The organism is Methylobacterium pseudosasicola (assembly GCF_900114535.1).
In the GTDB taxonomy this organism is placed as follows: Bacteria; Pseudomonadota; Alphaproteobacteria; order Rhizobiales; family Beijerinckiaceae; genus Methylobacterium; species Methylobacterium pseudosasicola.
Genome location: NZ_FOTK01000006.1, coordinates 111,405 through 166,984 on the forward strand (window position 1 = coordinate 111,405; position 55,580 = coordinate 166,984).

Here is a 55,580-nt window from a genome sequence, read left to right on the forward strand (position 1 = left end):
TGGCGGCCCGGATCGATTTCGGGCCCACCGACAAGGTGTTCAACGTGCTGCCGGTGTTCCACGCCTTCGGACTGACCGCCGGGCTGATCCTGCCCCTGGTCTCCGGCGTGCCGGTCTATCTCTACCCGTCGCCGCTGCACTACCGGATCGTGCCGGAGCTGATCTACGGCTCGAACAGCACGGTCCTGTTCGGCACCGACACGTTCCTGACGGGCTATGCCCGGGCCGCGCATGCCTACGACCTGCGCTCGCTCCGCTACGTCGTGGCCGGCGCGGAGGCCGTGAAGGACTCGACCCGCAAGACCTGGGGCGAGAAGTTCGGGCTGCGCATCCTGGAGGGCTACGGCGTCACCGAGTGCGGACCCGTGGTGGCGCTGAACACGCCGATGTTCAACCGCTTCGGCACGGTCGGTCGGATCCTGCCCGGTATCGAGACCCGCCTGGAGCCGGTGCCCGGGATCGAGGAAGGCGGCCGCCTCGCGGTGCGCGGCCCGAACATCATGCTCGGCTACCTGCGGGCGGAAAGACCCGGCGTGTTGGAGCCGCCGCCGGAGGGCTGGCACGACACCGGCGACATCGTGGCGATCGACGCCATGGGCTTCGTGACGATCAAGGGCCGGGCCAAGCGCTTCGCCAAGATCGCCGGCGAGATGGTCTCGCTCGCCGGGATCGAGGCGCTCGCCGCCGAGCTCTGGCCGAACCAGCCGAGCGCGGTCGCCGCCGTGCCGGATCTGCGCAAGGGCGAGCGGCTGGTGCTGTTCACCCAGGAGAAGGGCGCGACGCGCGCCGCCTTCCAGACATTCGCCAAGCAGCGCGGCGCCTCGGACGTGGCGATCCCCGCCGAGGTCGTGGTGCTGGACGCGATCCCGATGCTCGGCAGCGGCAAGGTCGATCAGGTCGCCGTCACCAAGCTGGCGCAGGAGCGGGCGAAGGAATCCGCCGCGGCCTGAAAGGGGCGTATCAACCTCCCGTTGCACATCACCCAAACAGGGGATGCGGGCGACTGCGAGATCGCCTGGTATCACGAATACAGTCCTGATTCGATCAATCTTCAAGGATTGCGGTTTCGGGACTGGATTTCGCGATTCGTGTGCATTTCGACGAGGGGTTGAACATGCTGAAGGGCAGGCGATTTCCGATCTGGCTGACCCGGCGGAGCTACTTCAAGCGGATCGAGCGCTGGGCGAAGCCCGACAAGGGGCGCAAGGCCGCTCCGCAGATCCTGGAGATCCAGCCCGCCCTTTCGGCCTCCAACGTCGTGCCGTTCCCGATCCGGCTGGGTCCGGCGGCCCGGCCGGCCTTCGGGGATCTGCGCGGCATCGGCTGAGCCCGCCCGGGACTTGCCTGGCACCACGGATCGGTGAATCTGGTGCGCCGGCCGGTTCCGGGACGGGAGGATGCGTGCCGCACCACGGGCCTGATTCCGCGGCCGCCGCATCGCCCCGGCGCGCCCGGCGCCGCGCGGCGAGCCTTGGCCTCGGGATCGCGGCCCTGCTGGTCGGGGTCATCGCGGCGAGCGCCGGGCTGGTCTGGCGCTACGCCGCTTCGCTGCCGCCCCTCGACCTGACGGCGGCCGCGGCGCGCTCCACCGTGGTGCTCGACCGGTTCGACACGCTGCTGCGCCCCTTCGCCACCGCGGATGGTCGCTGGCGCCTGCCGGTCACCGCCGCGGCCGTCGATCCGCGCTACCGGGCGATGCTGCTCGCCTACGAGGACCGGCGCTTCGAATCCCATCCGGGCATCGACCCGGTGGCGATCCTGCGCGCCGCCGGGCAATGGCTGGCCCATGGGCGGATCCTCTCCGGCGGCTCGACCCTGTCGATGCAGGTCGCCCGCCTGGTCGAGCCGCGCCACGAGCGCTCGCTCAAGGCCAAGCTCCGCCAGATGGTGCGGGCTTTGGCGTTGGAGCGGCAGCTCGGCAAGGCGGCCCTGCTCGATCTCTACCTGGCGCTCGCCCCCTATGGCGGCTCCCTCGAAGGCGTGCGGGCGGCGAGCCTGTCGTATTTCGGGCGGGAGCCGGCCCGGCTCACCGCGGCGCAGGCGGCCCTGCTGGTCGCCCTGCCGCAATCGCCCGAGACCCGCCGGCCGGACCGATTCTCGGGCCGCGCCCGGGCCGCCCGCGACCGGGTGCTCGATCTGGCGGCGCGCCGGGGCGTCCTCACCCCGGCCGAGGCTGAAGCCGCCAAGGCCGAGCCGGTGCCGCAGGCGCGAAAAGCCTTCCCGATGCTGGCCGCCCACGCCGCCGAGGAGGCGGTGGCCGCCGAGCCCGGGGCGTCGGCGATCCGCCTGTCCATCGACGGCCCCCTCCAGGCGCGGCTGGAGACGCTCGCGGCCGAGCGCGCCGCCGCGACAGGGCCGGCCCTGTCAGCTGCGATCCTGGTGCTCGACAACCGCGACGGCCGCGTCCTCGCCCAGGTCGGCAGCGCCGGCTATCTCGATCCGACCCGGCGCGGCGCGATCGACATGACCCTGGCCCTGCGCTCGCCGGGCTCGGCCCTGAAACCCTTCGTCTACGCCCTGGCCTTCGAGAACGGGCTCGCCCATCCCGAGACGCTGCTGGAGGACCGCCCAGCGCGCTTCTCGGCGAATTACGCGCCCGAGAATTTCGACCTGACCTTCCAGGGGACGGTCACCGCGCGGCGCGCCCTGCAGCTCTCGCTCAACGTGCCCGCGGTGGCGCTGATGGAGGCGGTGGGACCGGCGCGCTTCATCGCCCGGTTGCGGGCGGCGGGCGCCGGGATCCAGCTCCCCCGCGAGGCGGCGCCGGGCCTGCCGGTGGCCCTCGGCGGCCTCGGCATCACGCTCACCGACTTGGCTCGGCTCTATGCCGGTCTCGCCCGGGGCGGGTCGGTGCCGGACATCCTGCGCCGGGCCGCAGAGCCCGAAGCGAGCGGCCCGGAGCACCGGGTCACCGAGCCGGTGGCGGCCTGGTACGTCGCCGACATCCTGCGCGGGACGCCGCCGCCCGAGAACGCCCTGCCGAACCGCATCGCCTACAAGACCGGCACCTCCTTCGGCTACCGCGACGCCTGGGCGGCGGGCTTCGACCGGCGCGTCACGGTAGTCGCTTGGATCGGGCGTCCCGATGGCGCCGCGGTGCCCGGCCTCGTCGGCCGGGTCGCCGCCGCCCCGATCCTGTTCGACGCCTTCGCGCGGCTCGGGACCGAACCCGAGCCGATCCCGCCGCCGGCCAACGTGTTGAACGCGGCAACGTCCGGCAGCCTGCCGCCGCCGCTGCGGCGCCTCCAGCGCGACGGCGCGGACATGCAGGGCCCGGCCCTCAAGATCGCCTATCCGCCGGACGGGGCGCGGATCGATCTCAGCCTCGCGGGCGAGCGCGCGGAGGAGCGCGACGCAGCGAGCCCGGGCCTCGCCCTCAAGGCGCTCGGCGGGGTGCCGCCGCTGACCTGGCTGGTCGACGGCCAGCCCGTGGCGCAGACGGCGCGGCGCCGGGCCGAGTGGGTCCCGGGCGGGGCCGGCTTCGCCCGGATCTCGGTTCTCGATGCAACGGGGGCGAGCGACAGCGTCTCCATCCGGCTGGAATGACGGTGCGGATCAAAGATTGTGCGACGAAAATGCCTGGGTGCGGCACTCTGCACCCGCCAATACGCTCGCGAAGACCGATCTTTCTATTCGGATTCATCGGTCGTCAACGAATACCGGCCTAAAGCTCACCGGTGAGGTCGGTGATGGCTTGGAAGGTCGGCGCCGCAATCGCGGGGCTTCTCGGATTGGTCGGCGTGACGGCCGGACTCGGAAGCGGGGGCGATCCGCGCCGCGCCGGCTGGCGCGACTCCTATCGCCCGCCCGCCGAGATCCCGTTCCCCAGCGAGAATCCCTATTCCGCCGCCAAGGCCGAGCTCGGCCGGCGCCTGTTCTTCGATCCGATCCTGTCCGGCGACGGCACCCGGGCCTGCGCGACCTGCCACATCCCGGACCTCGCCTGGGGCGACGGCCGCGCGCGCGCCGCGACTCGGATGCAGGGCGACATGGACCTGCGCACGCCGACCCTGATCAACATCGCCTGGCAGGACGGCCCGCTCGGCTGGGACGGAAAGTTCCGGAGCCTTGAATCCGTCGCCGCCATGCCGATGACGTCGCCGGCCAACATGAACCTGCCGATGGCCGACGCGCTCACCCGGCTCTCCGCCGACGCGAGCTACGCGGCCGCCTTCGCCACCGCGTTCGACGATCCGGCCATCACCCGCGAGCGGCTGGAGGCGGCGCTCGCCACCTTCGAGCGCCTGATCGTCGCCGGGCCGACCCCGTTCGACCGTTGGATCGCCGGCGATGAGGCCGCCATCGGCGAGCCGGCCAAGCGCGGGTTCGACCTGTTCAACGGCCGCGCCGAGTGCGCGAGCTGCCATTCCGGCTGGTCGTTCACCGACAATTCGTTCCAGGACATCGGCGTCGGCACCGGCACCGATATCGGCCGCGGCCGCCTCAAGCCGACCTCGGCCGCCCTGCGCTACGCCTTCAAGACCCCGACGCTCCGGGAGATCGGCAAGCGCGGCCCCTACATGCATGACGGCTCGGTGGCGACCCTGGAGGCCGTGATCGACCTCTACGACCGCGGCGGCATCGACCGCCCGAGCCGCTCCCGATCGATCAAGCCGCTCCATCTCAGCGCCACAGAGAAGGCGGACCTGCTGGCATTCCTGGCGACCCTCTCGACCAAGACAGACCGCGACCTGACGACGGCGTCGTTCACGACGACGGTTCCGGCTCCCTGAGCCGGATTGTTCCGGCCGCCACGCCGTGCCCGGCGCTCCGGCGGCGCGCGCCAGTCAGGGAACGAACCCCTCGAACACCATCTGGTCTGCATGCGCGCCCGCGCGGGCGCGCTGGTCGTCGGTCCGCACCGTCCAGGCCATGACCGGGATGCGGCTGAGGAGGCGGCACAGGTAGGTCGGCGCGCAGGGCAAGTCGTCGACCCGCCAGGATAGGAAGTCGGGCCGCGACTCCGAGAAATGCAGCAGGTTGGACAGGGCCCGGCGCGTCGCCCAGGGCATGCCGGCATAGGCCGGGTCGTCCTGCGTGGTCTCGGCGACGATCCCCCGGGGGATCGCGGGCGGGCACAGGTCGCGGAGCGCCGTGACCACCTGCGGATCGAAGGATTTCAGCGCCACCGGGCCGGCATAGGCGGCGGCGATCGCGGCGGCGCGGGTCGCCAGCCGCGGATCGCCGTCGTAGCGGGATTTGACCTCGACCACGACCGGCACCGCCCCGGCCACCGCGGCCAGGAAACTCGTGAGCGTCGGGATCGTCTCCGCGGTCCCGGCGACGGCGAGCGTCCCGAGCTCAGCCGCCGACTTGGTATCGATCGCCTCGCTCGCCTCGGTCAGCCGGCCCAGCGCGGCGTCGTGGAACACCATCGCCTCGCCGTCGGCGCTCAGCTGAACGTCGCACTCGATGGCAAAGCCGCCCGCCACGGCGGCGCGGGCGGCGGCCAGAGTGTTCTCCGGCCGGCCCGCCGCCCGGTCGTGCAGCCCGCGATGGGCGATCGGCCGCGCGGTGAGCCAGTCGGGCGCGGCCACGTTCAGCGGACCTCGAAGATCGCCTCGACCTCGACCGCGGCGTCGAGGGGCAGTTCGGCGACGCCCACCGTGGAGCGGGCATGGCGCCCGCTATCGCCCAGCAGCTCGACCATGAGGTCGGAGGCGCCGTTCATCACCCCGGCCACCGCCGAGAAGCCCGGCGCGGCGTTGATGAAGCCGCCCAGCCGCACGCATTGCTCCAGCGCGCGATCGAGATCGCCCACCGCGGCTTCGAGCTGAGCCAGGACGTTGAGGGCGCAGAGCCGCGCCGCCGCCTTGCCGGCCTCGGGCGAGACGCTGCCGCCGACCTTGCCCTTGTGCTCGGGAGCGATGGTGCCGTCCGCGCCGAAGCAGACCTGGCCGGAGATCACCACGAGGTCGCCGGTGCGCACGAACGGCACATAGTTCGCCACCGGTGCCGCCGCCTTCGGCAGAGTGAGGCCCAGCTTCTCGAGGCGTTCCTTGATCGTGCTCATGGGATTCTCCCGCGCTGACTCGACTCGGCCGGAGCAGGAGCATGACCGCGCCCCGCCGCGCAAGGGGACGAGCCCGGCCATGCGGGTCTGAAATCCGATTCCCGCCAGCATCCTGCAGAGCAGCCGCGCGCGCGGCATGGACCCTGCAACGTTGACAGGAGGCGGTCGTTTCATAGTAATCGCGCGCGTGCCGCCCATGACGAGGCGGCACTTTCATTTGGAGCCGGCTATCGCTTGCTCCGGGCCTTTCAAAAGACGGAGACGGGATCCGTGACGTCAGCCCTTCTGCCGACCTACGTCCGCGCGCCGCTCGCTTTCGAGCGCGGTGAGGGCGCCTGGCTCGTGACGGAGGCGGGGGAGCGATACCTCGATTTCGGCGCCGGCATCGCGGTGAACGGTCTCGGCCACGCCCATCCGCACCTCGTCGGCGCGCTCACCGAGCAGGCGAACCGGATCTGGCACACGTCGAACCTGTTCGAGATCCCGGGCGGCGAGCGATTCGGCCGGCGCCTCGTGGAGGCGACCTTCGCGGACGTGGTGTTCTTCTGCAATTCGGGGGCGGAGGCCAACGAGGCGGCGATCAAGATCGCCCGGAAGTACCACGCGGCCGGCGGCAACCCGGAGCGCTACCGGATCGTCACCTTCGCGGGCGCCTTCCACGGGCGGACCCTGGCGACGCTCGCGGCCGGCGGCCAGCAGAAATACATCGAGGGTTTCGGGCCGAAGGTCGACGGCTTCGATCAGGTTCCGGCCGGTGACTACGACGCGCTGGAGGCGGCGATCGGGCCGGAGACCGCCGCCCTAATGATCGAGCCGATCCAGGGCGAGGGCGGCGTGCGCGTCATCCCGCACGCGGACCTGCGCCGCCTGCGCGAGATCTGCGATGCGAACGGCCTGCTGCTGATCATGGACGAGGTCCAGACCGGCGTCGGGCGCACCGGCAAGCTGTTCGCCCATGAATGGTCCGGCATCACCCCGGACATCATGAGCGCCGCCAAGGGCATCGGCGGCGGCTTCCCGATGGGCGCGTGCCTCGCCACCAGCGAGGCGGCGCGCGGCATGACCGCCGGCAGCCACGGCACCACCTTCGGCGGCAACCCCCTCGCCATGGCGGTGGGCAACGCCGTGCTCGACGTGGTGCTGGCGGACGGCTTCCTCGATCGCGTCGCTCATGCCGGGCTGCTGCTCAAGCAGAAGCTCGCCGCCTTGCGCGACCGCCACCCGCACGTGTTCCAGGAGATCCGCGGCGAGGGGCTGATGCTCGGCCTCAAGCTCGGCGTGCCGAACACTGATTTCGCCGCCGCCGCCCGGGCCGCCCACCTTCTGGTGATCCCGGCCGGCGACAACATCGTCCGCCTGCTGCCGCCGCTGATCGTTGGCGACGGCGAGATCGACGAGGCGGTGCGGCGGCTCGATGAGGCCGCCTCTTCCTTCGAAGCCCTGCGCGGGGCCGCCGAATAGCAGGCCGATCCCGCTCTACAAGAATCACCGCCCTGCGCCGCGTTCCGGCGCAGGGCGGTGCGAAGCATTTTCGGGTGCGGTCGATCCCCGCCGCGCGTGATGAGAATGCCCCCACCAGGAGATAGAGTGTCGTTCATGATCAGGTGATCGTGGAGCAGGCTCTAGCGAACGTGACGCGATGAAAGCCCAGATTGACGGCCGGGCGCGTGCCCCAGTCCCGCACCTGAACGGTGCCGGCCCCCGCCACTTCCTCGACCTCAAGGACTTCTCCGGGGCGGAGCTGCGCGGGGTGCTCGACGCGAGCGCCGCCATGAAGGCGCGCCGCCGCAAGGGCGAGCGCGCCGCCGACCGCCCGCTGGTGGGCAAGACCCTGGCGATGGTGTTCGACCGGCCCTCGACCCGGACCCGCGTCTCCTTCGACGTGGCGATGCGCGAGCTCGGCGGCGAGACCCTGATGCTCACCGGCTCCGAGATGCAGCTCGGCCGCGGCGAGACCATCGGCGACACCGCCCAGGTGCTGTCGCGCTTCGTCGACGCGATCATGATCCGCATCCTCGATCACGGTCAGATGCTGGAGCTGGCCGAGCACGCCACCGTGCCGGTGATCAACGCGCTGACCAAGGTCTCGCATCCCTGTCAGATCATGGCCGACGTGATGACCTTCGAGGAGCATCGCGGGCCGATCAAGGGCCGCAAAGTGGCGTGGTCGGGCGATTCCAACAACGTCCTGGCGAGCTGGGTCCACGCGGCCGCGCGGCTCGACTTCAGCCTCGACATCGCCAGCCCGCCCGAACTCGCGCCCCCGCCCGGCCTGATCGCCTGGGCGCAGCGCGAGGGTGCGAAGATCAACGTCACCACTGATGCCTTCGCGGCGGTGAAGGGCGCGGATGCCGTGGTGACGGATTGCTGGGTCTCGATGGGCGACGACGACGAGGGTCACCGCCACAACCTACTGAGCCCCTACCAGGTGAACGCCAAGCTGATGGCGGCCGCCAACCCGGACGCGATCTTCATGCACTGCCTGCCCGCCCATCGCGGCGAGGAGGTCACGGCCGAAATCATGGACGGGCCGCGCTCGGTGGTCTTCGACGAGGCCGAGAACCGCCTGCATGCGCAGAAGGGGATTCTGGCCTGGTGCCTCGGCGCGGGCACGCCCTGATCCCGGGCTCGCGCTTTTCGGGACTGCGCCCCATATGATGGAGATCGGGCTGCTTGCGCGGCCCGTCTCCCCATCACGGCTGCCGAACGGCAGCATCCCGACGACGGATGTGGCGCGATGCGCCCCCTCTCCCGTGCGGGCGCGGGCGGGGTGAGGGATCAGATCGTTCCGGACGGACCTTGTTCCTCACGCCATCCCGCTCCTCGCCGGAGCGGGATCTGCGCACCGGCACGTCGGAGCGGCCGCCGCGGGAACCGGACCTATCGATCGGAGCGGGCATGACCTCAGGACCAGAGTCGCAATCCCAGTCGCAGGCGGTCGGCAACGGCCATGACGGCGCGGACGATGCCGTGCTGCCCTTCGCCGTGGAGGCCCTCGACGTGCGCGGGCGCCTGGTCCGGCTCGGCCCCGCGGTGGACACGATCCTGCGCCGCCACGGCTACCCGGACGCCGTCGCCCGGCTTCTCGGCGAGGCCGCGGCGCTCACGGTGCTGCTCGGCTCGTCGTTGAAGTTCGAGGGCCGTTTCCAGCTCCAGACCAAGACCGACGGCCCGGTGGCGATGATCGTGGTCGATTTCGAGGCGCCAGATCGTCTGCGCGCCACCGCCCGGTTCGACGCGGAGCGGGTCGCGGCGCTCGGTGAGCGCCCGCTGAAGGATGCCGACCTCATCGGCGCCGGCCACCTTGCCATGACCATCGACCAGGGCTCCGCGGCCAGCCGCTACCAGGGCGTCGTCGCCCTGGAGGGCCAAAGCCTGGAGGAGGCCGCGCACCAGTATTTCCGCCAGTCCGAGCAGATCCCGACGCAGGTACGCCTCGCGGTCGCCGAGGCCGTGGAGGAGGGGACGGGCCGTTGGCGCGCCGGCGGCCTGATCGTGCAGTTCTTGCCGCAGTCGATCGACCGGGCTCGCCTCGCCGACCTGCCGCCCGGCGACATCCCGGAGGGCCACACCCACCTGTCCGGGCAGACAGTCGAGGACGATGCCTGGGTCGAGGCGCGCTCGCTGGTCGGCACCGTGGAGGATCACGAGCTGGTCGATCCGAGCGTGTCGAGCGAGCGCCTGCTCTATCGGCTGTTCCACGAGCGCGGCGTGCGGGTGTTCGACCGCCAGCCGGTGCACGAGGCCTGCCGCTGCTCACGGGAGCGGGTGATGGGCATGATCCGCTCGTTCTCGCCGCAGGAGCGGCGCGACATCGTCGCGGATGACGGCCGCATCGTCATCACCTGCGAATTCTGCTCCCGGCGCTACGACCTCGACCCGCAGGAGGTCGAGGCCGAGATCGGCGCGCAGCCGAATCAGTAGAGTTTCGGCCGGCGGCGGCGATCGACCGGTCTCCGCAGCGAATGACGGCCAAGCTTCTGTGCGCGAAACGCAGAAGCCTCAGTATTCGTTGCGCGAATTTTTGGCATCTCCTGATAGAACCGTTTCGCAACCTTCGACGTTGCGTGGCAGCTTCAACACAGGAGGAGACGCCATGCGAACGCTATCGATCGGTCTGGCCGCGCTGCTGATCAGCACCTCGGCTTATGCGCAGCAGCAGCAGGGTGGCACCGAGCGCGGGGCCGGGATGGGCGGCCGCGCCGGGCAGGCGGGATCTGAGACAGGGATGAAGGCCGGGGCCGACAGGGGCGGATCGCAGGCCGGCAATCAGGCCGCGTCCGACCGCGCCGGCGCCGAGACCGGCCGGACCGCGCAGGGCCGGGACGGCGGACGCGAATCCGGTGATCGGATGGCCCAGGATCGCGGCCGGGCCGGCCCCGAGTCCGGAGCACGCGACGGCGACCGGGCCGAGCGGAATACGCGGGGCGACCGGGATGGCGCACGCGGCGAGCGGGGCGACCGGGCCGATATCCGCGGCCGGACCGAGAGCCGCACCGAGCGGCGGACCGATGTCCGGTCGGATCGGGTCGAAGGCGGCTTCCGCCGCGAGGGCCGGTTCGTGGTCATCGGCGGTCGCCGGGTGGTCTACGGCTCGCCCGAGTACCGGCGTCTGATCGTCACCGAGAATCGCGGCCCCCGGGTCCGCTACGTGGTGATCCGCGGCCAGCGTGTCCTCTACGGCTCGCCCGAGTACCGCCGGCTGGTCAGCACCCGCGAGAGCGGGCCGCGGGAGCGCTTCGTGACCATCCGCGGCCAGCGCGTCGTCTACGGCTCGCCCGAGTACCGCCGCCTGGTGTCGGTGCGCGAGGAGCGGTTCGTGACGATCCGCGGCCAGCGGGTGCGCACCGGCTCGGAGGAATATCGCCGGCTCAGCGGCGGTGGCACCGTCAATGCCGGCTTCCGGACCGAGACCCGCGCCAGCGTCCGCACCGACCAGCGCGACGGCGCCCGCAACGCGGGGCGCACTGAGGGCCGCGACATGGACCGGACGGCCAATCGCGAGGGCCGGAACGAGGGCACCCGCAACACCGACATGCGGGGCGGCCGTCAGGACGGCATTCGCAACGCTTCGGAGCGCGGTGAGCAGCAGAACGGCGCCCGGCCGGCCGGCAACGACGGTGGCCGGGTGGGCGGCGCCGAGCGCGACGGCATGAATGCCGGCCCGGCCCAGGGCGGCGCAGCGCAGGGCGGCGGCAAGGCCGGCCGCGAGCCGGGCGCCGGCCGCAACTGAGCACAAATGGGAGGGGCCTCTGCGGCCCCTCCCGCATCCAGAAGGCTCAGACCTTGAGCACCGGCTCGCCGATGTCGCCGCCGCCCCGAGCCTTCAAATATTCTGGCTGGAACAGGCACATCCGCACGGCGTCGCGATAGCGGCCGTTCACGAAGAACTCGTCCTTCAGGACGCCCTCGGGGTGGAAGCCGCAGCGCTCGTAGATGCGCACCGCCCGGGCATTGTCCCGGTCCACGTGCAGATACAGCTTGTGGATGTTGAGGACGCTGAACGCGTAATCCATGGCGATCCGGGTCGCCTGCCAGGCATAGCCGCGGCCCTGGAAGTTCGGGTGGATCGCGATCTGGAATTCGCAGCGCCGGTGCAGGTGGTTGATCTCGACGAGCTCGATCAGGCCGGCGGGCTCGCCGCTCGGGTCGGCGACGATGAAGCGGCGCTCGGTCTGGTTGTGGATGTTGCGCTCGTAGAGCTGCTGGAGTTCGGCGAAGGACTCGTAGGCCTCCTCGAACCAGTAGCGCATGATGCTGTCGTTGTTGTTGAGCTGGTGGACGAAGCGCAGGTCCTCGCGTTCGAGCGGTCGCAGCTTGATGGTGATGCCGATGAGCGCGTTCATGACGCGTAAGCCTCGATCAGGGCCCTCAGGAACCGCTCGCCCTTGCCGAGCGCATCGAGGGTGATGAATTCGTCGGGTTGGTGGGCCTGGGCGATGTCGCCGGGTCCGCACACGACCGTCGGGATTCCGGCCTGCTGGAACCGCCCGGCCTCGGTGGCGTAGGGCACCGCGATGGTGCGGTTGCGCCCGGCGAGCCGCAGGCACAAGCGTTCGGCCTCGGAGCCGGGTTCGGGTGCGAGCCCCGGAATGTCGACCTCCTCGATCGTCTCGATTCGCCCGTAATCACCGTAGCGGTTCAAGCGCTCGCGCGTCACCCGTGCGACCTCCTCGGCAAACAGGCGCGGGATCTCGCCCGGGTCGAGATCCGGCAGGCCGCGATACTCCCAGTGGAAGCGGCATTCCTTGGCGAGGATGTTGCGCGCCGTGCCGCCGTGGATCGTCCCGACATGGACCGTGGTTGCGGCCGGATCGAACCGCCCCGACGCGTCGCCGCGCTCGATCATCCGATCGGCGATTCGGCTGAGCCCGGCGACCAGCTCGCAGGCCGCCGCCACCGCGTTCGCCCCGAGGGCCGGCCGGGCAGAATGGGCCTCGTGGCCATGCACGATGGTCAGGCAGGTGACGATGCTCTTATGCGCGTCCGCCACCTCCATCCCGGTCGGCTCGCCGACGATCACGGCGCCGGGCCGCGGCAGGTCGGCGCCGAACCGCGTGATCGCGTCCATGGAGCCGAGGCAGGTGGTCTCCTCGTCGTAGGAGAGCAGGATGTGGATCGGCCGCTTGAGACCGGCGGCCAGCATGTCGGGCACGAGGGCCAGCGCCAAGGCGTCGAACGCCTTCATGTCGACGGCGCCGCGGCCATAGGCCCGGCCGTCGGCGATGCGCAGGGTGAATGGGTCGCTGGTCCAGGCCTGGCCCGCCACCGGGACCACGTCGGTATGGCCGGAGAGGACGACACCGCCCTCGACCATCGGGCCGATCGTGGCGAACAGGGCCGCCTTGTCACCGGCCGCGTTCGGCAAGCGCAGGTAGGGGACACCCCAGCCGTCGAGATAGGTGCTGACGGAATCGATCAGGGCGAGGTTCGACTTGTCGCTCTCGGTATCGAACGACACGAGGCGGGCGAGCATGTCGAGCGGGCTGAGCCGCTCGCCGTTCCCAGACATAGATCCCTCCGGAGCGAGGCCCCGGCGCCGGGACCTCAGTGCAGGCTGCGGCGGACGTGCGGACTGTCGAGGGAGAAGGCGGGAATCTCGGCCTCGAAGCTCTCGCCGGCCACCGTCGCCATGGTGTAGCTGCCAGCCATCAGGCCATCGGGCGTGTTGAGCGGGCAGCCGCTGGTGTAGCAGAAGGACTCGCCCGGCTCCAGCACGGGCTGCTTGCCGACTACGCCGGTCCCCCGCACTTCCTGGCAGGCGCCGTGGCCGTCGATGATCCGCCAATGACGGGAGCGCAACTGCACCTGCTCGCTGCCGGTGTTCACGATCTCGACCGTATAGGCGAAGAAATAGCGGCTCTCGTTCGGGGAGGATTCCTCCTCGACGAAGCGGGGCTGAACGGTCACTCGAATTCCCCGCGTCTCGGCCTTGTACATCGCCCTATTAGGCCCTTCTTCGAACGGTGCGATTCGATGAAGACGAATTGAACGCGCTTCACTGGCGGTGGTAGTGGCCGGTGAAATCGCCGTCAATTGCGGCGGACTACCTCGCGCGGATGATGTCGCAGGCCTGTCGGACCGTAGCGGGAAGCGGCGCCGGGCGGCTCGCGCTCCCGGTTAAGCGGGCATTAGCCAGTCCCGTCGGAGAAGGTGTAGGAACGCGGATCCACCCGGAGGCGCGCGAAGGAGTCGAGGCGCGATGAACGCGGGCGCAGGCATGGATGCCGCCGATTCGGGCGACGCCGATTCGAGCGCCAGGACCCGCTCCGGCATCCTGCCGGCCGAGGCGATTGCCGCGCTGGCCCAGGCGGGCGGCATCCGCGTGGCCGAGGCCTTCGCGGGCGACCAGATCCAGCCGGCGAGCCTCGATCTGCGCCTCGGCGCCACCGCCTACCGGGTCCGCACCAGCTTCCTGCCGGGTGCGACCCGCACGGTCCAAGCCTGCGTCGAGCGCCTGTCGCTGCATAAGATCGACCTGCGCCCCGGCGCGGTGCTGGAGACCGGCTGCGTCTACATCGCGGAATTGCAGGAGAGCCTGGCGCTGCCCGGCGACCTGGCGGCCGCAGCCAATCCAAAAAGCTCCACCGGACGCATCGACGTGTTCACCCGGGTGATCACCGACCGGGGCGAGGCGTTCGACCAGGTCGAGCCCGGCTATACCGGGCCGCTCTACGCCGAAATCTCGCCGCGCACCTTCCCGGTTCTGGTCCGGACCGGCTCGCGTCTGTCGCAGATCCGATTCCGCCAGGGCTCGCCGCGGCTGACCGAGGCGGAACTCGGCCAGCTGCACCTGCGCTCACCGCTCGTCGATTCCGACGCCCCGTCCTTCCACGGCGGCGTCGCGGTGTCGGTGGACCTGTCCGGCTTCGACGGGCTGATCGGCTACCGGGCCAAGCGCCATACCGGCCTCGTCGATGTCGACGCTCCGGGCCGCCACCGGGCGGCGGATTTCTGGGAGCCCCTGGCGGCGGACGGCTCGGGCGCCCTGATCCTCGATCCCGGCCAGTTCTACATCCTGGCCTCGAAGGAATCTGTGCAGGTCCCCCCGGACCACGCCGCCGAGATGGTGCCGTTCGATCCTCTGGTCGGCGAGTTCCGGGTCCATTACGCCGGCTTCTTCGACCCCGGCTTCGGCCATGCCGGGGCCGGCGGCGCGGGCGCTCGCGCCGTGCTCGAGGTCCGCTCCCGCGACGTGCCGTTCCTGCTGGAGGACGGCCAGATCGTTGGCCGGCTCGTCTACGAGCGGATGCTGGCTGTTCCCAAAACTCTCTACGGCGCCGCGGCCGGCTCGAACTACCAGGCCCAGGGGCTGAAGCTCTCGAAGCACTTCTTCCTGTAGCCGAAAAAACCCGGACCCCGCGCGGGAGCAGCTTTCGCATGGACGCGGTGGACCGAAAAATCCTGGACGTCCTCCAGCAGGACGCGACATTGCCCGTCGCCGAACTGGCCGAACGAGTCGGCGTCAGCGCCGCCCCGTGCTGGCGCCGGGTCAAGAAGCTCGAGGCGTCGGGGGTAATCCGTGGCCGGGTCGCCCTGGTGGACCGGCGCAAGGTCAACGTCCCGACCACGGTGTTCGTGGCCGTAAAGGCGCCCCGCCACGCGGCCGACTGGTCCGACGCGTTCCGCCGGGTCGTCGCCGGCTTCCCGGAGATTGTCGAGGCCTGGCGGCTCACCGGCGAGATCGACTACCTGCTGCGCATCGTCGTGCCCGACATCGAGACCTACGACGCCGTCTACCAGCGGCTCATCGCCAAGCTCGAATTCTCGAACCTGTCCTCCTCCATCGCCATGGAAGAGATGAAGTACACGACCGCTGTGCCGACGATGTATATGGAGTGATTGTTTCGAGTTGGGCGAGCGGTCGGTGACCGCCGCCCCCGTCATTGCGAGCGCAGCGAAGCAACCTAGGGAAACGCCACCGTTCTGCGACCGCGCGCGTCACTGGGCTGCTTCGCTCCGCTCGCAATGACTGCGCGGATCACACCTCACCCCGCCGCCACCTCATAGGTGCGGTGGACCGAGGAGGCCTGCGCCCGGTGGTCGTAGCCGTAGACGTGGATCGAGATCGCTGCCTCCGGACCGTCATTGGCGATCCGGTGCAGGTTCGGCCCCGAGGGCATCATGCAGGCCACGTAGCCGGGGCTGCGGACCACATCCAGGGTCGCGACCGCGTGCGTGTCGCTGATCGGGCGATACCAGGTCTCGCGCAGGCTGCCGCTGAGCAGGCCGAAGCAGCAGGAGCAGTGGTGATCGTGCACGGGCGTGACCGCGCCGGGGCTCCACACCATCGCCCAGACGCTGAGCGCCCGGGTGCCGAACAGCAAATTGCGACCGAGCCCCTCCGGGGGCGCGACCAGCCGCGTCCGGTCCAGCAAATCCGGCCGGGCCAGGATGTTGAGCAGGGTCGTTCGGGCCGAAGCCAGATAGGCGTCCGGGGAGCGCCGGGCCGCGAGCGCGAGATCCGCCAACATCGCCTCGACTTCGGCCGGATGGGTCAGCAGGGTCATGCGCGATCTCCTCAAAGGCCCTCCGTCAGGCTGCGTGAAGCCTAGCGCAGAGGAGCCGGAGACGGGTTGCGAAGTTCGCGCTCGGATGACTGGCTTGAGCAATGAGATGGCGCGGAATGGCATAAGGTAGAAATAGCATTCCAACCGGACCTAAAGATGTGCGGTCTGGTCGCGCTTCGGCCTGATGTCGCGCAATGGGCCCGACGCACGCGTCATGCGAATTTCGGTCGATCGGTGCCCCGCTCAATCACCGTCATTGCGAGCGCAGCGAAGCAACCTAGGGAAACGCCACCGTTCTGAGATCGCGCGCCGCCCTGGGTTGCTTCGCTGCGCTCGCAATGACGGCACCCGAAAGCGCCGGTCAGGATCCCGCGACGGAGCGCTCGAAGGCGCGCACCAGAGCCCGGTCGAGCTTGCCGTCCATGCCGTGCAGGATCGTCATGGCCTCGGCGGCCGGCATCGGGGCGCGGTAGGGGCGGCGCTCGACGAGGGCGGCGTAGACGTCGCAGACGGTGATGAGGCGGACGATGTCGTCGATGGCGCCCCCGGCGAGGCCGTCCGGGTAGCCCGAGCCGTCGAGCAATTCGTGGTGGTGGCGCACCACCTTGAGCACGGCGTCGTCGAAGCCGCCGGCCTGGACCAGGATCTGGTGCCCAAGCGCGGCATGCGTGCGCATCACCGCCCGCTCCGCCGGGTCCAGGGGGCCGGCCTTGTTCAGGATCGCCAGCGGGATCCTGGCCTTGCCGACATCGTGCACGAGGGCGGCGCGCACGAGCTGCTGGCGGTCCTCGGCCGAGAAGCCGAGGTCGATCGCGAAGGTTGCGGCGAGGCCCGCCACCAGCAGGCAATGCTGATAGGTGGCGTCGTCGTAGGCGCGCACCGTATCGAGCCAGGCGGTCAGGCCGCCCTGGCCGATCGCCCCGAGGATCGGCTCCAGGCCGTCATTGACCAGGGCGGCGTCGATCCTGCCCGAATCCCGGGCGGCATCGAGCAGGTTGGCGATCACCGCGCCCGCCTTGTCGGCGGCCTGGACGACCAGCGGAGAGCCGCTGCGCGCGCCGGGCTTCGCGGCGTCCGAGACGGGCGCGAGCTGCGCCCGCAAGGCCTCGGCGACCGTTCCGGCCGGCGTGTCTTCGGGCAGGCAGAGGCGCGCACCGAGCCCGCGCGCCGCCGACAGGCTGCGGGCGCCCATGCTGCGCATCAGAAAGATCCGCGGCAGGGCCGGATCAGCGGCGATCAGCGTCCGCAGGCCGACGAGCGGGGAGGGCTGGAGCAGGTCGAGATCGACCACCAGGGCGCAGCAGGGGCCGGCGGGGGCCGAAGCGGCGGCGTCCAGCACCGCGCAGGGCGCGATCGGCTCGAGGGCGCGCAGGAGATCGCCGCGGCGGGTGGGCTGATCGGTGTAGAGGACGACGGTGCCCGCGCGCATCTGGCCCTTCGTGGCATCGGACCGCCCCAGCGACGCGGCCGGACCGCGCAGCGATTCGGCCGGTCTAGCGCGTCCGCCTTGCCAGACCGTAACGGCCCGCGCAGGACTTCAGCCGGCGGCCGCCTTGTCGAGGAGCCAGGCCACGTCGCCCACGCTGGTGACCCGGCCCGCGGGCAGGTCCTCCCCGGCGGCGAGCCGGGCGAGGGCGGCGCGCTTGCCGGCGCCGGTGACCAGGAACAGCACGTGCCGCGAGGAGGCCAGGGCCGGGAGCGTCAGGCTGATGCGCGGCACGAACGGCTCCAGGCCGGCTTCGGGCACGGGGGCGACCAGGCGCGCGGTCTCATCGACCGCCGGCTTGCCGGGGAACAGGGAGGCGGTGTGCCCGTCCTCGCCGAGGCCGAGCAGCACCAGATCGAACAGCGGCCGGGCGGGATCGAGGCTTTCGGCCCCGTAGAAGTCCAGCAGGGTCCGTTCGTAGGCCCGGGCCCCGACCTCCGCGCCCGCGTCGGAGGGGATGAAGTGCAGGTGGGTGGACGGGATCCGGAAGCCGTGCCCGAACGCCTCGCGGACCATCCGGACATTGCTGCGCTCATCGTCCCAGGGGACCACCCGGTCGTCGCCGAAGAACCAGTGGATCCGCGCCCACGGCACACGGGCGGCGTAGTCCGGGCCGGCGAGGAGGCCGTAGAGAACCTTCGGGGTCGAGCCGCCGGACAGGCAGATCGCGATCCGCTCGGACTCCGTCTCGCCGCAGGCCACGATCAGCCGCTCGGCCGCCTCGCGGGCGACCGCCTGCGGGTCGGGCAGGACATGGGTACCGGTGGGGAGGCTCATCAGCGGGTCTCAGGATTTCTTGGTCTCACGACTTCTTCGGTTCCTGGTGGCCGCCGAACCCCTTGCGCATGGCCGAGAGCAGCTTGTCGGCGTAGCTCTCCTGCTCGCGGGAGCGGAAACGGCGGTACAGGGCGTTGGACAAGACGGTGGCCGGCACGCCCTCCTCGACGGCGGCGTTGATGGTCCACCGGCCCTCGCCGGAATCCTCTACGTAGCCGGAGAAATCTTGGAGGTTCTCGTCGCCGGCCAGAGCCTGCGCGGTCAGGTCGAGCAGCCAGGAGGAGACGACGCTGCCCCGCCGCCAGACCTCGGCGATGTCGCCCATGTTCAGGTCGAAGCGGCGCTCGGCCGGAAGCGCCTCCGAATTGGCATGCTTCAGGATGTCGAAGCCCTCGGCATAGGCCTGCATCAGGCCGTACTCGATGCCGTTATGGACCATCTTGACGAAGTGGCCGGCGCCAATCGGGCCGGCATGGATGTAGCCCTGCTCGGCCCGGGGATCGCGGCCCTCGCGGTTGGGGGTCTTGGGGATGTCGCCGACGCCCGGCGCCAGGGTCTTGAAGATCGGGTCGAGGCGGTCGACGGTCTCTTTATCGCCGCCGATCATCATGCAGTAGCCGCGCTCCAGCCCCCAGACGCCCCCCGAGGTGCCGACATCGACGTAGTGCAGGCCCTTGGCCTTCAGCTCGATGCCCCGGCGCACGTCGTCGCCGTAGAAGGAATTGCCGCCGTCGATGACGCAATCGCCCGCCTCCATCAGGCCGGCCAGCGCCTTGACCGCCTCCTCGGTGATGGCGCCCGCCGGCAGCATCACCCAGGCGGTGCGCGGCCCTTCGAGCTTGGAGACCAGATCCTCCAAACTCGACGCGCCGACCGCGCCGGCCTCCACCAGCCCGGCGACCGCCGCCGGGTTCTGGTCGAACACCACGGCCGTGTGCCCGTCGCGCAGGAGCCGCCGGACGATGTTGCCGCCCATCCGGCCGAGACCGATCATGCCGAGTTGCATTGCCGTCATCTCCTCGGGGTTTCCCCTCCCCCTTGCGGGGAGGGGTCAGGGGTGGGGGTGGTGCAGGAGGCACCGCTGAGCCTTATCCGGAAGCACCCCCACCTCCGGCTCCTCCCCGCAAGGGGGAGGAGAGAGCGGGCACTTAGGCCACAGCGGCCTTCAGCGCCGCCGCGATGCGCTTCAGCCCGGTATCGAGGTCGCCCTTGATGTGGACCCGCAGCGCCCGGCGGCCGCGCTCGGCCAGCACCGCGAAGTCGCCCCGGGCCTGCGCCGCCACCACGGTGGCGAAGCCCAGCGCCCGGCCGGGGATCGGCAGGTCCGCGGTGGGCTCCGCGGTGATCTGCAGGAACACGCCGGTGTTCGGGCCGCCCTTGTAGGCCTGCCCGGTCGAGTGCAGGAACCGCGGCCCGAATTCCAGGCAGGTCGCGACCTTGCGGGCGTCGCGCACGGCGAGCCGGGCCTCTTGCAGGATGCCGGCGGCCTTCGCGTCGCGGGGCACGTAGGCGAGGAGCCCGAGATAGTCGCCGTCCTTCAGGCGGGCGACCTGCGCCTTCAGCGTCGCCTCCAGGCCGTCGTTGGCCTGGGGCAGGGCCTCGGCATTCTTCGGGTCGGCGTAGAGGGCGATGGCCTCGTCCGCGAAGAGCGGCGTCTCGGCGGGGAGGGCGCCGTTGCGCTCGGCCTCCGAGAACAGCTTCTTCGTCTCGATCTTGCTGGCCTCGACATCGGGCTGGTCGAACGGGTTGATGCCGAGCACCGCGCCGGCCACCGCGGTGGCCATCTCCAGGCGGTAGAATTCCTGCGGCAGCTGCTCGACCGAGTCGAGGGTGATGCGCGCGATCGGGTGACCCTCGCGCTCCAGGGCGCGCAGGGCCTCGTCCTGCGCCTCCTCGGCGTGGCCGTCGAGGCGGAGATAGATGAAGAACCGGTCGCGGCCGTAGACCGCCGGGACGCTCGCCGGCTCGCCATCCACCGGCACCAAGCCCTTGCCCTGCTTGCCGGTGGACTCGGCAATCAGCTGCTCGGCCCAGGCGCCGAAGCTGTCGATGCCCGGCGAGGCGATGACCGTCACCTTGTCGCGGCCGGCGAGACCGGCCGCGCCCATCGCGGTGCCGAGCAGCACGCCCGGGTTCTGGGCCGGCGGCACCACCGGCCCGCAGGAGCGGACCATGATCCGGGCCGTCTCCAGGAGCGCCTTCACGTCGAGGCCGAGGGCGGCCGCCGGGACGAGGCCGAAGGCCGACAGCACGGAGTATCGGCCGCCGATCTGCTTCACGCCGTAGAAGATTTTTTTGAAGTTATCGGACTGCGCGGCGCGCTCCATGTCGGAGCCGGGGTCGGTCACGGCGACGAAGTGATCGCCCGCCCGGTCGCCCAGCGTCTCCTTCACGCGCCCCAGGAAGTAATCGCGAAAGACGTTGGGCTCTAGCGTCGAGCCCGACTTGGACGAGACGATGAACAGCGTCCGGCCTAGATCGATGCTCGCCTCCAGGGCGCGCACCTGATCCGGGTGGGTCGAATCGAGGATCTGGAGCTTCGGAAAGCCCTCGCGCTGGCCGTAGGTCAGGCTCAGCACCTCAGGGCCGAGGCTGGAGCCGCCCATGCCGAGCACCACCGCATCGGTGAAGCCCTCCTGCTTCACCCAGTCCGAGAAGGCGGCGTAGTCGGCGGCCTTCTCAAGCTCCTCCTCGACGATGTGCAGCCAGCCGAGCCAGCTCGCTTCGTCGTGGCCGGACCAGACCGTCGCGTCGCCGGCCCAGAGCCGGCGGATCGCGCCGCTCGCCCGCCAGGCCTCGACGGTCTTCTTCGCCTCGGCGGCGAGGCTGTCGTCCATGACCAGGCTCTGGCCGTCGAGGCGCTGGCCCAGCAGCGCGGCGCGCTTGCCGGCGACCGCGCCGAGCAGGTTGTCGGCGGCGTCGATGAAGAGCTGCACGCCTTCCTTTACCAGCTGCTCGGCGACAGCCTCGATGTCGATGCCGGCGCGGGCCAGCCGGGTCATGACCGCCTCGGCCCCCGGCACGTCCTCCTCGATCGTCGCCCGGACGGTGCCGTGGTCGCGGAACGCGTCCATGGTGGCGGGCGGCATCGTGTTGACGGTGTTCGGCCCGATCAGCTCTTCGACGTAGAGCACGTCGGAATAGGCCTTGTTCTTCACACCCGTGGAGGCCCAGAGCAGCCGCTGCGCCTTGGCGCCCTTCTCGGCCAGGGCCGTCCACTTCGCCTCGGAAAAAATCTTACGGTAGCGCTGGTAGGCGAGCTTGGCGTTGGCGATCGCGACCTTGCCCTTGAGCTGGCCCAAGGCCGCCTTCTCGTCGGGGTCGTTGGCCTCGGCGATCTTCTCGTCGAGCAGCTTGTCGACCAGCACGTCGATCCGGCTGATGAAGAAGCTCGCGACGCTCGCGATCTTCGACACGTCGTGGCCGGCCTTCGCCCGTTCGTCGAGCCCGTCGATGAAGGCGCGGGCCACCGCCTCGTAGGCCTCCTGCGAGAACAGGAGCGTCACGTTGATGGAGATGCCCTCGGCGGTGAGCTCGCGGATCGCCGGGATGCCCTCGGGGGTGGCCGGCACCTTCACCATCAGGTTGTCGCGGGCGACCGCCTTGTGCAGGCGCCGCGCCTCGTTGAGCGTCGCCTCGGTGTCGAGCGCCAGATAGGGCGAGACTTCGAGGCTGACATAGCCGTCCGCGCCGTCGCTCGCCTCGTAGACCGGGCGGAGCACGTCGGCGGCGGCCTGGATGTCGGCGATGGCCAGGCCCTCGTAGAGGTCGATGACCCGGCTGTCGCCGGTCTCCTGCACGGCCCTCAGGCTGGCATCGTATTCGTCCGAATGGCCAATCGCCTTCTCGAAGATCGACGGGTTGGACGTGACCCCGCGCAGGCCGTCCTCCTCGACGAGGCGCTTCAGCTCACCCTTCTGGATGAAGCCCCGGGCCACGAAGTCCAGCCAAACCGCTTGATCCTGTTCGTCGTGCAGGGCCTTGAGCGCGTTCATGTCGGTTCCTCGTCCTTCCCTAATCACGCCCTGCTCTCCTCCCCCTTGCGGGGAGGGATTGGAGGTGGGGGTGGTGCCGGATGAGGCTCGGCGGTTCCTTCTGAACCACCCCCACCCCTGACCCCTCCCCGCAGGGGGGAGGGGACGCGCTTTATCGCTTATGCCTGGCGAGCTGCGCCCGCGCGGCCTCCAGCACCCGGTCCGGGGTAAAGCCGAACTTGGTCTGGAGATCCTTGATCGGGGCCGAGGCGCCGAACGTGTCCATGCCGATGACCGTGCCCTCGGTGCCGGCGTAACGGTCCCAGCCCATGACGCTGCCCTGCTCGACCGTGACCCGCGCCTTGACGGCGGGGGGCAGGACCGAATGCCGGTACGCCTCGTCCTGGCGCTCGAACAGGTCCCAGGACGGCATCGAGACCACCCGCGCCTTCACGCCCTCGGCCTTCAGGGCCTCGTAGGCGCTGACGCAGAGCTGCACCTCGGAGCCGGTGCCGATCAGGATAACCTCCGGGGTGCCGTCGCTGTCGCCCAGGATGTAGGCGCCCTTGGCCGTGCCGGCGGCCGCGCCGTACTTGGAGCGGTCGAGGGTCGGCAGCGGCTGGCGCGAGAGCGCCAGCACGGCCGGCTGGTTCTTCAGCGAGAAGATCACCCGGTAGGCCTCGGCGACCTCGTTGGCGTCGGCCGGGCGCAGGGTGACGAGGCCTGGGATGCAGCGCAGCGACAGCAGCTGCTCCACCGGCTGGTGGGTCGGCCCATCCTCGCCCACGCCGATCGAATCGTGGGTGAAGATGTGGAAGATCGGCAGCTCCATCAGCGAGGCGAGCCGGATCGGCGGGCGCATGTAGTCGGCAAACACCAGGAAGGTGGCGCCGTAAGCCCGCAGGCCGGACAGGCCGAGGCCGTTCACGATCGAGCCCATCGCGTGCTCGCGCACGCCGAAATGCATGTTGCGCCCGCCCGGCGAGAACGGCCCGAACGAGCCGGCGCCTTCGAAGGTGAGGTTCGACTTGTTGGACGGCGCCAGATCGGCCGAGCCGCCGAGCATGAACGGAACGTGCTGCGCGATGGCGTTGAGCACCTTGCCGGAGGATTCCCGGGTGGCGATGCCCTTGGCGTCGGGCTCGAAGAACGGAATGTCCTTGTCCCAGCCGTCGGGCAGGCGGCCCTCCAGCAGGGCGGCCAGATCCTCGGCATGGTCGGCATCGGCCGCCCGCGCCTTGGCGAGCAGACCCTGCCAAGCGTCGTAGAGGGCGGCGCCACGCTGGCCGATGCCATCGCGGAAATTCTCCTGCACGCCGTCCGGCACCAGGAACTGCGCGTCCTCGGGCCAGCCATAGGCGCGCTTGGCGCCCTTGACCTCCTCCTCGCCCAGCGCGTCCGAGTGCGCCTTCGGGGTGCCCTGCTTCTTCGGGGCGCCGTAGCCGATCACCGACTTCACGACGATCAGGGTCGGCCGATCGTTGGTAGCCAGGAAGGTCTCGAGGGAGCCGGCAATCGCGTGCAGGTCGTTGGCGTCGGCCACCCGCAGCACCTGCCAGCCATAGGCCAGGAACCGGGTCGCGACCTCTTCGCCGAAGGCCAGCTCGGTGTGGCCCTCGATGGTGACGGTGTTGTCGTCGTAGATCCAGCAGAGGTTGGCGAGCCGCAGGTGGCCGGCGAGCGACGCGGCCTCGGAGGCGACGCCCTCCATCAGGTCGCCGTCCGAGCAGATCGCGTAGACGTTGTAGTCGAACAGCGGCAGCTCGGGCCGGTTGAGGCGCGCGCCGAGGAAGCGGCCGCCGATCGCCATGCCGACCGAGTTGGCGACGCCCTGGCCCAGTGGGCCGGTGGTGGTCTCGACGCCGGTGGTGAAATGGTACTCCGGATGGCCCGGGGTCCGGCTGTCGAGCTGCCGGAACTTCTTGATCTCCTCCAGCGTCACCGCCGGCGCGTTGCCACCGTCGCTCTCGGCGACGTTGGCGAGGTGCAGCAGGGCGTAGAGCAGCATCGAGGCGTGGCCGCAGGACAGCACGAAGCGGTCGCGGTTCGGCCAATGCGGATGGGCCGGATCGTAGCGGAGGTAGCGGTTCCACAAGGTATAGGCGACCGGGGCCAAGCCCATCGGCGCGCCGGCATGGCCGGAATTGGCCTTCTGCACCGCGTCGATCGCGAGCGTCCGGATGGTGTTGATGCTGAGCGTATCGATCTCAGCGAAGCCCGCCTTGGCGGGAGTGTCAGCGCCGCTCATGATGTCGCGTCTTCCAGTTCGCCTCTTGCGTGCCGCTTGTCGGCTTCACGCTGCCGAAGGACGGCGGGAGGGGCTCCGTTGGCCTTACCACCCTGCCGATCCGCCGGCCCTTCGCCGCGCGTATAGCTGAGCAGCGTGTTGACGAGCGCGACATGGGTGAACGCCTGGGGGAAGTTACCCACAAGGCGCTTCGCTTGCACGTCGTATTCCTCGCTCACCAGGCCGAGGTCGGTGCAGATGCCGACGAGGCGCTCGATGATCGACCGCGCCTCGTCCCGCCTTCCGAGGCCGATCAGGTTGTCCGCGTACCAGAACGTGCAGGGCAGGAAGGCCCCCTCGTTGCCGGACAGGCCGTCGGTGGTCTGGCCCTCGGTCTCGTAGCGGAGGATGAAGCCGTCGCGCATCAGCCCCTTGCCGATCGCCTCGACAGTGCCGACCACCCGGGGATCGTCCTGCGGCAGGAAGCCGGTATGGGCCATGAGCAACAGGCTCGCGTCCAGCGCCTTCGACCCGTAGGACTGGACGAAGCTGTTGAGGTCGGGGTCGAAGCCCTTGGCGCAGACCTCGGCGTGGATCTCGTCCCGGAGCGCGCGCCAGCGCACGGCCTGCTCCTCGGTGGCGCCGGATTCATGCATCGCGTGCATGCGCAGAGCCCGGTCGAACGCGACCCAGGCCATCACCTTCGAATGCGTGAAGTGGCGCGCCCCGCCGCGCACCTCCCAGATGCCCTCGTCGGGCTTGCGCCAGGCCTTTTCCAGGTGGCCGAGGATCGCCAGCCCGACCCGCAGCCCGTCCTTGCTCACCGGCAGGCCGCGGGCATGGGCCTGGTAGAGGGCGTCGAACAACTCGCCGTAGACGTCGATCTGGAACTGCGAGGCGGCGGCGTTGCCGATCCGCACGGGCTTCGAATTCTCGTAGCCGGGCAGCCAGTCGAGCTCGATCTCTGGCAGCAGGCGCTCGCCGCCGATGCCGTAGAGGATATGCGCCTGTTCCGGGTTGCCGGCCACCGCCCGCAGCAGCCAGCCCAGCCAGTTGCGCGCCTCGTCGATATAGCCGGCATCCATCAGGGCGATGAGCGTCAGCGTCGAGTCGCGCAGCCAGCAGAAGCGGTAATCCCAGTTGCGCTCGCCCCCCAATCCCTCGGGCAGGGAGGCGGTCGGCGCAGCGACGATGCCGCCGGTGGGCTCGTAGATCAGCGCCTTCAGGGTCAACAGCGAGCGCTGCAGCATGCGGTCCCAGGCCGTGCCGCCGGCGCAGCGCGCCGACCATTCGCGCCAAACCTGATCGGTCGCGTCGAGGGCTTTGAGCGGCTCGATCGGGGTCGGGTCGTCCTCATGGGACGGGCCGTAGCTCAGGACGAAGCGGTGGCGCTCGCCGGCATGGACGGTGAACTCGGAGACGGTGGTCTGCGTCTCCGACCCCTTCAGGTGGACATCGGTGCGCAGCACGACCTTGTGCGGGCCGGAGACGGCGCGCAGGTCGCCCAGCTCCGAGCGCGAGACCCACGGCACCGCGGAGCCGTAATCGAACCGGACCGCCATCTCCATCCGCATGGCGACGCGGCCATGCACGCCCTCGACCAGACGCACCAAATGGGAGCCGTCGCCCACCGGCATGAAGTCGGTGACCAGCACCTCGCCGAGGCGGGTCTTGTGCCGGGTCTCCAGCACCAGGCTGCCGGGGCGATAGGCCCAGCTGGTCTCGACATGCTCGGCCTCGGGAAAGATCTTCCAGAAGCCGTGCGCCTCGGTGCCGAGCAGGCTCGTGAACAGGGCGGCGGCATCGAAGCGCGGCCAGCACAGCCAGTCGACGCTACCCTGCCGGCTGATCAGCGCGGCACTGCGGCAATCCCCGACAAGTGCATAATCCTCGATGCGTGCAGCCATCCGGCCCCGGCTCCAGCGCGCGGCCAGGTTCCCCGGCCATCCGCTGCAACGCACCTAGGACGCCGGGTTGCGAGGTCCAGAGGCTTTTGAGGCTCGTGTCGCTCAGCGCGATCGTCTGCGCCGGTCAGCGCAGGCAGTCGGCCACCACCAGGGCGACGGAGCCCTGCACGGCCGCAGCGCCATCGCGCACCAGGCCCGCCGCGTCGCCGACCGCCCGGGCGGCCGGCGCCAGCGTCTCGACCACCGAGGCGGCGAAGGGCAGGGCGGCCGGCGGCAGGAGCGCGGCCTCCTCGGACTCGGCGGCTTCCGCGCGGCCGGCGGCGAGCGGATCGGTCCCGCGCTGCGGCACCTCCGGGCAGCGGCGACCGGGGCAGGGGTGCCGGCCGACCACCGCGATATGCGCATTCGTCCGCCCGGCGAGCGCCGGCCGCGCAGGCGGCGTGACGGATGGCGTTCCCGCCGGATAGATTTCGGCGAAAGCCAGGGACGCCGGGCGGCGGATCGGCGAAGAGACCGGCATCGGCCTGGCGAAGGCGGTGGCCGAGGGAGCGGCGGGCGCGGTCAGCTCGGCGCGGGCCTCGGGGCTCGGCGGCTGCGACGACGGGCAATAGAGCGAGGCGAGGCCCAGGACCGCTACCACCGCCACGGTGGGCAGGAACGGCATCGACACGCGCCCGGTGGCGGCGTCCGTCAGGGCAAGCTGGTCTGGCCTGCGCATCCGTTTCACCGATCCCCGCATAGTTCCGAGGAGGCCAGGATGCCCCCAGCATTGCGGCAGAAGCTGGACCGTTTCTTTGCGCGGCGGTAACGCTCGCGACAGCCGCGGGGCATACACCTTGCTTGGCTGGTGCCCGAACCGGGCCGCCCTCTCGAGAAGACCCGCCCCGACCGGGCCACGATGACCGAATCCAACCTCACCGTCGCCGTGATCGATCCGAGCCGCGCCCGCGCGGCGATCCTGGAGGAGGGCCTGCGCGCGGCCGGCATCGGCCGGATCGTGGTGATTCCCGACACGGCCGACCTGCTGGAGCGGATCACCGCCCTGAAGCCCGACGTGGTGGTGATCCACCTGGAAAGCCCGAGCCGCGATATCCTGGAGCAGATGTCTGGGGTGTCCCGGCAGGTCGAGCGGCCGGTGGCGATGTTCGTCGATCGCTCGGACACGACCATGATGCAGGCGGCGGTCGATGCCGGGATCTCGGCCTACGTGGTCGACGGGCTGCGGGCGGAGCGGATCAAGTCGATCCTCGACATCGCGATCCTGCGCTTCAACGCCTTCGCCCGGCTGCAGCGCGAATTGTCCGAGGCCCGCGGCGAGCTCGCCGACCGCAAGCTGATCGAGCGCGCCAAGGGCATCCTGATGAACCTGAAGGGGCTCACCGAGGACGAGGCCTACAAGCAGCTGCGGCGCAAGGCGATGAACGAGAAGCGCAAGATCGCCGACATCGCCCGGGCCATCGTCACCACGGCGGATCTGCTCGGATGAGGCTCCAGCTCGGCTATATCCCGCTCTGCGATGCCGCGCCGCTGATCGCGGCCCACGAATTCGGCTTCGCCCGCTCCGAGGGACTGGACCTCGACCTCTCGGCCGAACCCTCCTGGGCGACCTTGCGCGACCGCCTGGCGCTCGGGCATCTCGACGGCGCGCACATGCTGGCGCCGCTCGCCCTGGCGAGCCGGCTCGCTCTATCCGGGCCGCCCTCCGACCTCGTCGTGCCGCTGCAGCTCAGCGCCAACGGCAATGCCATCACGGTGTCGCGCGGTCTCTGGGCCGCCATGGAGCCGGAGAGCGAGGCCCTGGCCGACGTGGCCCGCGCCTTCGCCCGGGTGGCGACCGAGCGCCGGGACGCGGGCCGGCCGCTGACGCTCGGAACCGTGCATCCGTTCTCCTGCCACAGCTACCAGCTGCGGCTCTTCGCCGAGGCCGGCGGGCTCGATTCCACGGCCTTCCGCACGGTCGTGGTCCCGCCCCAGCACAGCGTCGAGGCCCTGGCCCGGGGCCTCGTCGACGGCTATTGCGCCGGAGCGCCCTGGAACGACGTGGCCGTGGCAGCGGGCCACGGGCGGATCGCGGCGTTCGGTTGCGACCTCGCCCCGGACGCCCCCGAGAAAGTGCTGGCTCTGTCCGCGCGGCTCGACGGCACGACGCTGCCTCTGATCCGGGCGGTGGCACGGGCCGGGCAATGGTGCTCCGATCCGGCCAACCGCGCCGACCTGATCCACCGCCTCGCCCACCGGAACTACCTCAACCTCGATGCCGAGCTGATCGGCCGGGCCTTCGCGGGGGACGCGATCCTGGATTCGGGCGGCGCCACCCGGCCTGTGCCGGGACATCTCGACCTCGGCGCCTCCGTGCAGACGCCGCGTCCCGAGGCCGCCCGCTGGCTCATGGCGCAGATGCGCGCCTCCCGGCAGATCGCCCGCGACGACCGCCTCGAGACGGAGGCGGCCGCAATCTACCGACCCGATCTCTACCAGGCCGCCCTGGCCCTCTGAGGGGGCGGCGGACAAAGCGGCGATTTCGTCATCGGCGCGGTGTCCGAATACAAGAGCGCGCGGAACGTTACTCGGTCTGGGCCGTTTCCCGATCGCCATGCCCGGATGCCGTAAACTCGATACCGAATCGTCGACATCGCATCCGCCCCGGCGGGTCGAGCTCCGACGCTATGTTCGCCGCGGCGTCAAGGCCCCGCGCGCCAGCAACGACAACCGCCGTCCCGGCGGTGTCCCCGCCTGGTATTGGGTTCTCGTGGCCGGCGCCATGCCGACCCTGGGCCTGCTGGCGATGCTCTCGACGCTGATCTGATCCGGCCAACGCGTCGGATTAGATTTTGCGCCGCTAACGTGCTTCTCGCACCCGCCACATCATCCTGAGGTGCCTGGCGATCGCAGATCGATGGGCCTCTAGGGAGCCCTCTCGCCTGCGGTGCAATTCCTGGAGGCCTCCTTCGAGGCTCGCTTCGCTCACACCTTAGGATGAGGTGGAGAGTGCGATTTTGTTGTTACGCTCCTAGCGAAGCAACCTAGCGCCGAGCACAATCTCAGGGTGCAGCCTTTCCCCGCTTCGCTTTGCTCGCGACGACGGCGTCGAGCGATCCGGCTGCTTCCATTCTCCGATTGCACCGGTCGCCCAGACACCATCCATGGCCACCGCGCTGATCGTTTAAGCGACCGCCAGCCCGCTTTTTGTGCAGCGCGATCTGCGTGCACTCAGCCAGCACGAGCCCCTGGCGGCCGTCATTAAATTAACATCTGGAATAACTTATAAGTAGGGATCGTGCGTGGCACGACTTCTGCAAGCATTACCATGTCCGTCAACGACGACGGGCAGCGCCGTCAGCGAGGCCGCTGATCCGGTTCTCCTGAGGCAGAAGCCTGCCCCGGGGATGACCGGCAGCGGCTTTTTCGTGGGCGGTCCGCCGACGATCCTGCAATCCGAGGTTCCAGACGCGATCCTAAAGATGGCGACATCCCCCATGGACACCAGCGCACATGATGCGCGCGCCGAGACCGGCTTGCCGCGCGAGCGGCTCGTGGTGGTCGGCAACGGCATGGCCTCGCTCCGCTTCCTCGAGCGCCTCACCGAAGGGTCGCCGGGCCGCTTCGACGTGACCTGCGTCGGCGCCGAGCCCAAGGCCGCCTATAACCGGGTCCTGCTCTCCTCGCTGCTCGGTGGCGAAGTCGACGAGGCGGCCTGCGAATTCCGCGGCCTCGACTGGTACGCCGCCCACGGCATCCGCCTGATCACCGGCGCTCCGGTCACCCAGATCGACCGCGAGAACGGCCTCGTCCTGGTCGGCGAGACCCACGTCCTGCCCTTCGACAAGCTGGTCCTCGCCGTCGGCTCCCTGCCGATCCGCCTGCCCAAGCCCGGCATGGAGCTGCCTGGCGTCATCACCTTCCGCGACCTCGCCGACGTGGCGGCGATCCGCAAGGCCGCCGTGCAGCACGCCCGGGCGATCGTCATCGGCGGCGGGTTACTCGGGCTCGAGGCCGCGGTCGGGCTGGCGCGGCTGGGGGTCGAGACGACCCTGCTCCACGTCATGGACCGGCTGATGGAGCGCCAGCTCGATCACCACGCCGCCGGGCTGGTGAAGCGCGCCATGGAGGCCCGCGGCGTCCGGGTGATCCTCAAGGCCGACACCGCCCGGGTCGAGGGCGACGGCCGGGTCGAGCGCCTCGTCCTCGCCGACGGGACCGTGTTGCCGGCCGACCTCGTGGTGATGTCGGTGGGGGTGCGCCCCTCGGTGGCCCTGGCCCAGGGAGCGGGTCTGGAGATCGGCCGCGGCATCAAGGTCGATGACCGGATGACCACCTCGGATTCCCGCGTCTTCGCGCTCGGCGAATGCGCCGAGCATCGCGGTCTGATCTACGGGCTGGTCGAGCCGGCCTACGAGCAGGCCGACACCCTGGCCCGGCACTTGGCCGGCCACAACGCCGCCTATGCCGGCACCTCGCTGGCCACCAGCCTCAAGGTCTCCGGGCTGCCGGTTTTCTCCGCCGGCCTCGTGGACACCCCCGAGGATGCCGAGGCGATCGTCCTGTCCGATCCCGGGGCCGGGCTCTACCGCAAGCTGCTGGTGCGGGAGGGCAGGCTGATCGGTGCCGTGTTCGTGGGCGACATCGCCGAGCAGGGTGCCTGCAAGGGCCTGATCCGCTCCGGCGATCCGGTCGAGAACGTCGATGATCTGATGTTCGGGCGCCCGGCGCCCGAGCCGCTGGCCGCTTAGATTCGATCCGAGACTTCGATTTCACACGCCCGCGCGCGTCGGACCGGTATCCGGTCCGGCCTCGGGCGATCCAGGGAGGCGCAGATGGCCGAGACCACCCCACAGACCGCCCCGGACGGCTTCAACCCCGAGCAGAAGCGCTATCTCGAAGGCTTCGCCTCGGGCGTGGCTGCCGCCCGCCTGACCGGGGGCCTGGCAATCGGGCAAGGCCCGGCGGCACCGGCCGAACCCACCGGGCCGGACGCGATCCACATCAAGGCGCAGGACAAGACCGTCAAGGACGGCGGCAAGCTCTGCGAGCAGGAGAAGTGGAAGCGCGCCGAGAACCCGTTCGACGGCCATAACCGCCTGATCGCGGAGGCCGCCGCGGGCAAGCAGCCCAAGCCCGAGGACAATTTCCGCTGGCGCTACCACGGCCTGTTCTGGGTCGCCCCGAACCAGGTGAGCTACATGGCCCGCCTGCGGATCCCCAACGGCATCCTGCACCATTGGCAGTTCGCCGGCGTCGCCGACCTCGCTGATCAGCACGGCGGCGGCTACGTCCACGTGACGACCCGCGCCAACCTCCAGGTGCGCGAGATCAGTCCCGAGCACGCTCAGCCGTTCCTCGATGGGCTTGTCGATATCGGCCTCACCGCCCGCGGCTCGGGCGCCGACAACATCCGCAACGTCACCGGCTCCTCCACCGCCGGCATCGACAGCCAGGAGTTGCTGGACACCCGCCCGCTGGCGAAATCCTGGAACAACTGGATCATCAACGACCGCTCGCTCTACGGCCTGCCGCGCAAGTTCAACGTCGCCTTCGACGGCGGCGGCGTGATGCCGACCCTGGAGGAGACCAACGATATCGGCTTCCAGGCGATCGAGGTGCTGGACGGCGCCGCAGTGGCGCCCGGCGTGTGGATGCGCCTCGTGCTCGGCGGCATCTCCGGCCACCGGGACCTCGCCCGCGACACCGGCATCGTGCTCAAGCCCGAGGATTGCAACGCCGTGGCGGACGCGATCATCCGGGTGTTCATTGAGAACGGCGACCGGACCAACCGCAACAAAAGCCGGATGAAGTACGTCCTCGACGCCTGGGGCTTCGACAAGTACCTCGCCGCCGTCGAGGACAAGCTCGGCCGCAAGCTCGACCGGGTCGATCCTGCCCATGTGGCGCCACGCCGGCCCACCGACCGGTTCGCCCATGTCGGCGTCCACGCCCAGAAGCAGGCCGGCCTCAACTGGATCGGCGTGGTCCTGCCGGTGGGCAAGATGACCAGCGACCAGGTTCGGGCCTTGGCCGAGATCGCCCGGGACTGCGGCGACGGCCAGATCCGCCTCACCGTCTGGCAAAACTTCATCTTTTCGGGGATTCCCGATGCGCGGGTGGCGGAGGTCGAGAGCCGTATTCTTGAACTCGGCCTGACCACCAAGGCGGCCGGCATCCGCTCCGGCCTCGTCGCCTGCACCGGTGCACGGGGCTGCAAGTTCGCCGCCTCCGACACCAAGGGCCACGCCCTGATCATCGCCGACCATGTCGAGCGCACGGTTACCGAGCTCGACGTGCCGGTGAACGTCCACCTCACCGGCTGCCACCATTCCTGCGCCCAGCACTATATCGGCGATATCGGGCTGATCGGCGCCAAGGTGGTCGTCTCCGAGGAGGGCGACACCGTCGAGGGCTACGACATCGTGGTCGGCGGCGGCTTCGCCGAGAACCCGAAGATCGGCACCGAGATCTGGAAGGCCGTCAAAGCCGAGGACGCGCCCTTCCGCGTCGAGGCGCTGCTGCGCACCTACCTGGCCCGCCGGCAGGGTCCGGACGAGAGCTTCCAGTCCTTCACCGCCCGCACCGGCACCGAAGCCCTGCGGGACGCCGCCGAGGAACAGCCAGCCCTGAAGGCCGCAGCATGAGTGAGCACGTCGCGCGCCCCCTCGTCCTGATCCCCGAGACCGCGCCCTTCGACGCCGACCAGCGCTCGTGGCTCTCGGGCTATTTCGCGGCCCTGCTCGGCCCGGCCGTGACGGGGGCGACCGCCCTCGCGCCGGGCGAGACGCCCCCCGGCGGCCCCAAGCTCGCCGATAACGACGACGCGCCCTGGCACGACCCTTCGGTGCCGATCGGCGACCGGATGGCCATGGCCAAGGACAGGCCCGAGCCGCAGAAGCTGATGGCCGCCATGGCCCAGCAGGATTGCGGCCAGTGCGGCTACAATTGCGCCGACTACGCCAACGCGATCTTCCTGAAGAACGAGGAGCGCCTGAATCTTTGCCAGCCCGGCGGCAAGGAGACCCTGCGCATGCTCAAGAAGCTGGAGGAGGAGTTCGTCGCCGCTGGCGGCGCGCCGGCTGCCCCGAAGACCGAGGACCATAGCCCGAAGCCGGCAGCCGATCTCGGCCCGCTCGGCTTCTGCCGAGAGAACCCGGTCGAGGCGCTGTTCCTGTCCCGCCGCCGCCTCAACGATCCGGGCGGCGAGAAGGAGACCTGGCACATCGAGATCGGGCTCGACGGCACGCCGATCACCTACGAGGCCGGCGATTCGCTGGGCCTGTTCCCGGCCAACGCTCCGGCCCTGGTCGACGCGGTGATCGCCGAGCTCGGCGCCCGGCCCGAGCGGATGATCGGCGACAAGACCCTGCGCGACCACCTGCTCAAGGACTATGCGCTCGGTGCCGCACCGGACAACCTCTACCAGCTGCTGTCGCTGCTGACTTCGGGCGCGGCCCGCAAGAAGGCGCAGGCCTTGGCGTCCGGCGAGGATCCGGATGGCGACGCCGCCTATCTCGACGTGCTCGGCGCCCTGCACAAGTTCCCCGGCGCCCGGCCCGACGCGGAGGTGTTTCTGGAGGCCCTCGATGAGTTGCAGCCGCGGCTCTACTCGATCTCGTCCTCGCCGAAGATGGATGCCGGAATCGTGTCCCTGACCGTGGACGCGGTGCGCTACAACCACCGCTCGCGGCTGCGTCTCGGCGTGGCCTCCACGCATCTCGGCGAGCGCCTGCCCGAGCAGACCAAGGTGAAGATCTACCTGCAGAAGGCCCATGGCTTCGCCCTGCCGGAGGACCTGTCCAAGGACGTGATCATGTGCGGCCCCGGCACCGGTATCGCGCCGTTCCGGTCCTTCCTGCGCGAGCGCGCCGCGACCCAGGCGCCAGGCCGCAACTGGCTGTTCTACGGCCACCAGCGCCAGGCCACGGACTTCTTCTACAAGGATGAGCTGACCAAGCTGAAGGACGATAAGATCCTGACCCGCCTGTCGCTCGCCTGGTCGCGGGACGGAAGCGAGAAGACCTACGTCCAGGACCGGATGCGCGAGAACGGCGCCGATCTGTGGAAGTGGCTCGAAGGCGGCGCCCATTTCTACGTCTGCGGCGATGCCAAGCGCATGGCCAAGGACGTGGAGCGGGCGATCATCGACGTGGCGGCCAGCCACGGCGGCAAGAGCCCGGAAGACGCGGTCGCCTATCTCGGCGCCCTCAAGAAGACCAGCCGCTACCAGGCCGACGTGTACTGAGCGGTGAAACCCTCCCCCCTCTGCGGGGGAGGGTGCCCCGCGTATGCGAGGCGGGAGAGGGGCAGCGCGACGCTTCAGGATCTAGCTTTCGGCGCGACTTCTCCGGATCCGGCCCTCCCCTCTCCCGACCCTCGCTAACGCGAGGGCCACCCTCCCCCGCAGAGGGGGGAGGGAATAGGCGGCCCGCCTTTTGCGGCGGCCGTCGAACAAAAAACTTTCGAGGACCCAGCCATGACCCTGTCCGTGGCAGACCCGACGGTGCGGACGACCTGCCCCTATTGCGGGGTCGGGTGCGGCGTGCTCGCGACCCCGGACGGGAGCGGCGGTGCGGCCATCGCGGGCGACACCGAGCACCCGGCCAATTTCGGCCGGCTGTGCTCCAAGGGCTCGGCGCTGGGCGAGACCCTGTCGCTGGAGAACCGCCTGCTTCACCCGCAGGTCGATGGGGTCCAGGCCTCGTGGGACGCGGCGCTGACGACCGTATCGGACAAACTGCGTGCGGTGGCCGAGACCCACGGGCCGGACGCGATCGCCTTCTACCTCTCGGGGCAGCTCCTGACCGAGGATTACTACGTCGCCAACAAGCTGGCGAAGGGCTTCATCGGCACGCCCCATGTCGACACCAATTCACGGCTGTGCATGTCGAGCGCGGTGGCGGCCCACCGCCGCGCCTTCGGCTCCGACACGGTGCCGGGCTGCTACGAGGATCTCGACGAGGCCGACCTGATCGTCATGGTCGGCTCGAACACCGCTTGGTGCCACCCGATCCTGTTCCGGCGCATGGCCGACGCCAAGGCCCGGCGGGGCACGAAGTTCGTGGTGATCGACCCGCGCCGGACCCAGACCGGCCAGGAGGCCGACCTGTTCCTCGGGATCCGGCCAGGCAGCGATGTCGCCCTGTTCTCGGGGCTGCTCGTGCACCTCGCCGATAACGGCTTCCGCGACCGGGCCTTCGTGGACTCGCACACCGCCGGGCTCGACGCCGCCCTCGACCGCGCCCGCGCCATTGCGCCGGATGTCGCCGCCGTCGCCGCCGCCACCGGCGTGCCGGCCTCCGACATCGCCGCCTTTTATGACCTGTTCGCCGGCACCCGCCGGGTGGTCACCGCTTTCTCGCAGGGGGTGAACCAGTCGGCGCAAGGGACAGACAAAGGCAACAGCATCATCAACTGCCACCTCATCACCGGCCGCATCGGCGAGACCGGGATGGGACCGTTCTCGCTCACAGGCCAGCCCAACGCCATGGGCGGGCGCGAGGTCGGGGGCCTGGCCAACATGCTGGCCGCGCACATGCATTTCGCCCCTGAGGAGGTGGACCGGGTGCGCCGGTTCTGGGGCGCTCCCCGGATCGTCACCGGCGAGGGCATGAAGGCGGTGGCCCTGTTCGAGGCGGTCGCCCGAGGCAAGATCAAGGCCCTGTGGGTGATGGGCACCAACCCGCTCGTCTCGATGCCGCAGGCCGATCGGATCCGCGAAGCCCTGAAGGGCCTCGAACTCTACGCCGTCTCCGAGGTGATGGCTGATTCCGACACGGTCCGGGGCCTCGGCAAGACCACGGTACTGCTGCCGGCCCTCGCCTGGGGTGAGAAGGACGGCACGGTCACCAATTCCGAGCGGCGGATTTCCCGGCAGCGCCGGTTCCTCACTGCACCCGGAGAGGCGCGGGCCGACTGGGCGGTGCTGTCCGAGGTCGGACGCCGGCTCGGCCATGACCGGGCCTTCGCCTTCTCCTCGGCCGCCGCGGTGTTCCGCGAGCATGCCGGGCTCTCGGCCTACGAGAACAACGGCACCCGCGACTTCGATCTCGGCGCACTCACCGACATCAGCGACGCCGCCTACGACATCAACCTGCCGGTGCAATGGCCGATCCCGAAGCGCTCCGGCCCGAAGGGCGCGCCGCAGGGCAAGGCCCGGCTGTTCGGCGACGGAAGATTCTACACCTTCGACCGGCGCGCCCGCTTCGTGGCGGTGCAGCCGCCCGGTCTGGCGCAGGCGGTCTCGGAGGATTTCCCGTTCGTGCTCAACACCGGCCGGGTGCGCGACCACTGGCACACCATGACCCGGACCGGGAAGAGCCAGCGCCTCTCGGCCCACCGCGCCGTCCCGTTCGTCGAGGTCCACCCGGACGACGCGGCCGGGCTCGGCCTGACCGAGGGCGGCATCGCGCGTCTGCGCACCGAGCACGGCGAGGCCGAGCTCGAAGTGATGATCACCGACACCGTGGTGCCGGGCGGCCTGTTCATGCCGATGCACTGGGGCAGCGCCTACGCGTCGAAGGCCCGGGTCGGCGCCCTGGTGCGCGGCGTGCCGGATCCGGTCTCGGGGCAGCCCGAGTTGAAGGCGACCCCGGCGGCCCTGGAGCCCGTCGCCTACCGGGCCCGGGGCTTCCTGCTGTCGCGCCGGCAGGTGGCGTTGCCGGAGGGTTGGTGGTGGGCGCGGGCGTCGATCACTGGCGGCTGGGGCGTACAATTCGCCACGGCGGCGAGTTCCAGCGCCGTGGCCCTGATGGTCCGCGGGCTGATCCAGAGCGAGGCGCTCGCCGGCTTCGAGCTCGCAGAATATGCCGACCACGCCCGCGACCGCTACCGCTGTGCCGTCTATGACGGCGCCCGGCTGGTCGCCTGCCTGGCCTACGCGCCGGCGGAGGCCCGCCCCGACTGGGAGGCGGCCAAGGCCCTGTTCGCCATCGAAGAGCCCGAGGCAGCCGAGCGCCGGGCGCTCCTCTCCGGCCGCGCCGCCACCGCCTCGGCGGGTCCGGTGGTCTGCGCCTGCCACGGCGTCGGCGCCGACGTGATCGCCGCCACGATCGGGGCGGGCGCCGGTTCCGTCGAGGCCGTGGGCGCCGCCTGCAAGGCCGGCACGAATTGCGGCTCCTGCATCCCTGAGATCCGCAAGATGCTGACCGGGGAGACCGCCCGCGCCGCGTGATTTTTTGGTATATGCCGACTCGAGAACAGATCGGCCCGTCCCACCAGCCCCCCCCTCATCCTGAGGTGTGGGCGCGAAGCGGCCGCCTCGAAGGAGCCCTCCAGCGCTCACGACGATCCCTGGAGCCCGCCTTCGAGGCCGCGACGCGGCACCTCAGGCTGAGGTTGTCTGGCGGGATGACCGGCACGATGTAGGCTCAGGACAGACCCGTGACCGATACCCCCGTCCCCCTGCGCGCAGCCCGCGCCCCCCGCGAGACCCAATCCGCCGGCCTCGAGCCGCTGGCGGTGCTGCCGGTGTTCGTGCCCCTGCGCGGCAAGCGGGTGGTGCTCGCCGGTTCCTCCGGCGGGGCGCCGTGGAAGGTGAAGGTCCTGGCCGCGGCCGGCGCGCATGTCGACGTCTACGCGCCCGAGCCCAGCGACGAGCTGCGCGCGGTGCCGGGCGAGATCGTCGACGGGAGCGTCACGCTGCACGAGCGTGCCTGGACGCCGGACGACCTCTGGGGCGCGGCCTTTTGCATCGGCGCTTTGGAGGACGAGGCCGAGTGCGTCGCCTTCGTGGTCGCGGCTCGGAGCGCCGGCGCCATCGTCAACGCGGTCGACCGGCCGCATCTCTGCGACGTGAAGTTCGGCGCCATCGTCAACCGGTCACCGCTGGTGGTTGGCATCTCCACGGAGGGCGCCGCCCCGGTCTTCGGCCAGACCGTGCGCGCGCGGATCGAGGCGATGCTGCCCCGGGGGTTCGCCCGCTGGGTCGGGGCCGCCCGCGACTGGCGGGACGGCGTCACCGCCCGGTTCCATGGGTTCAGTGAGCGGCGCAGCTTCTGGGAGCGCTTCACCGACCGCGCCTTCGCGGAGCCCGACCGAGCGCCGACGCAGCAGGACCTCGCCGAATTGCTCGGCGAGACCGAGGCGGCGCCGAAGGGCGGCGCGGTGACCCTGGTTGGGGCGGGCCCCGGCGACGCGGAACTCCTGACCCTCAAGGCCCTGCGGGCGCTGCGCAACGCCGACGTGATCCTGTACGACGACCTCGTCGCCCCCGAGATCCTAGACTATGCCCGCCGCGAGGCGCGGACCATGCTGGTGGGCAAGACCGGCCACGGCCCGTCCTGCCGGCAGGACGACATCAACGCCCTGATGGTGCAGCTCGCCCGCACCGGCAAGCAGGTGGTGCGGCTGAAATCCGGCGACCCGCTGGTCTTCGGCCGGGCCGGCGAGGAGATCGAGGCGTGCCGGGCCGCGAGCATCCCCGTGACCGTGGTGCCGGGCATCTCGGCGGCGCAGGGGGCGGCGGCGGCGCTGGGCCTATCGCTGACCCATCGCGACGCCGCCCGCCGCCTGCAATTCGTCACCGGCCACGACCGCCGCGGCGCTCTGCCGGACGACTTGAACTGGGGTGCGCTCGCCGATCCGAGCGTGACCACGGTGGTCTACATGCCCAAGCGCACGCTGCGGGCGCTGCTTGCCCGGGCGGTGGAGGAGGGGCTGGCGCCCTCGACCCCGGCTCTGCTGGTCTTCAACGTCAGCCGCCCGAACCAGGCCTCGCTGCGCGGCACCGCCGCCGACCTCGCCGACCGGGTCGAGGCCGCCGGCCTCGACGGGCCGGCGCTGCTGATGGTGGGCGAGGCGTTCTCGGAGCTGCGGGCCGCGGTGCCGGCCGAGGCCGCGCCGACACGGGTGGCGATCTGAGGCACAGGGATCGCGCCGGCGAGTCGAAATTCAGTACCGAATCCGGTATTGAATTTCGCAGGCAAAACGAACCCCTTCGGAGCTTGAGATGCAGGCCGTGCTGGCAAACGTGGCCGTAAGCGTGTCGGATCTGAAGAGGAGCCCCGCCAACGTATTGAGCGAGGCGCAAGGCGAGACTGTTGCGATCCTCAACCACAACCGGGTTATGGCCTACATGGTCTCCCCGGCCGCCTACGAGGCGATGATGGAGTTGATCGACGACGCCGAACTGGCCACCCTGATCCGGGCGCGATCCGGCGAGGTGCCGGTGAAGGTCGCCCTGGATGAGCTATGAGCTACAATTCCTTCCCTCTGCCCTGAAGGAATGGCGCAAGCTCGGCGACACCATCCGCCAGCAGTTCAAGGCCAAGCTCGCTGAGCGGTTGGAGACACCGCATGTCCCTACGGACCGGCTTCATGGCGCGGACTTGAAGGATTGCTACAAGATCAAGTTGCGCGCCTCCGGCTATCGTTTGGTCTATCGGGTCAGCGATGCAGCGATCACGGTAACCGTGGTCGCTGTCGGCAAGCGCAACCGGGATGAGGTCTACCGAACAGCGCAAAAACGATAACCGCAGCCGAACCAGCTTGCAGGCTGCCCCGCTGAAGCAGGCTGCCCCGCTGAAACGGTGTCCCTACAACCCGCGACGATCTGCGCCAGCGCCCGCGCCTGGGAAACCGTCAAGTTAGCGCCAAAAAAAGGCTTGCGGGGGCGAAAGACGCCCGCGGGATCTGGGAGGCGCTTCATGACAATACGTTCTTGGCTCGGTGTCGCGGCCATGCTCGTCGCGGCCGGTCCGGCCCTGGCGGCGGATCACGACGCGCCCGGGATGGTGGTGAAGCCCGACGGGGCGTCGGTGGTCTACGGGCCGGGGCCGGCGAACCTGCCGAAGGGCACGCAGATCAGCCAGGTCGCCGGGGACCCGGCCAAGCCCGGGCCTTTCGTGCTGCGGCTGAAGTTCCCGGCCAACACCGTGATCGCGCCGCACACGCATTCCAAGGCGGAGACGCTGACGATCCTGTCCGGCTCGATCTACCACGAGCACGGGGAGACGCTCGACAAGTCCAAGGGCGCGGCACTGAAGGCCGGCGGCTTCGTCTTCCTGCCGGAGGACATGCCCCATTCCCTGTGGACCACCGACGAGCCCGTCGAGCTGCAGGTCAACGGCTCCGGACCGTTCGGGCTGAACTACATCAACCCCGCCGACGACCCCAGCCGGCAGACGGGCGGGAAGGGCTAGAGAGCGGACGCGTCAGGTCTCGCCGGCCACGAACGCCCGCATCAGGTAGTTGGCGATCGCCATGGGCGGCGGGGCCTGGATGCCCTCGGGATGGGTGCCGGCCAGCATGGCGGCGACATCCGCGCGGTCAAACCAGCGGGCATCCTCCAGCTCGGTGGGGTCGGTGACGATGTCGCCGTCGAGGGCCTCGGCGGCGCAGCCCAGCATCAGCGAGGACGGGAACGGCCAGGGCTGCGAGGTCCGGTAGGTGACCGCGCCGACCCGGATCCGGGTCTCCTCGAAGACCTCCCGGCGCACTGCGTCCTCGATGGTCTCGCCGGGCTCCAGGAAGCCGGCGAGGCAGGAATACATGTGGGGCCGGAAATGCGGGCCCCGGCCGAGCAGGCAGGTCTCGCCCCGGCGCACCAGCATGATCACCACCGGATCGACCCGGGGGAAATGATGGGCGTTGCAGGCCGGGCATTCCCGCCGGAAGCCGCCGGCCTTCGGGACGGTGGCGGTGCCGCAATTGGCGCAGAAGCCGTGGCGCGCGTGCCAGTCGAGCATCGACTTGGCCACCGCCAGCAGGCCCAGCTCATCGGCCTCCACGGCGGATTCGGTGGCGATGGCGCGCAGGTCGAGGGTGCGGGTCTCGCCCTCGGCGAAACCTTCCGCGGCCTCGGCTGGTGCGGACGCGGCGAAGACCGGCCGCCCATCCCGGTGGCCCAAAAAAATCCGCGTCCCGGATAGGTCGGGCGCATCCGCGGGTGTGATCAGCGCGGTCGCCCCCCGCAGCACGATCCGGTCGCCGCAGATCAGGACAAGGCGCGTATCCGGCGCGTCGAAGGCCGGCACCGCCTCCTCCGGCTGCTCGGCCGAGTGCCGGTCGAGGCGGTTGCGGACGAAGCCGAGGGTATCGCGGGGATCGGTCATGGAGGGGTCAGGCCGCGGAGAACAGGGCACCGGCGCGCTCGATCAGCTGGGCGCGGGCGTGGAACGGGTAGGGCTTTCGGGTCTCGAAGCCCCAGACTGGCCCCGGCCAGGCCGGGTCGGAGCGGAAGCGGCCGATCACGTGGACATGGAGCTGCGCAACCACGTTGCCGAGCGCCCCGACATTGACCTTGTCGGGCTTCGACAGCGCCTGCATCACCCCGGTGGCGATGCGGATCTCCCGCCAGAGATCCGCGGCGTCGGCCTCGGACAGGTCCGTGATCTCGGAAGCCCCCGGGCGGCGCGGCACCAGGATCAGCCAGGGGAACCGGGCATCGTCCATCAGCAGCACGCGGCACAGGGCGAGATCGCCCACCTCGACGGTGTCGGCGTCCAGGCGCGGATCGAGGGCGAAGGCAGACTCGGTCATGGACACACGATGTAGCGCAGCTTGCGCCGCGGCGCGCCTCCCCGATGCGCGGAGCGATGCCGCAACACCGGTCCGGCTCGGGCCTGCTAACGCATCGTCTCTCTCCGAAAGCCGGCGACCACCTTTCGGGACGATGCTCTAGAAGGACGGCACGGCGCCTTGGCGGCCCACTGCGATCGTACCGACCGAGAGGGCGCCGTCCGGCCCGGATTGGGTGAACAGGGTGACGGCCGCGCCGGGTTCGAGCAGGGCTTTTTCGCCGGGGGCGATCGCGGTGACCGGGGTCCCGGCCGGAATCTCGAAGCTGGCCTGGCCGCCGCCATAGCCCAGGGTCAGCCGGAGCGGGCGGCCACCCTTCAGGTCGGCGACCCAGCCCGCCGTCAGGGTCGCGCCCGGATCGGTATCCCAGGGCTGGGTCCCGGCCTCGAAGCCGCGCTCGGAGGGGGAATACAGGGTCACCGCCTTGGCTCGCACCGGCTCGGAACCGCGGGTCGCCAGTACGCTGACGTAGCTCTCGGGCTTGATGTTGCGCAGGGCCGCCTCGGTCACCGCGAAGACGCGGGTGCGCGGGTTCATCCGCAGGGTCAGGGTGCTGCCGCCGGGGCGGCGGATCTGGATCCGGTCGGCCTCGGCCCATTCCACGATGCCGCGGAACCGGGCGGTGGTCGGCTGCGCCCGCACAGCGGTCGCGGCAGCCACCATCAACAGGACGGCGAGGAGGAAGCGGGTCAAACCTGTCGTCACGGGGATCCTATGAGCGCTCGCCGCCGAAGCGGATGCCGGTTCGGCGCAGGTGAGCGCGCCAAATCAACGACCCAGCTGCGGAGGCCGAACGCCAGGGGCGCGCGACGGTTCCCGGTCCGGTCAATGCGCCAGCAGCACCGGCATGTCGGCATGGGCCAGGACGTGGCTGGTGACCCCGCCAAAAATCATCTGGCGCAGGCGGCTCTGGGTGTAAGCGCCCTTGATCAGCAGGTCGCAGCCGAACGCCTTAGCCTCCGCTAAAAAAGTCTCGCCCGGGGCGCGACGTCCGGCCGGGAGGGCGCGGTGCGAGGCCGCCACGCCCTCGCAGGCCAGGGCCTGAGCGAGGTCCTGGGCGCTCGGTCCCGGCACCATGCCGCCCTCGACGCTGAGCACCAGCACCCGCTCGGCCCGGCGCAGGAACGGCATGGCGAAGGCCACCGCCCGGGCGGTCTCGGTGGAGCCGTTCCAGGCCACCAGGATCGCGTCGCCCAGCGTCGTGGGGGCGACCGGGGGCGCCAGCAGGATCGGGCGGCCGCCCTCGAACAGGGCGGTCTCGAAGGTGGTCATGCGCGGGGCGTTGTCCGTGGTCCCGGGGCGGCCGACCACGGTGGCCGAGAACAGCCGGGCATATTGGCCGAGGAACGCGTCGCCGGTGGGCACGTCCTGCCGCCAGCGATAGCGCGGGCCGGCATCGGAAACCTTCTCGGGGATGCAGAGCCCGTCGCGGGCGTGCCGCGGGATGCCGGCCGCATCCATGAAGGCGACGAAGCGTCCGCCGGCCTCCTCGGCCTCGGCCCGGTCGGCCTCCTCGTCGCGCAGCCAGGTCATGCCGCCGACCATGTCGACCGGCACGTATTCGGCCAGCGCCGGGCGCAGCGACACGCCCTCGATCAGGCTGCCGAAGCGGGACGCGGCGAGCCGCGTCGTCTCGAACACGGAGGTCAGGCCGTCGTGCATCGCGACGGGAACGAGCAGGGTCTTCATCGCGGCATCCTCCTCCGGTGCGTGAGGCTAGCGCATCGTGCCGAATACCGGAACCGGCACGATGCGCTAGCTTTCTGATTCGCATCGTCTTTTTTCCGAAAGCCGGCGGCCACCTTTCGGGACGATGCCCTAGTCCGCCCGACGCCCCGGGGGAACCGGTGCGGGCGCGGCGCGCACACGGTTTTGCGCGGCGCCGGGGTCGAGACGCGCGCGCGCCCACCGGGTCAGGGGCCGCTCGATGCCGCGATGCACCAGCAGAGCCGCCGCGACGCTGCCGACGACCATGAAGGCGAGGCTGCCCCAGGGATGCAGGGCCGGGGCGAGGCCGAGCCTGAGCAACGCCTCGCGTCCGAGCCGCAGGGCGAAGGGATGCACGAGGTAGAGGGCGTAGGAGGCATCTCCCAGGAGCACGAGCCCGCGCATCGGCGCCGACAGCGCTGCGGCTTGCGCCGCATTCCGTTCCGGTCCGAGCGCGGCCGCCACTAGCAGCGCCGCCGGCACGCCGACCAGAAGTGGGCGCAGGAAACCGTCGGCGGCGCCATCGCCCACGAGCAGGCGAGCGGCTAGGAGCAGCCCGAGGACGCCCGGAACCGCGAGTCCCAGGCGAAGTGAAACGCCCGGCCGAAAGCCCGCCCGGTGGGCGAGGGCGAGCCCGGCGCCGAGCAGGAACTCCAGCACGATCGGGTTCGCCCAGAACCGGACCGGCACCGGCAGCCCGGGCACCAGCGCGCCCACCGCGACCAGCATTACCAAGGCTATGGTGAGCCAGGCCACGGCGCCACGCCGGCCGAAGCCGAGCCCGAGGGCGAACAGCCCGTAGAAGAACGCCTCGTAATTGAGGGTCCAGCCCAGCCCGTAGAGGGGCTGGACGATGCCGTCCGGCCGGGCCGCCGGCCAGAACAGGAACCCGGCCAGGATCGTGCCGGGCTCCCGCACCAGGGCCGCGGCATCCCCGAGGAGGTCGGGGCGCGCCAGGGCGAGGGCGAGGTAGAGCAGGCTCACCAGCCAGTAGAGCGGCACCACCCGGGCGATCCGGTGCGCCAGGAAGCGGGCGCGCCCGCCCGGCGCCCCGAACAGCTGGCCGCTCGCATGCACGATGACGAAGCCCGAGATCACGAAGAACAGGTCGACCCCGCCCCACCACGGCAGCAGCGTGCCCGGATCGAGAGCCGGCCCCGCGCCGTGGAGCGCCAGCAGCCCGGCCTCGTGCCGGGCATGATGCCAGACCACCATCAGGGCGGCCACGGCGCGCAGAATCTGGATTTCGATCAGGATCACGGAGCCGTCTGCATCAGTAGAGTCCCTTCAATCCCGGTCGTTCAGCAAAAAACGGCAGGAACCATAGGGCGATGGCCCCGTTGTCGAACCAATTCGCGACCTTGTCGCCGCACGGTTTCGGCTGCGAGACCTTGGCCCTCGTCAAGGGGCCTGGGCTTCCGCCCCCGACCCAGTGTGCCGGTTCGCGTCTTCACTCGTACTCGAGGTCCCCATGCTGAAGAATTACGCTGCCGCGTCCGCGCTCGTCCTGGCCCTGTCGACCCCCGCCTTCGCGCAGGGCGCGAACGATTTCCGCCTGCAGTCGATGCAGGCGAATGCCTTCGAGATCCAATCCTCGCAGATCGCGCTGTCGAAGTCGCGCAACCCGAAGGTGCGGTCCTTCGCCCAGGAGACGATCCGTGACCACCGCGCCGCCAACGTGGCGCTGGCCGGCGGCGAGAACAATTACATGGCGGCCCGTGACGAAGGCCTGGGCGGCCTCGTGACGGCCCCGCTGGCGGTGGCGGGCGGCGCTGTCGGCGCCGGCGTCGGCGCGGCCACCGGCGTCGTCGGCGGCACCCTGGCGGGCGGCCCGGTCGGCGGCCTCGAGGGCGCCGGAACCGGTGCTGCCAACGGCGCGGCGGCCGGCAGCCGCATGGGTCGCGGCGACATGGCCACCGGCGCCTCGACAATCGTGCCGCCGAGCCCCGAGCAGCAGGCGATGCTCGCCGAGCTGTCGGCGACCCCGGCCGGCCCGCGCTTCGACCGTCTGTACGCGACCCAGCAGATCCAGGCGCACCAAATGACGATCGCCATGACCCAGGCCTACGCCCAGGGCGGCCCGAACCCGGCCCTGCGCAACTACGCCCAGCAGGCCCTCCCGGCCCTGCAGGCCCATTACGACCACGCTCAGCGCCTGCCGGGTGCGATGTAATTTCGGGATCGCCCGGCCTCGGCCGGGCGGCAACGGGAAGGGCGGTGGGCGCGAGCCCGCCGCCTTTTTCATGTCCGGTCGCACGCCAGTGTCATTGCGAGCGCAGCGAAGCAACCCAGGACGGCGCGCGCTCACGAAGCGTAGCGTCTCCCTGGGTCACTTCGCTGCGCTCGTGATGACGGTGCGAGACGATCAGCCGAGCGCCTCTGCGGATCAGCGCGCGAAACCGATGAAGGTCTCTGCCGTCATCGCCCCATAGCGGCCTCAGACCCACTCGGTCGTGCCGGCCCCGTTCCTTCGCGCTTCGGCTTGTGAAACCTGCGACAGGCTCCCTCGCCCGTGCGGGAGAGGGGACCCGCGTCGGATTCGGCAAGGAAGGAGCCTGCCGGCCCCATATTGGGGAGCGAAGCGTCGAGCTTCCCAGAAAGCCCAAGCCCCCCGGCTAGAGGGGCCGCACAAGCACCCCTAGCCCTCGCTCACCCCCTCAGTCGCAGGCCACCGCGGTCGGCAGCACCTTGCGCCCCGCATTGTCCACCGCCGGGTGGAAATCACCCGTCTCCGGATCGCGCACCAGCAGCACGCCGTTGGCGACGCCGAAATGGGCGCCGTGGAGGTTGAGCCGGCCGTCCTCGACCCGCTCCTTGATGAACGGGAAGCTCAGCAGGTTCTCGATGCTCTGGCTGACCATGGCGTGCTCCATCCGTGTCAGGTAGTCGGGCGCGCTTGAGTCCCCCGCCTTGGCCTCGGCCGGGGCCACGAGCGAGACCCACTTGCCGATGAAGTTGCTGCTGGAGAGCGGCGCGGCCTTGTTGGCGAAGGCCTTGATGCCGCCGCAGGTGGCGTGACCGAGCACGACGATGTGCTTCACCTCCAGGGCCTGGACGGCGAATTCGATGGCCGCCGAGGTGCCATGATAGGCGCCGTCCGGCTCGAAGATCGGCACGATGTTGGCGACGTTGCGGATCACGAACAGCTCGCCCGGCCCGGCATCGAAGATCGCCTCGGGCGCCACCCGGCTGTCGCAGCAGCTGATCACCAGGATCTGCGGCTCCTGGCTCTGGGCGAGCTGCGCGAAGCGCCGGCGCTCGGTGGGGAACCGGTCCGCCAGGAACGCGCGGTAGCCCTCGGTCAGGAATTCAGGGAACATGCCATCTCCTCAAGGTTGCGATCTTCGCAGGTGCGAGATCGGGATCAGCGATCGTGCCAAGTCAGAACGCGCGGCCGGGCCGGAATAGTCCCTGCGGCGAGATCGCTCGCGAGGTCGGCGAGACCCGCCGGCTCGACGCGCTCACCGCTCGCTCGGAGCTCGTCGAGCGGCCACCAGCGGGTGCCGATCACCGGGTTGTCCTCGGTCTCGGCGAGCTGGCTGGTATCGACCCTTTCGTCGGGCAGGCGGACCAGAAAGTAGCGTTCGCGGGCGTCCCGCGACTGGCGGAACAGGTGGAACGGGCCGTCGCAGGCGGCGACCTGCGGGCCGATCGCGACATCGTCGCGGCCGATCTCCTCCCCGAGCTCCCGCCGGCAGGCGGTGACGTGGTCCTCGCCGGGCTCCAGCCCGCCGCCGGGCATAAACCAGAACCGCAGCGGCTCGCCGTCCGGCCCCTTGGCGTGGACCGACGCGTAGGCGATCAGCAGGATCCGGTCCTGTGGATCGAGGACGATCGCCCGGGCAACGTGGCGGATCGGGATTGGGTGCGGCGCGCTCATGGGGCTGAGCTAGAGCGCGACGGTCCGGACGGACACGGGTCGCGCGCGCGATCCGCAAGAATTGAGCGCCGCACCGGACCGTGAAATCACTGATCATGGCCCTCGAATAGCCGGCGCCCAGATCACCACCGGCAGCCCATAGGCGTCCCGCTCCGGCGGATCCGGCAGCGGCACCGCGCGGCCGTCTAGGATGTCCCAGGCCACCACCAGGGCGGCCAAAGCGTCGAGATGGTCGTCGGCCGGCACGCCCTTGGCCCGGGCGTCGAGCAAGGCCGCCGGCAGGCCGGCCGCTTCGAGCAGGCTCCGGCGCAGGGCGAGCCCCTCTCGGGCCCGGGCGCCCTTCTTCGGCAAGCCGAGGGGGCGGCCGCCGTTGAGGGCGTGGAACGCCACCTCCGGGTGGACCTCATGGACCCGCGCCAATGCCTCCGGCCGCGCCCGCAGCAGCGTGTCCACGGCGCGGACATAGCGGAAGATGTTGTAGCCCTGGATCGAGGGCGCGAAGGGCGGCTCGCTCGCCGCCCGGGATGCGGCTTTGGCGGCGTCGTAGTCGGGCGCGTAGATCGCCGCCCGGGGCGGCATCGGGAAGACCGAGGATCGCGCGGCCCCGAGCCGAACCCGGGCGGCCAAGTCGGCAACCCGGCCGCCCCCAAGAATCCGGTCCGGCAAGCCGATCGGCACGTCGATGCCGACGATCAGCGGCTGCTCCGGCGCGTCGAGCAGCGCCGCCACATCAGGAAACAGGGCGCAGCGGTGCCGCTCCGGATCGTCGAGGTCGAGGAGCGCTCCCGCCCAGGCGCCCCGGCAGCCGTCGAGTCCCGCGACCCAGCGCGCCATCCCGTCCCCACGATCGACCATCCCCGCGATGCGTTCTTGCCCGGGACGCGGCGGAAAGCTATCGGCGATCCGAAGGGCGCCCCGCCGGCCCGGGAGAAGCGTGATGAGCGAGATCCGTCCCCGCCGCAGCGTGCTGGCCATGCCCGGCTCCAATGCCCGCGCCCTCGAAAAGGCGCGGAACCTCCCCGCCGACGTGATCCTGATCGACTTGGAGGACGGCGTCGCCCCGGAGCGGAAGGATGAGGCCCGCGCGGCGGTGGCGGCCGCGGTCGCGGCCCGGGGTTTTGGCCCGCGCGAGGTGGTGGTGCGGATCAACCCGCCCGAGACCGAAGCCGGCGAGGCCGACCTCGCGGCGCTGGCCGGGGCCGGCGCCGACGCGATCCTGGTGCCGAAGGTGCGCAGCTCCGACGCGCTGATCGCCGTGGGCTCCCGCCTGCGCCGGCTCGGCGCGCCCCTGGCGACGCGGATCTGGGCGATGATCGAGACCCCGATGGCGGTGGTCAATGCCGCCGAGATCGCCGGCGCCGCCCGGGACGTGGACGGCCGCCTCGCCGCCCTGGTGATCGGCCCCAACGACCTCGTCACCGCGGCCCGGATCCGCCCCCCGGGGCGGGCGGCCCTGCGCCCCTGGCTGATGACGGTTCTGGCCGCCGCCCGGGCCTACGAGATCGAGGCGATCGACGGCGTGTTTTCCGGCCTCGACGACGCGGCGGGATTCGAGGCGGAATGCAGGGAGGGCCGCGACCTCGGCTTCGACGGAAAAATGCTGATCCATCCGAGCCAGATCGAGCCGGCCAATGCCGCCTTCGGGCCGGGCGAGGCCGAGATCGCCGAGGCCCGCCGGGTGGTCGCGGCCTTCGCGGCGCCGGAGAACCAGGCGCACGGGGTAATTGCGCTCGACGGGCGCATGGTCGAACGCCTTCATGTCGAGGCGGCCCGGCGCATCCTGGCGCTGGCCGAGGCGATCGGGCGGCTCGGCGCGTGAGCGCGCTGCCTGAGGTCGGCCTGCGCCTCCTCGACCCGCGCCTGACCGGCTGGGGATTCCCGCGCTGGGGCTCGGCGGCGGCCGCCGGCCTCGACCTCCATGCCTGCCTGGACGAACCGCTGGTCCTGCCACCGGGGGGCGCTCCGGCCCTGATCCCAGCGGGCTTCAGCGTGCTGATCCGCAACCCCGACTGGTGCGGCCTGATTTTCCCCCGCTCCGGCCGCGGCCACCGCGACGGCCTCGTGCTCGGCAACGGCACCGGCGTGATCGACGCGGATTACGAAGGCCCCCTGATGGTCTCGGCCTGGAACCGCGACGCCGCGAGTCCAATCCGGATTGAGCCGGGCGACCGGATCGCGCAGCTGGTCTTCACCCGCGTGACCCGGCCGGTCCTGACCGTGCTGGAGGACGAGCCCGGTTCGGGCTCGGGGCGGGGTGCGGGCGGGTTCGGATCGAGCGGGCGGTAGGCGACGCGCTGTGGATCCAGGGCCGCGCAAGAGCGCTGGACATCCAGATCACCGCCCCGTCCCGCAATGGCTGAGCCACTCCACTCCACCGCCGCATCCTGAGCGGTCATCAGACGCGTCCTTCCCATCCCCCCTCATCTTGAGGCGACGAAGCGCAGCGAAGGCCTCGAAGGAGGCCTTCAGGGATCAAGGAGGCTTCTGGAGGGCTCCTTCGAGGCCCGGCGATCTGCGATCGCCAGGCACCTCAGGATGAGGGCGTGGGTGGGATATCTCAGTTTGATCAGGCGCTTATAAGACTCTTCAATCCAGCGCCTTCCCCATCCGCCCGGCGAGATCCTGGATGAACTGGAAGGCGGTGCGGCCGGAACGGGAGCCGCGGGTGGTAGCCCATTCCAGCGCCTCGGCGCGCAGGCGTTCGGGCGGCAGGTCGAGGCCGTAGCGCTCGGCATAGGCGCGGATCATCGCCAGGAACTCGTCCTGGCTGCATTTGTGGAATCCGAGCCAGAGGCCGAACCGGTCCGAGAGCGAGACCTTTTCCTCCACGGCCTCGCCGGGATTGATCGCCGTGGAGCGCTCGTTCTCCACCATGTCGCGGGCGAGCAGGTGCCGGCGGTTGGAGGTCGCGTAGAACAGCACGTTGCCGGGCCGGCCCTCGATGCCGCCGTCCAGCGCGGTCTTGAGCGACTTGTACGAGGTGTCGTCGCCGTCGAAGGACAGGTCGTCGCAATAGACCAGCCAGCGATGCGGATCGGGCCGCAGCAGCGCCATCAGGTCGGGCAGGGCCTCGATATCCTCCCGGTGGATCTCCACGAGCTTCATCGGCCGCGCGCCCTCCGGCCGGCGGGCGTTGATCTCGGCATGGGCCGCCTTGACCAGCGAGGACTTGCCCATGCCGCGGGCGCCCCAGAGCAGGGCGTTGTTGGCCGGCAGGCCACGGGCGAAGCGCTCCGTGTTCTCGATCAGGGTGTCGCGGGCCCGGTCGATGCCGGTGAGCAGACCGATCTCCACCCGGGCCACTTGCGGCACCGCGGTGAGCCGCCGCTCGGGCCCCCACAGGAAGGCGTCGGCGGCGTTCGGGTCGAAGGCCGGCGGGGCGGGCGGGGCGGCCCGCTCCAGCGCGGTGGCGATCCGCTCCAGGAGCGGCATCAGAGTCTCGAGGCTCGTCATCGGATCGGGGGGTTGGCTGCCGGATCGGTGGAGCAACCGTACTACGGCGTTCGGTTGCGGAAATCACCCGGTCGACGATTGCATCCGCCCGGGGCCGAACGCGCCCCGGTATCGAACGTTGGATGCTTCGCGAGGCCGGGAGGGCGCCGATGGAAGCGGGACCGACGATCCGGATCACCCAGGTCGGCGCTTATGTCTTCACGGTCGATTTCGGCGCCGCCCTGCCCGAACTCCTCACCGACGAGGCGCCCCCGGTGGGCGGCGGCACCGGCCCGGTCCCGGAGCAGATGCTGATCGCCGGGGTGGCGAACTGCCTCTGCGCCAGCCTGGTCTTCGCCCTGGGCAAGTTCCGGCAGGACGCGCAGAGCGTCGCCGCGGAAGCCGCCTGCCGGGTCACGCGCAATGCGGAGGGCCGGCTACGGATCACCGGGATCGACGTGCACATCCGGCTCGGCGCGCAGGCTGCGGCGATGCCGCGGATCGATCGGGTGCTGGAGCAGTTCCAGCGCTTCTGCACGGTCTCGGAGAGCGTGAAGGCCGGGATCCCGGTCTCCGTCTCGGTGGAGGATGGCGACGGGACGCGGCTCGCGTGACGCGTGGTGAGGGTTCCATGCGGGGGTTTTTGCAGAGATGCGGCCGAAGCCTCCGCTCCGGCAAGCCTCCACTCACCGCATCCCGCGATGAGAAAAATCGTTGTCCGGACAGGAGTGACCCATGGCAGACGACTCCCAAAAAACCGCCCGCGAGCCGAGGGCCCTGGCCCAGCTCTTCAACCAGCGCGCCAATGCCGGCGACGTCGAGGGGCTGGTGGCGCTCTATGAGCCGGGGGCGGTGCTGGCGGCCGGGCGGGTGGTCGCCACCGGGCATAACGAGATCCGGGCCTTCTACGCCAGCCTGCTGGGGCGCAAATCCGACTTCCCAGCTCCCGAGACGCTGCAGCCCATCCGCAACGGCGATCTCGCTTTGACCTTCGCCCGGCTGCCCAACGGCGCGCTCTCGGTGGAGGTCGCCCGGGCGCAGCCGGACGGGACCTGGCTCTGGGCGATCGACCAGCTGAAGATCGCGCCGCCGAAGGACTAGCCGTCCCGCGCTTGTCCCACCGGACGCGATGCGGCAAAGCGGGGGCCGCGCGCCTCGAGCCTGCGCGCCGATCCGAGCCGACACGATGCACGACATCCGCGCCATCCGGGACAACCCGGACGCCTTCGACCGCGACCTCGCCCGCCGGGGCCTCGCGCCGCTCTCGGCCGAGCTGATCGCCCTCGACGAGGCGCGGAAATCGTCCGTGTCGGCGGCCCAGGCCAACCAGGAGCGGCGCAACGCGCTGGCCAAGGAGATCGGCGGCGCCAAGAAGGCCAAGGACGAGGCCCGCGCCTCCGCCCTGATGGCGGAGGTCGCTGCCCTCAAGGCTGCAGAACCCGCCCTGAAGGCGGCGGAGGCCGAGGCCGACAAGACGCTCGCGGAGAAACTCGCCGCGATCCCGAATCGTCCCAAGCCCGACGTGCCGGACGGCGCCGACGAGCACGGCAACGTCCTCTACCGCAGCCACGCCGCGACCCGCGAGCGCCTCACCGAGGGCAAGGAGCATTTCGAGCTCGGCGAAGCTTCCGGGCTGATGGATTTCGAATCCGCCGCCAAGCTCTCAGGCTCGCGCTTCGTCGTGCTGAAGGGCCAGCTCGCCCGGCTGGAGCGGGCGCTCGGCCAGTTCATGCTCGACCTGCACACGCAGGAGCATGGGTATCTCGAAGTTGCGCCGCCGGTGCTGGTGCGGGATGCGGCCATGTTCGGCACAGCGCAGCTGCCGAAGTTCGAGGACGATCAATTCTCCGTCTTCAAAGGCCTGGATTACGTCAAGTCGCTGCAGGGACCGGCGGGTCAGGCCGCGGCAGACGCCGCACCGGTCAGCGACGAGCATTTCTGGCTCGTCCCAACCGCTGAGGTGCCGCTGACGAACCTCGTGCGCGAGTCGATTCTGTCCGCGGAAGAACTGCCCCTGCGCTTCACCGCGCTCACCCCCTGCTTCCGGGCCGAGGCCGGGGCGGCGGGGCGGGATACGCGCGGCATGCTGCGCCAGCACCAGTTCAACAAGGTCGAGCTGGTCTCAATCACGACGCCTGAGGAATCCGCCAACGAGCACGAGCGCATGCTCACCTGCGCGGAAGCTGTCCTCAAAAAGCTCGATTTGCCCTACCGGGTAATGACGCTCTGCACCGGCGACATGGGTTTTGCGAGCCAAAAGACCTACGACATCGAGGTCTGGGTGCCGGGCCAGCGTACCCACCGGGAGATCTCTTCGTGTTCCGTCTGCGGTGAGTTCCAGGCCCGCCGGATGAACGCGCGCTACCGGGGCAAGGACGGCAAGCCGGCCTATGTCCACACGCTGAACGGCTCGGGGGTCGCGGTCGGCCGCGCGCTGATCGCCGTGATGGAGAACTACCAGAACCCGGACGGGAGCATCACGATCCCGTCGGTGCTCCACCCCTACATGGGCGGGCTCAACCGGATCGAAGGGGCCCGCTGATGCGCATCCTAGTCACCAATGACGACGGCATCCATGCGCCGGGGCTCGCCACCCTGGAGGAGATCGCCCGGGAGCTGTCCGACGACGTCTGGGTGGTGGCGCCGGAGAGCGACCAGTCCGGCGTGTCGCACTCGCTCTCGCTGAACGACCCGCTGCGCCTGCGGCAGGTCTCGGAGCAGCGCTTCGCCGTGAAGGGCACGCCCTCCGATTGCGTGATCCTGGGCGTGCGCCACATCCTCGGCGATCACGGGCCGGACCTGGTCCTGTCGGGGGTCAACCGCGGCCAGAACGTCGCGGAGGACGTGACCTATTCGGGCACGATCGCGGCCGCCATGGAGGGCACGATCCTGGGCATCCGCTCGATCGCGCTGAGCCAGGCCTACGGCGCGGGTGGGCGCAGCGCGCTCAAATGGGATTGCGCCCGCGAGCACGGTCCGAAGGTGATCCGAAAAATCCTGGAGACGGGGATCGAGCCCGGCATCCTGGTCAACGTCAACTTTCCGGATTGCGAGCCCGACGCCGTGCAGGGCGTCGCGGTGGCGGCGCAGGGTTTCCGCAATCAGGCGCTGCTGTCGATCGACGCCCGGGTGGACGGGCGCGGCAATCCGTATTTCTGGCTGGCCTTCGCCAAGGCCCGGTTCGAGCCGGGCCACGGCTCGGACCTGAAGGCGATCGCCGAGAAGCGGATCTCGGTGACGCCGCTGCGCCTCGACCTCACCGACGAGCCGACCCTGACCCGCTTCGCGCAGGCCTTCGCGGCGTGATCGACCTGGGCAGCCTTGAGGAGGCTGCCGGCAACGCGGCCTTCGTCATGGCGCTCCGAGGCCGAGGCCTGCGGGACACCGCGATCCTGCGGGCCATGGAGCAGGTCCCGCGGGAGCCCTTCGCCCCGGCCGCCCATCGCGCCCAGGCCCGGCGGGACATCGCCCTGCCGCTGCCTTGCGGCGCCTCAATGACCGCGCCGACACTGGTGGCGCAGATGTTGGCGCTCCTGCGGGTCGAGCCCGGCCACCGGGTCCTCGAGATCGGCACCGGCTCCGGCTACGCCACGGCGCTGCTGGCGAGGCTCGGGGCCGGCGCGGTCCTGAGCCTGGAGCGCTACGCAACGCTGGCCCGGGAGGCCGCCGCCCGGCTCGCCGACCAATCCGAGGTCCACGTGGTCCAGGCCGACGGCCTCGCCTCGGAGCTGCCCGATGGCGGCTTCGACCGGATCCTGGTCCACGGCAGCGTCGATTCCATCCCGCCGCACTGGCGCGCGGCCCTGGAACCGGGCGGCCGTCTGGTGACCGGCCTTCTCCACGATAGCCGCTGCCGGGTCGCGACCCTGGCGACTCCCGAGGCCGACCCGGAGCTCGGCCCACCGACCCGCCTCGCGGCGCTGGTGCCGGGGTTGGCGCGGGTGCTGTGACGTCCCCGTTCCAAGCTGTCATTGCGAGCGCAGCGAAGCAACCCAGGGCAGCGCGCGATCACAAAACGTAGCGCATCACTGGGTTGCTTCGCTGCGCTCGCAATGACGGTGCGGTACCTTCGACAGCAGGCGAGATCTGGAAACCCGAAGGTGTTCATCCGATCCGCCGCGAAGCGCGCCACAGCCGCCACAGCCTGCGCCAGCGCGGCAGGTCGGTGAGCGTGTTGAGCGGGTCGTAGCTCGCCCGCTCCATCGTCGCGAGATAGGGCTCGACCAGGGCCACCGGCAGGAAGGCCGTGCCGGCGAGCGGCGCGATGGCCGGGCGGGCGGCCTCGAAGGCCCTGAGATGGGTCCGGGCGAGGTCGCGCAGGTCGGCGCAGGCCCGGCGCAGGCCGGGGCCGCCGCGGCCGCTAGTGATGTCCTCCCGGGTGACGCCGTAGCGGGCGAGCACGTCGGCCGGCAGGTAGACCTGGCCGGAGCGGGCGTGCCAGGGCAAGGCGCGCAGCAGGCCGGTGAGGCCGTAGGCCACGCCGGCATGACCGGCGGCGCCCGCGCCGCCCGGCTCGGTGCCGTTGCCGATCACCAGGCTCGCCAGCCGGAACAGGGCCGAGGCGGTCTCGCCGCAATAGCCCTCTAGGTCGTTCACCCGGGGCATCGGATCCTCGTAGAGGTCGAACACTCTTGCGTCGATCAGGTCCACGAAGGGCTGCCGCAGC

Annotated in this window: 52 protein-coding genes (2 of these 52 cut by a window edge); 29 read left to right on the forward strand and 23 right to left on the reverse strand. The window is 70.6% G+C overall.

Annotation, left to right across the window (positions count from 1 at the left end):
- The 4 genes from BM228_RS08260 to BM228_RS08275 form a co-directional block, all read left to right on the forward strand.
- Nucleotides 1–950 carry the 3' end of an acyl-[ACP]--phospholipid O-acyltransferase gene (locus tag BM228_RS08260; RefSeq protein WP_092038906.1) on the forward strand. It extends 2,464 nt beyond the left edge of the window, so only the last 950 of its 3,414 coding nucleotides appear in the window; the start codon falls outside the window, past its left edge; its stop codon occupies nt 948–950.
- A gap of 164 nt (nt 951–1,114) precedes the next feature.
- Nucleotides 1,115–1,327: a hypothetical protein gene (locus BM228_RS08265; RefSeq protein ID WP_092039134.1), complete on the forward strand. Its 213-nt coding sequence runs from the start codon at nt 1,115–1,117 to the stop codon at nt 1,325–1,327.
- A 74-nt stretch (nt 1,328–1,401) separates the two neighbouring features.
- On the forward strand, nt 1,402–3,546 hold the full coding sequence (gene pbpC / locus BM228_RS08270; RefSeq protein WP_092038908.1) for a penicillin-binding protein 1C: 2,145 nt from the start codon (nt 1,402–1,404) through the stop codon (nt 3,544–3,546).
- 143 nt (nt 3,547–3,689) lie between these two features.
- Nucleotides 3,690–4,733, forward strand: coding sequence for a cytochrome-c peroxidase (locus BM228_RS08275; protein ID WP_092038910.1), 1,044 nt, complete (start codon nt 3,690–3,692; stop codon nt 4,731–4,733).
- Between the two features lie 54 nt (nt 4,734–4,787).
- On the opposite strand, the gene BM228_RS08280 is transcribed toward BM228_RS08275, so the two are convergent.
- Both BM228_RS08280 and BM228_RS08285 read right to left on the reverse strand, forming a co-directional pair.
- Complete coding sequence (locus BM228_RS08280) at nt 4,788–5,537, reverse strand: glycerophosphodiester phosphodiesterase family protein (protein ID WP_092038912.1); 750 nt, start codon at nt 5,535–5,537, stop codon at nt 4,788–4,790.
- Between the two features lie 2 nt (nt 5,538–5,539).
- Entirely contained in the window at nt 5,540–6,013 is a 474-nt protein-coding gene (locus BM228_RS08285) for a RidA family protein (protein WP_092038914.1), read from the reverse strand.
- 270 nt (nt 6,014–6,283) lie between these two features.
- Between BM228_RS08285 and BM228_RS08290 the strand changes: the two genes are divergently transcribed.
- From BM228_RS08290 to BM228_RS08305, 4 genes are all read left to right on the forward strand, one after another.
- Nucleotides 6,284–7,474 carry an aspartate aminotransferase family protein gene (locus BM228_RS08290; RefSeq protein WP_092039136.1) on the forward strand — a complete coding sequence of 397 codons (1,191 nt, stop codon included), beginning with the start codon at nt 6,284–6,286 and terminating at the stop codon, nt 7,472–7,474.
- Between the two features lie 178 nt (nt 7,475–7,652).
- The gene (argF, locus tag BM228_RS08295; protein WP_092038916.1) at nt 7,653–8,633 is read left to right on the forward strand and encodes an ornithine carbamoyltransferase; all 981 of its coding nucleotides are present in this window, start codon (nt 7,653–7,655) and stop codon (nt 8,631–8,633) included.
- A 278-nt stretch (nt 8,634–8,911) separates the two neighbouring features.
- A complete protein-coding gene (locus tag BM228_RS08300; RefSeq protein ID WP_092039138.1) occupies nt 8,912–9,937 on the forward strand; it encodes an Hsp33 family molecular chaperone in 1,026 nt (341 codons plus the stop codon).
- A 172-nt stretch (nt 9,938–10,109) separates the two neighbouring features.
- Nucleotides 10,110–11,246: a hypothetical protein gene (locus BM228_RS08305; protein ID WP_092038918.1), complete on the forward strand. Its 1,137-nt coding sequence runs from the start codon at nt 10,110–10,112 to the stop codon at nt 11,244–11,246.
- 46 nt (nt 11,247–11,292) lie between these two features.
- Here the strand turns inward: BM228_RS08305 and speG are convergent, their stop codons facing one another.
- From speG to apaG, 3 genes are read right to left on the reverse strand one after another with little or no spacing between them, the layout of a single operon-like run.
- Entirely contained in the window at nt 11,293–11,859 is a 567-nt protein-coding gene (gene speG / locus BM228_RS08310) for a spermidine N1-acetyltransferase (protein ID WP_092038920.1), read from the reverse strand.
- Complete coding sequence (argE, locus tag BM228_RS08315; protein WP_092038922.1) at nt 11,856–13,025, reverse strand: acetylornithine deacetylase; 1,170 nt, start codon at nt 13,023–13,025, stop codon at nt 11,856–11,858. Before argE ends, speG begins: the two co-directional genes overlap by 4 nt.
- Before the next feature lie 35 nt (nt 13,026–13,060).
- Nucleotides 13,061–13,453, reverse strand: a complete 393-nt coding sequence (apaG, locus tag BM228_RS08320) for a Co2+/Mg2+ efflux protein ApaG (RefSeq protein WP_007562424.1) — start codon at nt 13,451–13,453, stop codon at nt 13,061–13,063.
- 262 nt (nt 13,454–13,715) lie between these two features.
- On the opposite strand from apaG, the gene BM228_RS08325 reads away from it, so the two are divergent.
- Both BM228_RS08325 and BM228_RS08330 read left to right on the forward strand, forming a co-directional pair.
- Nucleotides 13,716–14,855 carry a 2'-deoxycytidine 5'-triphosphate deaminase gene (locus BM228_RS08325; protein WP_092038924.1) on the forward strand — a complete coding sequence of 380 codons (1,140 nt, stop codon included), beginning with the start codon at nt 13,716–13,718 and terminating at the stop codon, nt 14,853–14,855.
- 38 nt (nt 14,856–14,893) lie between these two features.
- Complete coding sequence (locus BM228_RS08330; protein WP_092038926.1) at nt 14,894–15,355, forward strand: Lrp/AsnC family transcriptional regulator; 462 nt, start codon at nt 14,894–14,896, stop codon at nt 15,353–15,355.
- Between the two features lie 146 nt (nt 15,356–15,501).
- Here BM228_RS08330 and BM228_RS08335 read toward each other — a convergent pair whose 3' ends face one another.
- The 8 genes from BM228_RS08335 to BM228_RS08370 all read right to left on the reverse strand — a co-directional run bounded on the left by BM228_RS08335 (nt 15,502) and on the right by BM228_RS08370 (nt 27,112).
- Nucleotides 15,502–16,023, reverse strand: a complete 522-nt coding sequence (locus tag BM228_RS08335; RefSeq protein ID WP_092038928.1) for a cysteine dioxygenase — start codon at nt 16,021–16,023, stop codon at nt 15,502–15,504.
- Between the two features lie 361 nt (nt 16,024–16,384).
- Complete coding sequence (locus tag BM228_RS08340) at nt 16,385–17,452, reverse strand: HD-GYP domain-containing protein (protein ID WP_092038930.1); 1,068 nt, start codon at nt 17,450–17,452, stop codon at nt 16,385–16,387.
- 108 nt (nt 17,453–17,560) lie between these two features.
- Nucleotides 17,561–18,286 carry a 6-phosphogluconolactonase gene (gene pgl, locus BM228_RS08345; protein ID WP_092038932.1) on the reverse strand — a complete coding sequence of 242 codons (726 nt, stop codon included), beginning with the start codon at nt 18,284–18,286 and terminating at the stop codon, nt 17,561–17,563.
- A 25-nt stretch (nt 18,287–18,311) separates the two neighbouring features.
- Nucleotides 18,312–19,292, reverse strand: a complete 981-nt coding sequence (gnd, locus tag BM228_RS08350) for a phosphogluconate dehydrogenase (NAD(+)-dependent, decarboxylating) (protein WP_092038934.1) — start codon at nt 19,290–19,292, stop codon at nt 18,312–18,314.
- 142 nt (nt 19,293–19,434) lie between these two features.
- The gene (locus tag BM228_RS08355; protein ID WP_092038935.1) at nt 19,435–22,281 is read right to left on the reverse strand and encodes a bifunctional transaldolase/phosoglucose isomerase; all 2,847 of its coding nucleotides are present in this window, start codon (nt 22,279–22,281) and stop codon (nt 19,435–19,437) included.
- Between the two features lie 151 nt (nt 22,282–22,432).
- Nucleotides 22,433–24,508, reverse strand: a complete 2,076-nt coding sequence (tkt, locus tag BM228_RS08360) for a transketolase (protein WP_092038937.1) — start codon at nt 24,506–24,508, stop codon at nt 22,433–22,435.
- Nucleotides 24,505–26,421, reverse strand: a complete 1,917-nt coding sequence (locus BM228_RS08365; RefSeq protein ID WP_280142323.1) for a glycoside hydrolase family 15 protein — start codon at nt 26,419–26,421, stop codon at nt 24,505–24,507. The genes tkt and BM228_RS08365 overlap by 4 nt, the downstream gene beginning before the upstream one ends.
- Before the next feature lie 97 nt (nt 26,422–26,518).
- The gene (locus BM228_RS08370) at nt 26,519–27,112 is read right to left on the reverse strand and encodes a hypothetical protein (protein WP_092038941.1); all 594 of its coding nucleotides are present in this window, start codon (nt 27,110–27,112) and stop codon (nt 26,519–26,521) included.
- Between the two features lie 180 nt (nt 27,113–27,292).
- On the opposite strand from BM228_RS08370, the gene BM228_RS08375 reads away from it, so the two are divergent.
- The 11 genes from BM228_RS08375 (at nt 27,293) to BM228_RS08425 (ending at nt 40,517) form a co-directional block, all read left to right on the forward strand.
- Nucleotides 27,293–27,880: an ANTAR domain-containing response regulator gene (locus tag BM228_RS08375; RefSeq protein ID WP_007562443.1), complete on the forward strand. Its 588-nt coding sequence runs from the start codon at nt 27,293–27,295 to the stop codon at nt 27,878–27,880.
- The gene (locus BM228_RS08380) at nt 27,877–28,890 is read left to right on the forward strand and encodes a CmpA/NrtA family ABC transporter substrate-binding protein (protein ID WP_092038943.1); all 1,014 of its coding nucleotides are present in this window, start codon (nt 27,877–27,879) and stop codon (nt 28,888–28,890) included. The genes BM228_RS08375 and BM228_RS08380 overlap by 4 nt, the downstream gene beginning before the upstream one ends.
- A gap of 97 nt (nt 28,891–28,987) precedes the next feature.
- Nucleotides 28,988–29,200, forward strand: coding sequence for a hypothetical protein (locus BM228_RS08385; RefSeq protein WP_092038945.1), 213 nt, complete (start codon nt 28,988–28,990; stop codon nt 29,198–29,200).
- A gap of 655 nt (nt 29,201–29,855) precedes the next feature.
- Nucleotides 29,856–31,124 (forward strand): NAD(P)/FAD-dependent oxidoreductase, encoded by a 1,269-nt coding sequence (locus tag BM228_RS08390; protein WP_092039140.1) that lies wholly within the window; start codon nt 29,856–29,858, stop codon nt 31,122–31,124.
- A gap of 84 nt (nt 31,125–31,208) precedes the next feature.
- A complete protein-coding gene (locus BM228_RS08395) occupies nt 31,209–33,020 on the forward strand; it encodes a NirA family protein (protein ID WP_092038947.1) in 1,812 nt (603 codons plus the stop codon).
- The gene (locus tag BM228_RS08400; protein ID WP_092038948.1) at nt 33,017–34,621 is read left to right on the forward strand and encodes a sulfite reductase subunit alpha; all 1,605 of its coding nucleotides are present in this window, start codon (nt 33,017–33,019) and stop codon (nt 34,619–34,621) included. Before BM228_RS08395 ends, BM228_RS08400 begins: the two co-directional genes overlap by 4 nt.
- Before the next feature lie 231 nt (nt 34,622–34,852).
- Nucleotides 34,853–37,549, forward strand: coding sequence for a nitrate reductase (locus BM228_RS08405; RefSeq protein ID WP_092038950.1), 2,697 nt, complete (start codon nt 34,853–34,855; stop codon nt 37,547–37,549).
- 230 nt (nt 37,550–37,779) lie between these two features.
- Entirely contained in the window at nt 37,780–39,237 is a 1,458-nt protein-coding gene (gene cysG, locus BM228_RS08410; protein WP_092039142.1) for a siroheme synthase CysG, read from the forward strand.
- Nucleotides 39,238–39,325: 88 nt separating this feature from the next.
- Nucleotides 39,326–39,571, forward strand: coding sequence for a type II toxin-antitoxin system Phd/YefM family antitoxin (locus BM228_RS08415; protein WP_092038951.1), 246 nt, complete (start codon nt 39,326–39,328; stop codon nt 39,569–39,571).
- The gene (locus BM228_RS08420) at nt 39,561–39,848 is read left to right on the forward strand and encodes a type II toxin-antitoxin system RelE family toxin (RefSeq protein ID WP_092038953.1); all 288 of its coding nucleotides are present in this window, start codon (nt 39,561–39,563) and stop codon (nt 39,846–39,848) included. Before BM228_RS08415 ends, BM228_RS08420 begins: the two co-directional genes overlap by 11 nt.
- A 174-nt stretch (nt 39,849–40,022) precedes the next feature.
- Nucleotides 40,023–40,517, forward strand: coding sequence for a cupin domain-containing protein (locus tag BM228_RS08425; protein ID WP_092038955.1), 495 nt, complete (start codon nt 40,023–40,025; stop codon nt 40,515–40,517).
- Nucleotides 40,518–40,529: 12 nt separating this feature from the next.
- On the opposite strand, the gene nudC is transcribed toward BM228_RS08425, so the two are convergent.
- The 5 genes from nudC to BM228_RS08450 all read right to left on the reverse strand — a co-directional run bounded on the left by nudC (nt 40,530) and on the right by BM228_RS08450 (nt 44,862).
- Nucleotides 40,530–41,429 carry an NAD(+) diphosphatase gene (gene nudC / locus BM228_RS08430; RefSeq protein WP_092038957.1) on the reverse strand — a complete coding sequence of 300 codons (900 nt, stop codon included), beginning with the start codon at nt 41,427–41,429 and terminating at the stop codon, nt 40,530–40,532.
- 7 nt (nt 41,430–41,436) lie between these two features.
- Complete coding sequence (locus tag BM228_RS08435; RefSeq protein WP_092039144.1) at nt 41,437–41,856, reverse strand: HIT domain-containing protein; 420 nt, start codon at nt 41,854–41,856, stop codon at nt 41,437–41,439.
- A 138-nt stretch (nt 41,857–41,994) separates the two neighbouring features.
- Nucleotides 41,995–42,600, reverse strand: a complete 606-nt coding sequence (locus BM228_RS08440) for a hypothetical protein (protein ID WP_092038959.1) — start codon at nt 42,598–42,600, stop codon at nt 41,995–41,997.
- A gap of 120 nt (nt 42,601–42,720) precedes the next feature.
- The gene (locus BM228_RS08445; RefSeq protein WP_092038961.1) at nt 42,721–43,584 is read right to left on the reverse strand and encodes a universal stress protein; all 864 of its coding nucleotides are present in this window, start codon (nt 43,582–43,584) and stop codon (nt 42,721–42,723) included.
- Nucleotides 43,585–43,713: 129 nt separating this feature from the next.
- Nucleotides 43,714–44,862, reverse strand: a complete 1,149-nt coding sequence (locus BM228_RS08450) for an acyltransferase family protein (RefSeq protein WP_208612003.1) — start codon at nt 44,860–44,862, stop codon at nt 43,714–43,716.
- A gap of 211 nt (nt 44,863–45,073) precedes the next feature.
- Here BM228_RS08450 and BM228_RS08455 point away from each other — a divergent pair, with 211 nt between their 5' ends.
- Nucleotides 45,074–45,775 (forward strand): DUF4142 domain-containing protein, encoded by a 702-nt coding sequence (locus BM228_RS08455; protein WP_092038963.1) that lies wholly within the window; start codon nt 45,074–45,076, stop codon nt 45,773–45,775.
- A gap of 484 nt (nt 45,776–46,259) precedes the next feature.
- Here the strand turns inward: BM228_RS08455 and BM228_RS08460 are convergent, their stop codons facing one another.
- From BM228_RS08460 to BM228_RS08470, 3 genes are all read right to left on the reverse strand, one after another.
- The gene (locus tag BM228_RS08460; protein ID WP_092038965.1) at nt 46,260–46,922 is read right to left on the reverse strand and encodes a carbonic anhydrase; all 663 of its coding nucleotides are present in this window, start codon (nt 46,920–46,922) and stop codon (nt 46,260–46,262) included.
- A gap of 44 nt (nt 46,923–46,966) precedes the next feature.
- Nucleotides 46,967–47,482 carry an NUDIX hydrolase gene (locus BM228_RS08465; RefSeq protein WP_092038967.1) on the reverse strand — a complete coding sequence of 172 codons (516 nt, stop codon included), beginning with the start codon at nt 47,480–47,482 and terminating at the stop codon, nt 46,967–46,969.
- Between the two features lie 93 nt (nt 47,483–47,575).
- A complete protein-coding gene (locus BM228_RS08470) occupies nt 47,576–48,316 on the reverse strand; it encodes a DUF429 domain-containing protein (RefSeq protein ID WP_092038968.1) in 741 nt (246 codons plus the stop codon).
- A gap of 103 nt (nt 48,317–48,419) precedes the next feature.
- Here BM228_RS08470 and BM228_RS08475 point away from each other — a divergent pair, with 103 nt between their 5' ends.
- Nucleotides 48,420–49,301 (forward strand): HpcH/HpaI aldolase/citrate lyase family protein, encoded by an 882-nt coding sequence (locus BM228_RS08475; RefSeq protein WP_092038970.1) that lies wholly within the window; start codon nt 48,420–48,422, stop codon nt 49,299–49,301.
- Nucleotides 49,298–49,768 (forward strand): dUTP diphosphatase, encoded by a 471-nt coding sequence (gene dut / locus BM228_RS08480; protein WP_092038971.1) that lies wholly within the window; start codon nt 49,298–49,300, stop codon nt 49,766–49,768. The genes BM228_RS08475 and dut overlap by 4 nt, the downstream gene beginning before the upstream one ends.
- 300 nt (nt 49,769–50,068) lie before the next feature.
- Here dut and BM228_RS08485 read toward each other — a convergent pair whose 3' ends face one another.
- Nucleotides 50,069–50,935: an ATP-binding protein gene (locus BM228_RS08485; RefSeq protein WP_092038974.1), complete on the reverse strand. Its 867-nt coding sequence runs from the start codon at nt 50,933–50,935 to the stop codon at nt 50,069–50,071.
- 149 nt (nt 50,936–51,084) lie between these two features.
- Between BM228_RS08485 and BM228_RS08490 the strand changes: the two genes are divergently transcribed.
- From BM228_RS08490 to BM228_RS08510, 5 genes are all read left to right on the forward strand, one after another.
- Nucleotides 51,085–51,528 (forward strand): OsmC family protein, encoded by a 444-nt coding sequence (locus BM228_RS08490; protein ID WP_092038976.1) that lies wholly within the window; start codon nt 51,085–51,087, stop codon nt 51,526–51,528.
- A 121-nt stretch (nt 51,529–51,649) separates the two neighbouring features.
- Nucleotides 51,650–52,015: a YybH family protein gene (locus BM228_RS08495; RefSeq protein WP_092038978.1), complete on the forward strand. Its 366-nt coding sequence runs from the start codon at nt 51,650–51,652 to the stop codon at nt 52,013–52,015.
- Nucleotides 52,016–52,100: 85 nt separating this feature from the next.
- On the forward strand, nt 52,101–53,456 hold the full coding sequence (gene serS, locus BM228_RS08500) for a serine--tRNA ligase (RefSeq protein WP_092038980.1): 1,356 nt from the start codon (nt 52,101–52,103) through the stop codon (nt 53,454–53,456).
- Entirely contained in the window at nt 53,456–54,220 is a 765-nt protein-coding gene (gene surE / locus BM228_RS08505; RefSeq protein ID WP_092038982.1) for a 5'/3'-nucleotidase SurE, read from the forward strand. Before serS ends, surE begins: the two co-directional genes overlap by 1 nt.
- A complete protein-coding gene (locus tag BM228_RS08510) occupies nt 54,217–54,864 on the forward strand; it encodes a protein-L-isoaspartate O-methyltransferase family protein (RefSeq protein ID WP_092038984.1) in 648 nt (215 codons plus the stop codon). The genes surE and BM228_RS08510 overlap by 4 nt, the downstream gene beginning before the upstream one ends.
- Nucleotides 54,865–55,018: 154 nt before the next feature.
- Here BM228_RS08510 and BM228_RS08515 read toward each other — a convergent pair whose 3' ends face one another.
- Nucleotides 55,019–55,580, reverse strand: the 3' portion of a protein-coding gene (locus tag BM228_RS08515; protein ID WP_092038986.1) for a phytoene/squalene synthase family protein. The gene runs 317 nt beyond the window's last position; 562 of the gene's 879 nt are visible here — the last part of the coding sequence; its start codon lies off the right edge, out of view; its stop codon occupies nt 55,019–55,021.

What these genes read in the sequence shown, in the direction of transcription:
- BM228_RS08265 (WP_092039134.1), top strand. Translation starts at nt 1,115, where the DNA reads ATGCTGAAGGGCAGGCGATTTCCGATCTGGCTGACCCGGCGGAGCTAC.
- BM228_RS08275 (WP_092038910.1), top strand. Translation starts at nt 3,690, where the DNA reads ATGGCTTGGAAGGTCGGCGCCGCAATCGCGGGGCTTCTCGGATTGGTC.
- BM228_RS08285 (WP_092038914.1), bottom strand. Translation starts at nt 6,013, where the DNA reads ATGAGCACGATCAAGGAACGCCTCGAGAAGCTGGGCCTCACTCTGCCG.
- argF (WP_092038916.1), top strand. Translation starts at nt 7,653, where the DNA reads ATGAAAGCCCAGATTGACGGCCGGGCGCGTGCCCCAGTCCCGCACCTG.
- BM228_RS08300 (WP_092039138.1), top strand. Translation starts at nt 8,912, where the DNA reads ATGACCTCAGGACCAGAGTCGCAATCCCAGTCGCAGGCGGTCGGCAAC.
- BM228_RS08305 (WP_092038918.1), top strand. Translation starts at nt 10,110, where the DNA reads ATGCGAACGCTATCGATCGGTCTGGCCGCGCTGCTGATCAGCACCTCG.
- speG (WP_092038920.1), bottom strand. Translation starts at nt 11,859, where the DNA reads ATGAACGCGCTCATCGGCATCACCATCAAGCTGCGACCGCTCGAACGC.
- argE (WP_092038922.1), bottom strand. Translation starts at nt 13,025, where the DNA reads ATGTCTGGGAACGGCGAGCGGCTCAGCCCGCTCGACATGCTCGCCCGC.
- apaG (WP_007562424.1), bottom strand. Translation starts at nt 13,453, where the DNA reads ATGTACAAGGCCGAGACGCGGGGAATTCGAGTGACCGTTCAGCCCCGC.
- BM228_RS08325 (WP_092038924.1), top strand. Translation starts at nt 13,716, where the DNA reads ATGAACGCGGGCGCAGGCATGGATGCCGCCGATTCGGGCGACGCCGAT.
- BM228_RS08330 (WP_092038926.1), top strand. Translation starts at nt 14,894, where the DNA reads ATGGACGCGGTGGACCGAAAAATCCTGGACGTCCTCCAGCAGGACGCG.
- BM228_RS08335 (WP_092038928.1), bottom strand. Translation starts at nt 16,023, where the DNA reads ATGACCCTGCTGACCCATCCGGCCGAAGTCGAGGCGATGTTGGCGGAT.
- BM228_RS08340 (WP_092038930.1), bottom strand. Translation starts at nt 17,452, where the DNA reads ATGCGCGCGGGCACCGTCGTCCTCTACACCGATCAGCCCACCCGCCGC.
- pgl (WP_092038932.1), bottom strand. Translation starts at nt 18,286, where the DNA reads ATGAGCCTCCCCACCGGTACCCATGTCCTGCCCGACCCGCAGGCGGTC.
- gnd (WP_092038934.1), bottom strand. Translation starts at nt 19,292, where the DNA reads ATGCAACTCGGCATGATCGGTCTCGGCCGGATGGGCGGCAACATCGTC.
- BM228_RS08355 (WP_092038935.1), bottom strand. Translation starts at nt 22,281, where the DNA reads ATGAACGCGCTCAAGGCCCTGCACGACGAACAGGATCAAGCGGTTTGG.
- tkt (WP_092038937.1), bottom strand. Translation starts at nt 24,508, where the DNA reads ATGAGCGGCGCTGACACTCCCGCCAAGGCGGGCTTCGCTGAGATCGAT.
- BM228_RS08370 (WP_092038941.1), bottom strand. Translation starts at nt 27,112, where the DNA reads ATGCGCAGGCCAGACCAGCTTGCCCTGACGGACGCCGCCACCGGGCGC.
- BM228_RS08375 (WP_007562443.1), top strand. Translation starts at nt 27,293, where the DNA reads ATGACCGAATCCAACCTCACCGTCGCCGTGATCGATCCGAGCCGCGCC.
- BM228_RS08380 (WP_092038943.1), top strand. Translation starts at nt 27,877, where the DNA reads ATGAGGCTCCAGCTCGGCTATATCCCGCTCTGCGATGCCGCGCCGCTG.
- BM228_RS08385 (WP_092038945.1), top strand. Translation starts at nt 28,988, where the DNA reads ATGCCCGGATGCCGTAAACTCGATACCGAATCGTCGACATCGCATCCG.
- BM228_RS08390 (WP_092039140.1), top strand. Translation starts at nt 29,856, where the DNA reads ATGGCGACATCCCCCATGGACACCAGCGCACATGATGCGCGCGCCGAG.
- BM228_RS08395 (WP_092038947.1), top strand. Translation starts at nt 31,209, where the DNA reads ATGGCCGAGACCACCCCACAGACCGCCCCGGACGGCTTCAACCCCGAG.
- BM228_RS08400 (WP_092038948.1), top strand. Translation starts at nt 33,017, where the DNA reads ATGAGTGAGCACGTCGCGCGCCCCCTCGTCCTGATCCCCGAGACCGCG.
- BM228_RS08405 (WP_092038950.1), top strand. Translation starts at nt 34,853, where the DNA reads ATGACCCTGTCCGTGGCAGACCCGACGGTGCGGACGACCTGCCCCTAT.
- BM228_RS08415 (WP_092038951.1), top strand. Translation starts at nt 39,326, where the DNA reads ATGCAGGCCGTGCTGGCAAACGTGGCCGTAAGCGTGTCGGATCTGAAG.
- BM228_RS08420 (WP_092038953.1), top strand. Translation starts at nt 39,561, where the DNA reads ATGAGCTATGAGCTACAATTCCTTCCCTCTGCCCTGAAGGAATGGCGC.
- BM228_RS08425 (WP_092038955.1), top strand. Translation starts at nt 40,023, where the DNA reads ATGACAATACGTTCTTGGCTCGGTGTCGCGGCCATGCTCGTCGCGGCC.
- nudC (WP_092038957.1), bottom strand. Translation starts at nt 41,429, where the DNA reads ATGACCGATCCCCGCGATACCCTCGGCTTCGTCCGCAACCGCCTCGAC.
- BM228_RS08435 (WP_092039144.1), bottom strand. Translation starts at nt 41,856, where the DNA reads ATGACCGAGTCTGCCTTCGCCCTCGATCCGCGCCTGGACGCCGACACC.
- BM228_RS08445 (WP_092038961.1), bottom strand. Translation starts at nt 43,584, where the DNA reads ATGAAGACCCTGCTCGTTCCCGTCGCGATGCACGACGGCCTGACCTCC.
- BM228_RS08455 (WP_092038963.1), top strand. Translation starts at nt 45,074, where the DNA reads ATGCTGAAGAATTACGCTGCCGCGTCCGCGCTCGTCCTGGCCCTGTCG.
- BM228_RS08460 (WP_092038965.1), bottom strand. Translation starts at nt 46,922, where the DNA reads ATGTTCCCTGAATTCCTGACCGAGGGCTACCGCGCGTTCCTGGCGGAC.
- BM228_RS08465 (WP_092038967.1), bottom strand. Translation starts at nt 47,482, where the DNA reads ATGAGCGCGCCGCACCCAATCCCGATCCGCCACGTTGCCCGGGCGATC.
- BM228_RS08470 (WP_092038968.1), bottom strand. Translation starts at nt 48,316, where the DNA reads ATGGCGCGCTGGGTCGCGGGACTCGACGGCTGCCGGGGCGCCTGGGCG.
- BM228_RS08475 (WP_092038970.1), top strand. Translation starts at nt 48,420, where the DNA reads ATGAGCGAGATCCGTCCCCGCCGCAGCGTGCTGGCCATGCCCGGCTCC.
- BM228_RS08485 (WP_092038974.1), bottom strand. Translation starts at nt 50,935, where the DNA reads ATGACGAGCCTCGAGACTCTGATGCCGCTCCTGGAGCGGATCGCCACC.
- BM228_RS08490 (WP_092038976.1), top strand. Translation starts at nt 51,085, where the DNA reads ATGGAAGCGGGACCGACGATCCGGATCACCCAGGTCGGCGCTTATGTC.
- BM228_RS08495 (WP_092038978.1), top strand. Translation starts at nt 51,650, where the DNA reads ATGGCAGACGACTCCCAAAAAACCGCCCGCGAGCCGAGGGCCCTGGCC.
- serS (WP_092038980.1), top strand. Translation starts at nt 52,101, where the DNA reads ATGCACGACATCCGCGCCATCCGGGACAACCCGGACGCCTTCGACCGC.
- surE (WP_092038982.1), top strand. Translation starts at nt 53,456, where the DNA reads ATGCGCATCCTAGTCACCAATGACGACGGCATCCATGCGCCGGGGCTC.